Genomic DNA, 57,671 nt, shown 5'->3' with positions numbered 1-57,671 from the left:
AGAGATCGATCAGGATCAGCTTGAACAGACCTTCCGCACGAATATCTTCTCCTGCTTTTATATGACGAAAGCCGTGCTTCCTCATTTGAAAAACGGCAGTACGATCATCAACACAACATCCGTTACTGCTTATAAAGGGAACGACCATCTGATCGACTATTCCTGCACCAAAGGGGCTATGGTCGCGTTCACCCGCTCGTTATCCGAAAGTCTCGTTTCGAAGGGAATCCGTGTCAATGGGGTCGCACCTGGTCCGATCTGGACACCGCTCATCCCTTCAACGTTCGATGCTCAACATGTCGGAGAGTTCGGGAAAAACACACCGATGGGACGACCAGGTCAACCGGACGAAGTTGCCCCTAGCTATGTCTTCCTTGCTTCCGATGACTCAACCTATATTTCCGGACAGATGATCCATGTCAATGGCGGAATCATCGTCAGTGGATGACGATGACGGTAAAGCGGCTCTGGTGGAGCCGCTTTTTTTGTGTGAAGAAGTGCGGGTTTGGTTCATAATTTCTGATTTTGGATTATAAATTCTCAATTCCGCTTATCATTTCGGAATTTGGATGATTATTAGAGACTAGACCGTTGTCGTACTCTGCTTTTCCGCCATTAGTAGAATCTGGTAATTATGGAATCGTCCTTCTCCGCTCACATTAAAGGTAAAAGGATGAAGGGAATGTCTCGGTATGCATACAATGTGGAAAGGCTCCATCAGCTTCGGTTTAGTGACGATTCCAATCAAGCTTTTTGCAGCCACTGAAAATAAAGACATTAAAATGAGACAACTCCATAAAGAAGACCATAGTCCGATCAAGTATGAAAAAACCTGTACAGGCTGTGAAAAGTCATTGGAGCAGAGCGAAATCGTTAAAGCGTATGAATATGAGCCGAACAAGTTCGTTGAACTGGAAAAAGACGAAATGGATGCCCTCGCCAAAGAGCAGACGAAGTCGATTGAAATCATGGATTTCGTAGACTTGTCTGAGGTCGATCCGATTTATTTCGATCGCTCGTACTTCATCGGACCGGGTGAAAACGGCTCGAAACCTTACACGCTATTGAAAACAGCCATGGAAGAGTCCGGCAAGATCGGTATCGCTAAAGTAATGATCCGCTCCAAACAACACCTCTCTGTCGTCCGTGTTTATGAAAAAGGACTCTTGCTGGAAACGATCCATTTTCCAGATGAAGTTCGTAACATCGATCTTGTTCCAGACATTCCTGAGGAAATGGAATTGAACGATAAAGAATTGAAGATGGCCATACAACTGATTGAACAGTTGACCACTGAATTCGACCCGGAAAAATATCAGGATGATTATCGTGAAGCCTTGATGGAAGCCATCCAAAGCAAAGTCAAAGGCGAGCAAATCAAGGTGGCGAAACAACGACCGAAAGCGGATGTCGTCGACCTTATGGATGCGTTGCAAGCAAGTATTGACGATACGAAGCCGAAAAAGAAGAAAACGACACGCAGCCGTAAGAAAAAAGCGAGCAGTGAATGATGCGCTACAAACCGATGCTTCCCACCCTCACTTCTGAGCTGCCAGCCGGAAGTGATTGGTGTTTTGAAATCAAGTACGACGGTTTCAGGTGCCTCCTCTATATCGATGAATCCGAAATCGATCTGTACAGTCGAAACTTACGGTCGTTGAAGGCAGAATTTCCTGAGATCGTACACGAAGCGGAACAAATCCAACAGCATTCAGAGGATCTCCCGATTTTATTGGATGGTGAACTATGTATATTGGATACTCCATTAAAAGCATCCTTTTCTAAGATCCAGAAGCGTGGCCGCATGAAAAAAGAAGCCAAAATCCAAGAACAAGTAACCGCAACACCAGCGACCTATCTGGTCTTCGATCTATTGATGCGATCCGGTAACCTATTGAAGAATGAACCTTTTCATAAGCGGAAACGATTCCTAGAGGAATGGGTGGACGGAAGAGAGTACCCGACTGTAAACAAGGAACATCACAGTCCGATTCAATGGATTCCATTTTCAGATGATGGAGACGCACTTTTTGCACAGGTTAAAGAGTCTAAAGGTGAAGGTGTGGTAGCCAAAAGGCGAAACAGCGTATGGGTACCTGGGAAACGGACGAATGATTGGTTGAAGGTGAAACGACTGTATCGCGGCTTCTTCATCGTCATTGGACTTGATGAAGGAAACGGATATTTTCACGTTGCCGTCGTGAACGATGAACAACTACAGCCGATCGGACTGTTTTCTCATGGTCTGGAAGGTCAGGAAAGAGAAGCGCTGATCCAGATTGTGAAAAAAAACCAAGTGAGGAAACGCAACAATCAGATCGAGGTCACACCTCGCATCTGTGTGGAGTTGGAATTCCTTGAAATCTATCAAATGCAGTTAAGACATCCGAGATTCATCCAATTCAGATTGGACATCCATTGGGAGGATTGCACATGGGAAGCACTTCAAATGCAAATGGAGAACTGAACATTGAGGGTCAAACAATCCAAGTGACGAGTCTCGATAAAGTCTTGTATCCGGAAAAGGACATCACAAAACAAAGTTATCTACAATACTTGATTGAAGTCCACAAACGCATGCTTCCCTTTTTGCAGAACAGACATTTGACGGTAAAAAGATACCCTCATGGTATGTATGATGACTTTTTTTATCAAAAGAATTGTCCAGATTATGCACCAGAGTTCATCCAAACAGATCTCCATGAAAAGATCAATTATATCGTTTGTAATGACCTGGCAAGCCTGATTTGGTTAGGGAATCAACTTGCGCTTGAGTTCCATATTCCGTTCAATACGATCGATTCGATCTCCCCGACTGAGATCGTATTCGATCTCGATCCTCCTTCAAGAGATCATTTTTCACTTGCGATTAAAGCTGCACTGCAAATCAAGCAGATTCTTGACCGCTTGGAATTAGTTGGTTTTGTAAAAACGTCCGGCAACAAAGGCCTGCAGATCTACATCCCTCTACAAATCGGGGCGTTTTCCTATGAGGACACCCGAATGTTCACGAAGTTCATAGCTGAATACTTAGTCAACCAGTTTCCGGATGATTTTACAATTGAAAGGATGAAAGAAAATCGCGGCTCCAAATGTTATATCGACTTCTTACAACATGCAGAGGGAAAGACGATCATTGCCCCGTACTCGATGAGAGGTGTTGAGGAAGCGCTTGTGGCGACTCCTCTTTTTTGGAATGAAGTGAATGATCAATTGAGACCTGAGCTATTTTCGATGAATGATGTACTTGATCGAATCAAGAAAAAGGACTGTCCTCTGACAGAGATGGAATCTGTCCGAAAACAGCAACCGTTCAGAAGGGTTTTGGAAGGACTTTTAAAACAGTAGTTTACACTTTGATTGTAATCTGCCCTTCACCACGCGATACGCATGAAAGCATCTTCTCTTTTCTTTCTTCTTCAGTCAAAAACGTCTCATTATGAAGGACGGAACCGTTACACACTTCGACTTCACACGTCCCACATACACCCATGCGACAGGCATAAGGTACCATGATCCCTTCTTCAATCAACGCTTCCAACAAGCTTTGATCTGAATCTACATACAGCGTCTTGGCTGATCGTTCCTCCGTCACCCGGAAAGCTTTCGGATTTTGGATGCGACCTGCAGGGCGGAACCGCTCGGAGTGGATATTTTCATCTGGATATCCGAGCGCTTTACAGTACGTCATATAATGATCCATGAATGCAGAGGGTCCGCAAATATAGATATGGGTACCGACGGATTGGTTACGAAGTGCTCTTTGGAGCTCTTTTTCTTTCTGCTCCCTCTCCATAAAGTAAAAATGAGCGTGATCCGAATAACGTTTTTTGATCATAGGGTAAAAGGCACATTCACTAGCGCTCGAGCCAGCATAATGGAGATCGAAGTGTTGACCCGTCTGCGTAAGGAAAGCCATCATGGATAGAAATGGCGTAATTCCGATTCCAGCTGCCAAGAATAAATGGTGACGAGCCTCCGATCGGATCGGAAAATAGTTTTCAGGCGGAGCTGCTTCGATGGAATCACCCGGTTTTACATGATGGTGGATAAATGAGGACCCTCCACCTTCCTTCCCGACATTTTTCACGGCAATCGTATATTCAGATTCGTCCTGGAGCGGATCATTGATAAGCGAATATTGCCTCGTGCCCATCGGTAGTTTTAGTGAAATATGAGAGCCAGCTCCAAAGTGAGGAAGCTTTTCACTTTCCGAAGTAAAGGTGATCTTCTTGATTGTAGGAGTGATATATTCAGTTTTCCGGACCTTCAGTTGATAAAACTTTTGCATGACTGTGTTCATCCTTTTGATCCATCATCTCTTTTGTGTAAAAACAGGATAGGCCAAATACGCTTGATGATACGCTGAAAAGTGATCAGAAGCTTCAATGGTTTGATGGCAATTCTCACAAGCAAACTCTTTTTTTGTGAGGGATTGGATGTGATGGCACTGAGAGCAGAAAGCACTCATCGGACCTTCCTCTCTTGGAATCACGTTTATATCCCTCTGTTTAAATCCTACTCTTAAAGCGAGCTGTCGGAGGTTTTGGATGAAAGCCGTTTCCGCAAAAATCACAATCTGAGCTCCCAAAGGCTGGAGCGACAGCTTTTTTTCAAGGTCGTTCTCCTCTTCTAAACAAAGGATCACACAATTGCCGCCACCCTTTTGAATTTCGGTTCCCCGATCATGTGCTCGTTCCATATTGTTTTGATCTGTTAAAATGATTGTTTGTTTACTCATCCGTTCATCGTCTCTTTTTCAGCCATCGTTTTTTCAACATATCGCAGTATTTCTTTTTTATATTGAGAGATGCCTTTATAATCAGCGATATCTTCGTCCAATGTCTTGATGTTCAGGTAGAAAAGCGTCAGCCATTCCTCATTCATCACGATATCTTCTAAAGATAAAAGATACGTATGAATGGAAAACAGGATATCATGGTTGACCGGCAAGCGGAATAACCGTTGCACTTCCACTCTCAGGTGGACCATTTTCCCCGCATTCTCTTCAGTAACAGATTGCCTCAGCCTTCCCCAGTCCGCATACGTTTCGAGAGGTGTATCCAGTTTTTCAGAAATCGTGATGGACCAGTTTTTCCTCTCCCATGCTGTATTGGGACGGATCCGTGAAATGAATCGTTCCACCTTATCAATAAAACCATTGTCGGTGATGTCGGGGACTGGATGATGGATTGACTTGAACTCCATCCCGAGCACAAACGTCAACGACCAATTGGAAGGAAAGCATAACTGACCCGCCTCAAGAAACAGACCATCGCTTCTGTCACCCATTAAGATCAAGTCTTCCTGCACATGCCTTCCTGCCAGATCCAACGGTTCGAGATTGATGGAAGTGTTGTCCCTGAAGATGAACCTCTCTTCCTCATTAAGAAGATGATTCTGAAACCGGCATTCTTTCCCTTTTTGCGTAAAAGAAAAATGGGAAGGATACGCTTCAGCGAGTTGAGTGAAAACAAGCCGCATCACTTCCCATTGTGATTCAAGTGAAATGGGAAGCGATCGGAAACAACGCGAATGGTTTTGCTGAAGCAACTCTCGCTTCAGTTCGATTTCTTTTTTGTAATCCTCTGTAACCGTCACCGTCCAAGCAGGATCGAGTATAGAAGAATTATTTGAATAAGCATACTGATCCTTCGTGAACGGGAACGGAAAGGCTTGATTTGACATGGTTTGCACCTCATAAGTTCTGTTACTTTACCATTTCCATAACATTCAGAGAAATCCTTTAGGAAATTGCTTGGCTACAGATGGTTGTTTTAGAAAAAGAGGTTGTTCTTTTAGAAATTTGAGAGGTGTTTTTTGAAAAAACACCTTTCCTTTTAGAAAAATCGCACTCTATTTAAGAAAAAACGCTACCCATCTTAGAAATTGGTACCTTCGTCCTATCTATGACTCCATATAAAAAAAGAGCGAACAGGTTATCCCTGTCGCTCTTTTAACAATTCAAGTCCCCGCTCGATTGCCTCTCTATGATGTGATGCTTCACTTTAATCATCTGCGGTGGTGAATCAGGTTGTTCAATGGAGCGAAGTAATGTGTTCGCGGCCTGATAACCTAGTTCATAAATGTTGATATCCACCGATGTAAGAGATGGAGTTGCTAATTCAGCAATCATGGCGTTGTTGAAACTGGAAACGGATACATTTTCAGGTACCCTCATATTCATATCATCGAGCATCCTCAATACTCCAAGAGCCATCAAGTCATCTGTAACAACGAGGGCAGTTGGTGGTTCATCGAGCGTCATAAGTTCGGAAACCGCTCTCCGTCCCTCTTCAACTGCAAAGTCCGCATGGATGACATAATCACTCTTATAAGGAATCTTTGCATTTTGTAACGCTTTTTCATATCCGAGCAATCGATCGGTGGTCACGACGAGGCTCAAGCTCCCCCCGACGAACCCGATCCGTTCATGTCCATTTTGGATATGGCATTCAGTCAGTTCTTTCGCCGCTCGATAGTTATCGTTATCAACGTGATTGATTTCGTCATCATGTTTATATGGCTTTCCGATTACCGTGAACGGAAACTTCTGTTCATATAAATAATTCATGATACGATCATCAACCCTTGAGTAAAGAAGGACGATTCCATCGACTCTTCTTCCTTGCACCATTCCTACGACGGCTCTGTAGATCTCCTCTTCAGTCGTACCAGTCGACATCAACAAAGTATATTCTTGTTCATGTGCTTTGGTACTGATTCCACGTAATACTTCAGGGAAGAACGGGTTTTGGAATGCCTTTTCAGCCGAGCTCGGCATGACGATTCCGATTGCCCTCGAACTTCTGTTAGCGAGGCTCCGAGCCGTGAAATTCGGATGATACCCTAGGTAATCCATCGCTTCACGGACTCTTCGCTTCGTTTCTTCACTGATTCGCGGATTATTCGCTACAACACGAGATACTGTAGAGGGAGCTACATTTGCTAGTTTGGCAACATCTTTAATTGTAACACCCATGTATGCTTCCTCCTGTCCGACACTACTAGCTCCATTTTACCATAATTACGTGTGCCCTATACGACAACCAAGGGTCGATTATCCTTTTGTACCCCCTGCTGTCAGTCCAGAGATCAAGTAACGTTGTAGAGAAAGGAACAATAGCGAGATTGGGATCGCAATCAATACGGCACCTGCCGCGAACTTGGTGAATTCGGCACCGAATTGTTTTGCCACCAGATTGTATAGCCCGACCGCTAGGGTGTATTTCTCCTCACTACGCAAAATGACTTTTGCCAAGATAAAATCAGCAAACGGTGTAATGAAACTGAACAACGCGATGACCGCAAGGATCGGCTTCGCAAGTGGCAAGATGATCTGCCAGAAGATACGGAAGTGCCCTGCACCATCAATACGTGCGGATTCATCCAGCTCCTTCGGAATCGTATCGAAATATCCTTTTGCAAGCCAGGTGTTCATCGGTAACAGTCCACCGGTATAGAGCAAAATCAACGCAAGGTGCGTATCGATCAATCCCGTTTGTACTGCAAGAACGTAAATCGCAATCAATGCTGCGAAGTTTGGAATCATTTGAAGGATAAGGAAAGTCATCAGACCATTCTTACGTCCGACAAAACGGTAACGTGAAAACGTGTAACCCATCAATGCGATCATCGTGACTGATAGAACCATTGTGATTGTACAGATTTTCAGCGTATTCCAATACCACTTCAAGTAGTTGCTTTGGTCGAGATCGAACAGTTCTTTATAGTGTGCGAGCGTTGCATTCTTCGGAATGATCGTCGAACCCGATAAACTGTTCCCTGGGTTGAAGGAAGACCCGACTATCCATAACACCGGATAAATGACGATTCCGAGTGCGATGAAAATAGCGATATACGACAGTGTGAGGCGGATGATTTTCTGTTTTTTCATGTTCATGTTAGATCATATCCTCCTCTTTAAACGATTTCGTTCTACGGAATTGCCATAGCGCTACGGAAATGACGATTATCGAAAGGACCATCGTAACCGCTGCAGCTTTCGCATATTGTTGTGATTCCAACGTCAAACTATAGATCCATGAAATCAAGATGTCTGTAGACCCTGCTGTCTGTCCAGGCATTGGTGGACCTCCTCCGTTAAAGAGGAAGATGACGTTAAAGTTATTGAAGTTGAACGTGTATTGCGTAATCAAAATCGGTGCAATTGCATACAAGATCATCGGCAACGTAATCGTACGGAACTTCTGAATCATTGTTGCACCATCTACTGTCGCCGCTTCGTATTGCTCATCAGGTATGGATTGCAACACACCGGTTACCATTGCAAAAATGAACGGGAATCCAAGCCACGATTGAATCAGGATGAGCGCTACTTTTGCCCAAAACGGATTCGTCAGCCAAGGAATCGGATCGATTCCGAAAGTGGCTAATAGATCATTGTTGATAGCACCGAACGTCTCATTGAACATACCAGCGAAAACAAGGATCGATACGAACGCTGGAATCGCCCAAGGTAAGATGAGAATCGTACGGAATACCTTCTTGAACTTGAGATCCTTCTGGTTCAAAAGTACTGCCAAGAAAATCCCGATTGCGATTTGGATCGTTGTAGCGACAAACGTCCAGATGATCGTCCAGCTTAGAACACTGATGAATGTTTTTCTCCAAATATCTAGGCGGAAAATATCAATGAAGTTCTGAAACCCGACCCAATCCACCAGTTTTGCAGGTGGTGAGTGATATAAATCATAGTTTGTGAACGCAAGTAAGATAACGAATAAAATCGGAAAAATAACAACGAAAATCAGCAAGAATACACCAGGTGATAGCATCAAATATGGGAAACCAGTATCCACAACATTTCGATACTGTTCTCGGATCGAGTGAAGTCTCAGTCCCAGGTCTCGCTTTTTACCGTTCACATGCGCATCATACAGGTTCAAGGCATAGACGGTTAAACCGATGAGCAGTACAAGGATGGCGATGATTCCTTCTACCATCAGGAAGATGGAGTGGTCTCGTGGTAGTTTCTCCCCTAGTGTGACAATCCCCCATAAACCCATATTAAGTAGGTCTTTAAAAGCGATGATGAAGGAGACCGTCAAGATGAAGAACGCGATGGCTTTCATGTATTGTCGGTTATATAGCTGTCCTAGACCTGGAATGAGGGACAAGAACAGTGCTCTTTTCCGATGTGTGGACGAAGTTGTAGTCATGTCATTCATTTAAGCCCCTTGTCCTTTCTATTAATAGTGGTTGATGATTTCTCTGAAACCCACTCTCTACCGGTGAATTTCCTTTGAAATCATCAATGTGGATGGACGAATAATCGTGCCCTTATAAAGATGAAGCAGTACCTCGGCTTCGAGGTACCGCTCTCCTAATTTCATTCTTTTTAAACTGTATTAGTTGTTCGCGCCAGTTGCTTCAATCTGTTGCTTGATTGTTTTTGTTGCATCTTCTAGCGCTGGTTTCGGCTCTTGCTTTCCAGTTACGATCAATTGAAGTGCGTTTGCCATTGGCTCCCAAACTTGACCCATTTGTGGGATGTTCGGCATTGGCGTACCACGTTGAGATTGAACAGCAACCGCTTTTGCACCCTCATTATCCGCGATAACAGGATCTTCAATCAATGACTTCACTGGAGGGATTTCAGAAGTCTTTTCATAACGAATCTTCGCGTTTTCAGCATTCGTTACCCATTCTACTAGTTTCGTAGCCCACTCTTGGTTTTCAGAGTATGCAGATACGTGCCATCCTTTAACACCGATGAATGTTTCAGGATATTCACCATTCGGCAACTTCGGAAGTGGAGCTACTCCGATTTCAATTCCAGCGTCTCTCATTCCTTGGAATGCCCATGGACCGTTCATGACAGAAGCGACTTTACCTTCGTTGAACAATCCGTCCATAGCGGAACCACCGTTCTCACCGATGATACCTTTCGGGAACAATCCTTCTGTATACCATTGCTGGATGTATTCAGCACCTTTTACCGCACCTTCGTTGTTCAAACCGATGTTGTCCGCATCAAGACCTTCGTCTGTACGATCAAATACATATCCGCCGTTTGCAGCCATGATCGCGTTAGCGAAGTAGAAGTTATCCCAAAGTGCTAGGAAACCGTAATTTCCATCTTTCGTGAAATCTTTTGAGAAGCTGTAAAGCTCATCGAAAGATTCCGGCGCTTTGTCCATATGTGCTTTATTATAAATGAATACTGGTGTTTCAGTCGCTTTTGGTAGACCGTAAAGTTTTCCGTCAAAAGTTTGTGCTTCAATAGAAGACTCTGTGAATGTATCAAGTACATCTTGCTCTACCTCGATCGGTGCAAGCAATCCTTGTGTTGCCATCGCTCCGATTTGGTCATGTGGTAGAGTCAGTATGTCCGGACCTGTACCGGCTGGCGCATCCAATGGAAGTTGCTCACGGATTTCGTCCGCCATTCCTAGTTCTTTGAATTCTACTTTAATGCCGTATTTCTCTTCGAAACTCTTAAGTGCTGGCTCGATCGCTACACCTTTTTCTTTATCTTCCCAAACGACCAGCTTTTCTGGTTTATCGCTGTTGCCTTTCTTTTCTTCTGATCCTTCAGAAGAATCGTCTTGCGGTCCGCAGGCAGCTAGCATGGAAACCGCTAGACCGGCAGTCAATGAAACATTCAAAAACTTCTTTAACATGAAATGACCTCCCCTAATTTAGCTCATTCGTTTTACAGTTGTGAAAACGTTTGCACTGATTAATTTGTATTATACATAGTGAAAACGATTTCTGCAACCGTTTGCATAACTTTTTCTATTAAATTATGATGGGAGTATCTTAACACTCTTAAAATGAGGTGGAACCCTTGATCAAATCAGCAATCTATCACCGTCCGAAGAACAATTATGCGTATGCACTCAATGAAAAAAAGTTGCACATCCGATTACGAACGGAGAAAAACGATCTCACTTCCGTAGACCTCATCTATGGGGATCCGTATGTATGGAAAAATGAGCAATGGCAAAACGACAAGAAATCTATGAAACTTGAAGGCTCTGATGACCTGTTCGATTACTGGATCGCCTCAGTGGATCCAGAGTTTCGTAGATTGCGATACGGATTCGAAGTTCATGATGGAAATGAAACACTAATATATGGAGAAAAAGGGTTCGTAGAAGAAGATCCGAAAGATACAAATTTCTATTTCTGCTTCCCCTTCCTCAATCAAATTGACGTATTCACACCGCCGGGTTGGGTGAAGGATACAGTATGGTATCAAATCTTCCCAGAGCGTTTTGCAAATGGAGATCCTTCTATCGATCCAGAAGGCACATTGCCATGGAACAGCGAAGATCCGAAAGTCGACAGCTTTTTCGGTGGGGATTTCCAAGGTGTGATCGATCACTTGGATCACCTCGATGAGCTTGGCGTAAACGGGATTTATTTTACACCGATATTCAAGGCACATTCGAACCACAAATATGACACGATCGATTATATGGAAATCGATCCTCAATTCGGGGACAAGGAAACATTCCGAACACTCGTAACGGAATGTCATAAACGCGGAATCCGAGTGATGCTAGATGCAGTCTTCAACCATAGCGGTTATTTTTTCGAACCATTCCAGGATGTGCTGAAAAATCAGGAGAACTCTGCGTACAAGCACTGGTTCCATATCCATGAGTTCCCGGTAAAAGAAGAACCGGTACCAAACTATGATGCATTTGCCTTCGTCCCTTCTATGCCGAAGTTGAACACCGAAAACCCGGAAGTCCGCGATTATCTGTTGAACGTAGGAAAGTATTGGGTTGAAGAATTCCACATCGACGGCTGGCGTTTGGATGTGGCGAATGAAGTGGACCACTCCTTCTGGCGAGACTTCCGTAAAGCTGTCAAAAGTGTCAAACCTGAAGTCTATATTCTAGGTGAGATTTGGCACGACTCGATGCCATGGCTCGAAGGAGATCAATTTGACGCGGTCATGAATTATCCTTTTACGAATGCCGTTCTGGATTATTTTGCGAAGGACAGCATCAGCGGTGTAGACTTTGTTGAACAGATCACGAAATGGAGCGTCGCCTATCCGAAAAATGTGAACGACGTGGCCTTCAACTTACTTGGCAGCCATGACACGCCTCGTGTTTTGACAATCAGCGGTGATGAAATTGAACGGGTGAAGTTGATGTTCCTGTTCCAGCTCACTTTCTCTGGAACACCATGTATCTATTATGGAGATGAAATCGGTATGAATGGTGCTGGAGATCCGGATTGCCGGAAGTGTATGGAATGGGATTCAGAGAAACAGGATCGTGAGCTGTTCGAGTTCGTATCTCGATTGAACAGGTTGCGTAAGGAAGAACGTGCCCTGCAAGGTGATGGCACTTTCCACTTTGTACGCGGTGAAGATCCTGAGGTTATCATGTATGAACGTGGTTATGAGAATGAAGCCATTCTCGTAATGGTCAATAAAAACACGGAAGAAAAACTGGTGGATTTAGGTGGCGGTTTTGGAGAAGGAATGCAAATTCACGACCTATGGAATGATGAGCAGTTTGAATCAAGTGGAAAGCTCGGTGTGCCAGCTGGAGAGTTCCGGATTTTGAAGAGGTTAAGCGTGTAGGTTACTCGTTGATGAAGTCCTTTTGAGCGAATTTTTGGATGTTTTCTACTGGGAATATGTGTTTTCTCCCTACTGTTTGGATGTCCATTTTCTTCAGCAGCTTGTAGACAGTTGAAGCGGATGTTAGTCCTAGAAATTCTCTCAGCTCTTTATTAGAAAAATGACGAGTATATAATAGGACAAAATCAGTAATAGCTGATTCATATGAATGATGAGGTACTATTCCACATGCCGGACAATTCCAGATTGTCCGGTTTTCCTTTTTCGGAATTGGAAGAGTCTTGCATTGAAGACATTGGACACCTCCTTGCATATCTCTCTTAGTAAAGTTGTATTTGCTTAAGACGTCCAAAAACAAAGGTTCGTTTTTCTTCTTAATTTTCCTTGCGATCTTGGTTACATCATTTTTCGAGATAGATTCATTCGTTTGTCCGATGAGAAGGTTTTCTATTCTTTGAAGTAAAGAATGTTTATGGATGATTAATTTGGAGATACCTTGATGATTTGGTGAGGTTTTTAGAATTGTTTTGGGGTTACTCATCACACTGAGGTAATAAATCGGAGCAATCGGAAGGTTATATTTCTTCAACCAATTGGTGAATTGTCTTTTCTGTAGTTGTGCCTGGGAAATTGGATTTCCGAGTCCCATCCTCGTACCGTCTATTTTCGTCCAGACCAGCTGCTGGAACACTGGATCATAATCTAGTTCACCTATGATATTCTTCACTTCTAAAATGAGATGAAAATGTGGGGAAAGTAGAAGGAAATCAATCTGGAAATGGAGATTTTGATAGGAAAGTCTGATGTTGTGGAGTATTTTGAATTTTCCTTTCGGGAGATATCGGAGTTGGTATGCCACTTGTTCTTCTCCGTAAAACCCAGCTTCAAGGTTGTTCAATCGGGTTAGAATTTGATTGTGTTGTTGGTGGGCAGGGTCTTTAGCAGGACTTCTATAGAGAAGAGAAATGAGCTGTAGATTAGGAATTGGCTTCATTAATTGCATTACATCGCTCCTTTTATTGAAATTCTATCTATTCTTCTGCAAAAAGAGGGTGTTCTCCTTTTTATAGAAGAAAAATTACTTCGAAAAGTCGATGGCAGTACGAAATTCGATTATAAGCCAGATTCAGAGATTATAATCCAAATTCGAATTTTATAATCCAATTTTCGAATTTATAATCCATATTCCGAATTTATAATCCATATTTGAGATTTATAATCCAAATCCCCGATTTATAATCCCAAAACCCATATTCGCACTCACCACCCTAACCAAACTTCATCAATAAGAAAGCGACTGCCGAAGCAGTCGCTCTCCATTTTCCATTTATTCCTCTGTATTGATGTAAAGCTTTCCTGCCGCGATCTCTTCTGTTTCGTTTCCATAGTCATCTCTTGCGACGACTTCAACGACCGCTCCATCAGCGACCACGTTGGAAGTGGCTGTGTAATAACCAACGTAGTAACCCGGTGACATTTCCATCATCGGAAGTTCCGTCGCATTCTGTACCATACCCATGCCCATATTCGTCAATGGCATATGCACTCGGAAACGCGCTTCCAGTCCAGGCTCACTGTTGAAGGATATCATCACAGATTGTCCTGACTCGAGGTTTTTGTCCGTATCTGGCATCACATTCGAAACCTCGATCGGTCCAAACTTCGCGTGAACCGTGACCGTGCGTTTGATACGGTTACCTGCGTGGTCTTTTGCAACTACCTTGATTAGATTCTCGCCTTCATCGAGCAGGATTCGGTGAGCGTAAGTGCCATCTTCACTCACTTCTGCACGCTCTCCGTTCACTTTTACCCATTGAAGGTGTTCATCATTTACTGTACCTGTCACGCGTACAGCCATACGATTCGTTTTCATGTCATCTTCTGGGCTTTCAATTGTCAATTCCGGTTTTGCTTGATCGAGGATCACCGTAACCGGTGCGGAAGGATCCGTCATTCCGCGATCATTTGCCGCTGTAGCCGTAAGGACATTCTCCCCATCCATCAGCGTAATGTCAGCTGAGAATGTGCCATCTTCATTCGTAGGGACAACCGCGACTTCATCGCCATTGTTTTCGATATGAATGTCGACACCAGGAGCAGATTGACCTTGGACGGTTACACTTTCATTGTTCGTATGCGTTCCGTCTGCAGGTGAGGTGATGACCGGAGCTGTCACTTCATAATCGACAACGGCTCTGATCATATAGTTCCCTTCAGACTCAGGAGATTGAGACCATGCCCCACCGACATATTGCCAGCTTCTTTCTGCATAATCTCCGTCTTCATCTGTCGCAAGACCTGGTGCATATGGGTTCGGTTGAGTTTGCAAATAAACCATATAAAAGTCTCCTGTTACGGTAACACCTTGATCTGACAAGTCTACTTGCGTCCATTCACCCGTTCGTAGTGCTGTCGCATCGATCGGTCCGGCAAGTTTTTCACCAGGAGACCCATCTTCTGCGGCATCCCAGATTTCAACTTGGAACTCAGTTCCGCCTGGGTTCGGCCAGTCCGTTGTCCAGAATCGGAACATTCCACCTGTGACAAGTGCTTGTTCTTTTCCTTCTGGAAGAGACATTCTGACACCCCAACCGTTTCCTGCATCGTAAAATGCGCGTGCATTTTCAGCAGTTCCATCATCATATCCGATTTCTCCAGGATATCCGATGAATGGCTTCAGTTGAGCATCCTGATCGGTTACTTCATCACCTTCGACTGTAACCGAAAATTCTTCACCGTAGTAACCAGATGCCATGATCTTCAACGTATACTCGCCTTCATAGGCAGTCAACGTGTAGTTTCCATCTGCATCTGTTTCAACTGGGGCAACTGCAGCATCCTCGACCAACAAGACAGTCGCGCCTTCAATCGGCTCTCCAGTCTGCTCATTCGTTACAGTACCAGATACAGTACCTTGAGCCATCTCTTCTAATGTAAAATCAGCTTCTGCTTCGCCGTCATCCGGAATAGATACGGATTGCTGCTCTGGATGGAATCCATACGCCTCTGCAACGACTGTGTAATCCCCAGCAGCATGTGTGATCGAATAGCTTCCATCTACAGGACTAGAAGATGTGGATCGGCCACTTTCCAAAATGCTCACTTCTGCTGCAAGTGGAAGTGCAGAAGGTGCAGTATCGCCTTTATCTTTCTTTTTCACGATATCGATCCGTTTGGTCGGCATCAATTCAGCGGGTTCTACCTTTTCTTTCTTCGCTACCTTATCATCCTTCTTCTTAGTTGCATCATCTTTCGTCGGATGGATGTTCTTGCCTTGCTTTGAATTGAAGAGTGTAGCTTTCGATGACGGATTAAGCTGTGTATCACTCAATCGGACATCGTCAATGTACCAACCTTCTCTTAGGACACTACCATCTGAATCGACATTGAAACCAATGTAGATTCGTTGGTTCACATACTCGGATAAGTCGATTTCTTCTTCAACCCAACCATCGCTGACATTATTAAACTCAACGAGTTGCTCCCAGTTCTCCTGGTCTGTAGAAATGACTAGATGTCCGTAATCATAGTTTCTTTCTAAGTTGTACCAGTTGTTGAACTGTAAGTAGGCTGGTCCTTCACCAAGATCGATTGGTGGCATCATAAGTGTCATATTGGCATTGTTGTCATAATCGCCATCCAGGTTCGTTGCATATACGTTTTCACCTGAAGCCGCTTCACCTGGTCCAGATGTAGGAGCTCCCCATTCCCAAGTGTTATTGTCTCCCCACGACATCCAACCGGTTGGCTGGGATTCGAAGTCCGTGGAATATCCAGTAGTGATTCCTGGTAATACAGCCACTTCATACTCATCAGATGTGACCGAATTATTACCAAAATCGTTCACGACCCAACGATAGCTTAATTGAGGTTCCGCAATTGCTTCTCCAGGAATGACTGCCTCGTACGTTCCTGATAAGTAATCGCCCTCTGTACGAACTGCCTCTGCAGATTGCCAGTTCCCATCTGCATCTTCGTATTCGAGCATGACACTCGTCACACTTACGTTGTCCGTCGCTGTCAAGGATAGTGGAAGATCAAGTCCAGCATATGTTTCAGAAGGAGCACTATGCTCGAACGTCGGTGCTTCCGCATCTTCTCCTTCTTTCGTCACTTGACCTTTCACCACTCCAAGACCATTCATGACAGAAGAAACGGCATCAAAAGCATTGACTAAGCCATATCCGTAGCCATTATTCGGTGACTCTGGATACTCTCCATTCGTCATCGGCTCAGCCGTGCTCAGTAAAATCTCTTCCATCTCATCGACGGTCAGAGAGGAATCCACTTGACGTAGTAACGCGACTACCGCGGATACGTGTGGACCCGCCATCGATGTACCGTTCCATCCGCCTTCATAAGCACTTCCTGGTACAGTCGAACGGATGTTGACACCAGGTGCACTCACATCCGGCTTGATTTCATCATATGGAGATGGTCCTTCCAATGAAAAGCTTGCCAGGTTATCATTGATATCCGTTGCACCTGTTGCAAACGATTCAGGGTAGTTAGCTGGTGTGGCAATCGATCCAGGTCCACCCGGGTTGAAAATCGTCGTATTACCCGCAGAGAACTCTGGGAAAATATCGGCTGCACGCCAGTTTTGTACCATCGGACGGTACCATTCATCTAATCCTGATCCGCCGCCCCAAGAGTTGTTGACAACGTCAGGAGCCATCTCAGGATGAGGATTCCCTTCAGCATCCGTAGGTGCGATGATCCACTCACCCGCTTCAAGTAGATCGACATCGGTTCCACCTGCTGCAGTGAATGCTTTGACTGCGATCCACTTCGCACCTGGTGCGACACCGACTTGATTGGATCCATCCGGCTCAGCACCGACCATCGTACCCATCGTATGAGTTCCATGTCCTTGATCGTCATAAGGTGTATCTTCATTAGCCGTAGCGTCGAACCAGTTCATCGCATGGCTTGGAGATCCAGGATTTGCCGGGTCATATCCGCGATACTGCTCCATCAATCCAGGATGATCCCACTGGACACCTGTATCGATGTTCGCTACGACTGTACCGGTACCATCGATTCCCATGTTCCAGACGGCTGGTGCGCCAATGCGCTCCACGTTCCATTCAACTGCGTTCGTCTCGTTTTGGACTTTACCTTGTGTGGATGCTTTCTTCGTTTCAGGCATCGGTTGAAGCTGACGAACTTCATTAGGTAAAACTTTCGCTACCTCTGGAAATGCAGCGAGTTGTTCCATCACTTCTTTATTGGCAGTAACGGCCATCGCATTTACGATGAAGAAAGATTGATAATCTTTCACCGCTTTGTTCGTTTTTTGTTTGTCGAGGAACTGTTTCACGTTTCCTTGTGTTCCGATTGCTGTTGAACGAAGTGCAGATACAACAGCTGAACGTTGTGCCAACTCTTTTTTATATGGAGTCAACTTCTGCTTTTCAGCCTTATCAACTGCGTTTTTCGCAACTTTTTTCGTATCGACTTGTTCGTTGAATTTGATGAAGAAGGTGACTTGTTCTTGATCTTTGAATTGAGTCTCCAGCTTTTCGCTTACTTTTTGGGATAGGGCTTCTTGTTTGAAGGAAGTGTTCACAGATTGACTCGGCACATGATCCGTTGCTGTTCTGGCATTAGCAGTTGGAGCTAGAAATGTTGAAATGAGTAAAATCATCGCTGTTACGATTGCGAATACACGCTGATTCGTCCAAAATCTCCGATACTGTTCCATATTTCCCCTCCTAAAAGTTTTGTTTCACGATGAAAACGTAAAAACTTTCCTCCTTCCGTGTCGAATTTGATATGTACGACTCCCTTGATGTTGAAACCATCATAATGGAATTTCTACAAGAATTTAATACTAATAACAGAATTTTCTAAAAATAAAGAAATGGTAATGTTTGGTCGATAAATTTTGCTTGGGACTTTCCTCATGAAGAAAGTGATGTAATACGAAAGAATAATCCGTAGTACCAAAGGATTGTACTATTTACTACTTTTGTATTAGTTGGTGAATAGTAGAATCCTGTCAACGTTCGCTGTATCATTAGTCCGACGAATTCTAAATTATTGTCGTAATTTCAGATAATCTGCTGTCAAAATACGTTAATTTCACCCATAGTCCCAATGAAAAAAACTTAAACCACCAACTAACACCTCCCTTCGTCTCACATGTAAATAAATGGGACTAGTTTTGTACAAAAAAAAAAGAAGTCGACCTTTCCAACAGGTCGACTTCTTTAACTTAATCTACGATATTCACATTGTAATCTTCGAGCCAGGTGTTGATTTGAGCGAGGTGTGCGATGAGCTGTGGGCCAGTCATCAACTGGCCGAACCATGGAGTTTTGAATGCCTCTCCATCCGTACGAATGATCTCTTCCACCTTACTACGGTCGACCAGCTCAAGAAGTGGTGCCGAATCGCGCTCTAGAATCGATGATAACCACTCTTTCACCAACCGGGTGTATTCAGGGTGATGCGTCTTCGGATAAGGACTCTTTTTCCGATATAAAATTTCATCTGGTAGCACACCTTCCAATGCTTTCCGTAAAATTCCCTTCTCGCGACCTTCTAGGAACTTCATCTCCCATGGGATGTTCCACGCATAATCGACGATCCGGTGGTCAGCGAACGGGACACGAACTTCAAGACTGGCCCCCATACTCATCCGGTCCTTCCGATCCAACAACGTCGCCATGAACCAATGCATATTCAGGTAAAACATCTCTCGACGACGCGCTTCTGCCGGTTTCTCACCATCCAAACGGGGCGTCTCATCAACGGTCGCTTGATAACGACTTGCGACATATTCCTTCAAGCGAAGCTTCGCACCCAATTCCGGTCGTAAAATCGACTGCCGTTCGTCGACGGAGTGCATCCAAGGGAACGCTTCTCGCTCCAACAATTCCGGACGGTAAAACCATGGATACCCTCCGAAGATTTCGTCTGCACATTCCCCGGACAATCCGACCGTGAATTGCTGCTTGATCTCTTCACAAAACCAGAGGAGCGATGAATCTACGTCTGCCATCCCTGGCAAATCGCGCATATGAACAGCTGCTTTCAAGTAATGCAACAGTTTTTCATTGTCGATGACAGACGTATGGTGGACCGTTTTCAAGTAGTCGCGCATGATCTTGATCCAAGGGCCATCCGAGTTCGGCTGGAATGTGCTCTTCTTGAAATATTTATCATTTTCCTCATAATCGATCGAGTACGTATGGAGTGCTCCGCGGCCTTCTTGATGGAAATAGCGGGAAGCGAACGCACTGATTGCCGAAGAATCTACCCCACCAGAAAGAAACGTACAGACCGGTACATCAGCAACCAATTGCCTCTCTACTGCATCCTTCAACAACCACCGCACATGTTCGACCGTGTCATTGAGCGACTCATTATGTTCTTTACTTTCCACGTCCCAATAGCGCCAGACTTTCACGCCGTTCACATCAAAACGCATGGCGTGAGCTGCGCGTAATTCGTTCATACCACGATAGACGCCGTGTCCAGGGGTACGGGAAGGACCCAAACCGAAGATTTCCTGCAATCCTTCACGATCCACTTCCGCTTTTACAGAAGGATGGGCGAGGATCGACTTCAGCTCCGAACCGAACAGCAATGCCCCACTCTCCAATTTATAAAAGAGCGGCTTCACACCAAGACGATCCCGCGCCATGAACAGCTTGTTCTCCCGGTCATCCCAAATTGCGAAAGCATAGATGCCGTTCAGATGGTCGACACATGCTTCGCCCCACTCGATGTAACTCGTCAGTAACACCTCGGTGTCACTATGTGACTCGAACGTGTGACCTTTCGAAAGCAGAACCTTACGGATATCTTCTGTATTGTACAATTCCCCATTGTAAACCATCGAATAACGAACATCATTGAAGGTCTTGTGCATCGGCTGTCCTCCGCCTGCCGGATCGACGACGATCAGTCGCGCGTGTCCGAAGGCGGCATGGGGAGCAGTCCAATGCGTCGTGGCGTCAGGTCCTCTTTTTCCAAGCGTAGAAGCCATCTTCTTGATCGTTGCGGTTTCATTGGTCAGGTCGTTTTTAAAATCAATCCAGCCCGTAATTCCACACATGGTTCCCTCACCCTCCATCTCTATTGTCACTTTATGCGTAGAAGATGGAAATGTGCCCACCATATGCGTCTTTTAAGAAAGGTCGATTTGCGCTACCATCCGTTCTGCCCCTTCAATTAAACGCTCTTTGTCACATAACAATCCGACTCTTACATAACCCTCTCCATTTTCACCGAAACCGTTTCCTGGTGCGACGATGACATGTGCTTCTTCCAACAACATTTCTGTGAACGATTCCGACGTATAGCCATCTGGTACGGGGATCCATGCGAAAAAGGACCCTTTTGGGGATTCGACCTCCCAGCCGTGTTCGTTCAACTTCGAAATGAAGGCGTCCCGCCGATCCTCATACAAGGCTACGAGATCCGTTACACATTGCTGCGGTCCGTTCAACGCGGCTGCCGCAGCTTCCTGAATCCCTCCATAAATACTGCAATAATAGTGATCCTGCAAAAGATTGATCGCCTCAATCACCTCGGCGTTCCCGAGTGCGAAACCGATGCGCCAACCCGCCATGTTGAACGTTTTCGAAAGCGTGTATACTTCGATACCGACTTCTTTCGCTCCTTTCGTTTGAAGGAAGCTGTGCGGCTTTTTCCCATCAAAACCTATCGTTCCGTAGGCAAAATCATGGACCACACAGACGTTATGTTCATTCGCGAAATCGATTGTCTCGGTAAAAAATTCTGGTGTCGCGATTCCGGCCGTCGGGTTATTCGGATAGTTGAGGAACATGAGCTTAGCTTTTCGGAGAACATCTTCTGGTATGTCGCTATAAACCGGTCGATACGCGTTCTCTCTATTCAATGGCATTTTATAAGACTCCGCCCCGGCAAGTGCAATGCCAGATTCATAGTCTGGGTACCCCGGGTCTGGAACGAGCGCAAAATCACCAGGATTCAAGAGGCATTGGCTGACCTCTACAAGGCCTGTCTTCGCCCCGAATAACACGGCTACTTCTTTTTCCGGGTCGAGATCGACGTCATACTCTCGTTTGTAATAATCCACGATCGCTTGTTTCAAAAAAGGATAACCTCGGAAAGGTGCATATTTATGATAGAGGGGATTCTCGCTTGCCTTTTGTAGTGCCTCTACGACATGGTCCGGTGCGGGTTGATCTGGATTCCCCTGCCCCAAGTTGATCATGTCATATCCTGCTTCGTAATAAGGTTGAATCTTATCAACAAGTTTTGCAAAGAACTGTTCGGGTAAACGTAATAATGTATCGGAATATTGAAACCGCTTCAATCCTTACACCTCCAAATGAAATTTCACGAAAATTCGAATCATTTATGTTAAAGTGTAATGAGTAAAAAGTAGAACATCAAGTAATATCATAGGACTTTTAAGGGGGCTTACTCATGAAAGCAGCTGTCATTCAAATGAACATTGAATTTGGAAATCCTCAAATCAATTTCGAGCATGTAACGGATCAAATCCGAGAAGCATGCAACAACGAAGCCGATGTCATCGTCCTGCCGGAATTATGGACCACAGGATATGACTTGGAGATGCTGGATCAGATTGGTGACCCGGACGGTGAAAGGACCATTGAATTCATCTCTTCACTTGCTTCCACATATCACGTGAATATTATTGCGGGTTCAGTCGCAGTCCGAAAAGGCGACAAAGTGTACAACACGATGCTCGTCTTCGATCGTGAAGGAGAGGTTGTAAAGGAATACAGCAAAGTCCATCTGTTCCGTCTTATGAATGAAGAGAAATATTTAACATCCGGGAATGAAGATGGACATTTTACTATTGACGATATTCCGGTTGCAGGCTTCATCTGTTATGACATCCGGTTTCCAGAATGGATCCGGAAACATGCCCTGGAAGGAGCGAAAGTCCTGTTCGTTCCGGCAGAGTGGCCGAAACCCCGCACTGAGCATTGGCGCAATCTGTTGATCACCCGTGCAATCGAGAACCAGTGTTATGTCGTTGCGTGTAATCGAATCGGCAAGGATCCGAACAATGAATTCGGCGGGCACTCGATCATCATCGATCCGTGGGGCGAGATCGTTGCCGAAGCGGAAGAAGAAGAAATGACGTTATTTGCGGATATCGCCATCGATCACCTGGATGAAATCCGCACCCGCATCCCAGTTTACGAAGACCGAAGAACAGATCTATATTGAAAAAAAGGGTGACGGAACATTCCGTCACCCTTCTCCTTATACAATGCTGTATTTTCGGTTCAGACTCTTGATCGCTTCAGCTTCAACAGGCCTACTGATATAGTACCCTTGAATCTGGTTGCAGCCGAACTTTTTCAACGTCGTCAATTGTTCCTTCGTTTCAACACCCTCAGCCAACACCGTCACATTCAAGCCTTCACACATCGTAATGATGGCCCGGACAATCGCGGCATCGGAGTTGTATTCTTCGAGGTTACGGATGAAAGACTGATCGATTTTCAAAATATCGATCGGAAAGTCCCGTAAATAACTTAAAGAAGAATACCCTGTCCCAAAATCGTCCACGGAAATCTTGACTCCTAATGCCCTTAGTTGGTTGATGATCCACAAGCTATGATCAACGTCCTCGAGCATGATGCTCTCCGTCAACTCGATATGAAGGTTGGACGGTTGAAGACCTGTATTCTGGAGACACGTCTTCACTTCATCAATGAAATCGACGCGTTGGAACTGCTTGCCGGACACATTAACACAAATCGATATGTCTTCCATTCCACTGTCATGCCACTTACGCGTTTGAGAGCAAGCTTCCTCCAAAACCCAGTACCCGATCTCGTTAATCAACCCTGTTTCCTCGGCTATCGGAATGAAGATGTTCGGCGGAATCATCCCGCGTTTCGTATGCTTCCAACGGATGAGCGCTTCGAATGCAAACACCTCGCCGGTTTTCATACAAATCTGCGGTTGGTAATACACTTCAAGTTCATCCAACTGGGCTGCTTTACGTAAATGATTCTCCAATTCCAGCCGCTCATTGATCTGGTCGTTCATATCGTCGGTGAACAATTGGACACTGTTCCTGCCGATCAACTTCGCCCGGTGCATGGCCAGATTGGCATGCTTCAACAATTTCTCGTCGTCAACTGCATCATTCGGATAGAGACTGATTCCGATACTCCCTGAAAGTACATATTCCTTCCCTTTTAAAAACACAGGCTTTTTGATGACGGACAGTAAGTTGTGGGCGAGCGCCGTAATGCTCTCCAAATCGTCTGCATGCGGGACGAGCACTAGAAATTCATCAGCTGCAAACCGCGCCAGGAACTGATCGTCTGAGATCATGCCATTCATATTTTTAGCAACATGTTTCAGTATGCGGTCCCCCGCTTGATGCCCTAAGCTGTCGTTGATCAACTTGAATTCATCCAAATCGACGACCATGACCGCCACGAGTCCCTTCGTATGCGTCGCCACGTCGATTGCATGCTTCAATCGCTCATGGAAAAACAACCGGTTCGGTAGTCCAGTCAAGCTGTCATGGTATGCAAGCTGCGTAATTTTCTCTTCCGCAAGAATTTGGTCCGTCCGGTTCTTCGCAACCCCATAAATACCTACGACGTCATCGTTTACGATAATCGGCATGTTGGCGACTTCAAACAGGACATTCTGCCCGTTTTTATGCTGGATCACAGCCGTAAAATGTTGCGGTTGATTGTTCATGGCAAGACGGAAATATTCGTGTACACGATTCAGATCCTCTTCATGCAGGAATTCCACGGCGCTCTTTCCGATCACTTCATCAGTCGTGAATCCGAGGATCTTTTCAGTTGTGGAATTGACACTTGTGATGGTTCCTTTTCGATCTACTGAATAAACGATATCCGGATTATGCTCAAACAAGGATTTATACCGTTGCTCCGATTCTTTCAAACTATGATGTAGTTCTTCCAAATCTTCTGTCGATGCTTTAATCAGTTGGGAAAGGGCAAGGATCTCTTTGATTTCAGAGCTCGCATTCGTCGCCCTTTTGAAATCATCCTCATCAATGTAAGCTTCACTTTCCGCTAAAGCAAGGAACGTCAATGCATACGATAAGACTTCATTCTTTCCTTCTTCTTGATAATACTCTCCCGCGGTAAAAGCACCTGTTGTCGGAATCAGATTTTTGATCGTGTTCATTTCATGCTCGATCCCTTTTTTGAAAAACCGTAAACGGGACAAACAGGAATACATGAACAATCCTTCTACAGGCACACCTTTCAACCGATCCGATATGAAGTTGAATGTATTCAGGAAGATACTCGCATCACCACAACCGATGTAAACCGTCGTCCCTTTTTCAATCGGATCAATCACCGTAATAGAGCCATCCTCGTGGAAGTCTTTGATCATGACGGGCTTCGTCACGTGTCCTTGCTTGACCATCAAAGGAAATGAGGATTCGGCACTTTCGATGTTATCGAGCATCTTTTTCCCTAGATATTTTTCATAGATTTCCGTCACTGGCTTATGATCCAGTGTGAGAATGCGTCGATCATCCACCTGGGTCACAATGAATGGACGTCCCGCCGTGCTCCATTCCGTACATGCATGCAACGATGCCGACAACTCTTCACCCGATAGACTGACCGCAACCATGCCAACGTCTATTAATCCTTCGTCTGAAAGGAGAAACTCTTGTTGTTCTGGTCCGAGTGGGACAGCGTTCCCTCCAGCGATCAATACGTCTGGGCATTGAATTTCCAAAGCGTCCAAGACACTCCGGCTGTCAAACGTATGACTGCTTCCGAACAGAATGATGGCTTTCGTATCCTTCTCAACAAGCCTTCTACCGATCTCCAAACCGCAATCATACGCATTTTTATGGTTCGGTAAGCGGACAGCTGTGCCCTCAATACGTGTCCGTTCGAATACGGTAAAAGAAAGAACCGTTCCGCTCTGTTTGATTTCTCTATTAAATGAGGCTTCAATTGTAGCCCCTATGATAACCGCTCTTGGTAGAATCATGGACAATAGGGAATGAAGCCGAGACATCCGAACTTTCCCTTCTTTCGTAAACACTTGGATGAGAAGGTGATTTTGAGTTGAAAGTTCGTTTTTCTCTATGAATTCTATTATTTGTTTTTTATTGCGATACATCGTGGTGTATGTTTTCATTAATCGCATCATTCCTAACGTCTTAATCGGATACCTTACCTCTTAAAATTATTTCTCTACTCTTTTTATCGGCAATTCGACCTTGATTCTACATGTATATACAGGGTGTATAAACTCCTATTTTATCTCTATATTTTACATATATATGTACTTTAGTAGTTCTTTTTAACTAATAATCTTTATTTTAGCAGCATGTTAACGTGGTACTGTCCTATGAATTCATTTTACTAGCGTAAATCCCTCCTTCGGTAAAAATGTTATACTGATATACGGGACACCTCACTTCATGGCAAAGGCTGGAGAGAAGATGAAGAACTTATTATTCGGCATTCTTACCTTAGGATTATTGCTTGGTATATCAGCCCTTGCTGTCAGCCCGGAGCTGACCGATTTTTTCGTCGATGAAGAGAAAGTGGCGGCAATCAATGAGTCCACAGGAACAAACGCGAAAGAGATGAATCCCGATACGATCCTGAACCAGACCGGTTCAGAATGGGAGGCTCTCTCCTATAAAGAGCGTATGGCTTTCGTCCTCACCCTCGTCAAGGGTCTTGAATCCCGTGACATGGGCATCTCAGACCCGAATGAAATGCTGTCCCAGATCGATACATACTATGAAAGCCATCCAAAGGAAGATACGATTGAAAAGGCCGTCATGACCATCTTGACTGAAAAATGGACCTCGGACTGATGTGTCAAGCGCAAAAAAAAGCTCTCCATCGCGGAGAGCTTTTTTTGTTTAACCTAAAACACCATATCCTAAGTATAGGACAAGGACCAACGAGATGAGGAACATGATCCACATCCCTTTCGCTGATGCGCCTTTTTTCGTTTTTGCCAATACCATTTCCATTCCGCCGATGACCCAGATACCTACGAGGACTTTGATGAAGACTGCAACTGCGGTATAACCAGCTGACATGTACGAAACGAAAATCATACCACCAGTGATGATGATCAAGACATAGAACAATCTTAAAATCATACTCGTAATCTTATGTCCTTTCGCTTTTCCTGCACGAAGTAGAAAGTAACTTACGAAAAATAGAATCAGTGCTACTGCCCATGAAGACACATGTGCATGAATCATTTGAATTCCTCCTCTATGAACATTCTTTTTTATCATATCAAAGGGCATAATGAAAGGGAAATAGTTTAAATAGGGCTTTGGGGTGTTTTGCATTCCGGATATCCTTTATAATGAAAGGCGAGACTATAATGACAAGAATGGAGTGAGCACATGAATCAAAATCAAGTAAGAGACCAACAAGGAACTGAACAGATCATTTCAAAGACAGAACAGTATGGTGCAAAGAACTATCATCCACTGCCGATTGTCATTTCTGAGGCAGAAGGTGTTTGGGTAAAAGACCCTGAAGGTAACCGTTACATGGATATGCTGAGTGCATATTCTGCAGTCAACCAGGGGCACCGTCATCCGAAGATTATTGAAGCATTGAAGCAACAAGCGGATCGTGTGACATTGACTTCACGCGCTTTCCATAATGACCAACTGGCTCCATTTTACGAAAAAGTATCCAAACTTACGAAAAAAGACATGGTATTACCGATGAATACAGGAGCTGAAGCAGTTGAAACAGCGATCAAATCCGCTCGTCGCTGGGCATATGATGTGAAAGGCGTAGCTGACAACCAAGCTGAAATCATCGCTTGTGAAGGCAACTTCCATGGACGTACAATGTCAGCGGTTTCACTCTCTTCTGAAGCTGAGTACAAGCGTGGATTCGGTCCGATGCTGCCTGGAATCAAGTTGGTTCCATATGGCGATATCCAAGCGTTGCGTGAGGCGATCACAGAAAACACAGCTGCTTTCTTGTTTGAACCGATCCAAGGTGAAGCTGGAATCAACATTCCACCAGAAGGCTTTTTGAAGGAAGTGCGCGAGTTGTGTTCTTCTGAAAACGTATTGATGATTGCGGATGAAATTCAGGCTGGTCTTGGCCGTTCTGGTAAAACGTTCGCTTGTGACTGGGAAGATGTCGAGCCGGACATGTATATTCTCGGTAAAGCACTTGGAGGCGGAGTATTCCCGATTTCTTGTGTAGCTGCTGATAAGGATGTTCTTGGAGTGTTCAACCCTGGTTCCCACGGATCAACGTTCGGTGGTAACCCATTAGGTTGTGCCGTATCCATCGCATCACTAGAAGTAATGGAAGAAGAGAAGCTCGTTGAGCGTTCACTTGAGCTCGGAGACTACTTCCAGAAGGAATTGAAGTCGATCGATAATCCGAAGATCAAGGAAGTTCGCGGACGCGGGTTGTTCATCGGAGTCGAAATGACAGAAGCTGCTCGTCCTTACTGTGAGCGATTGAAAGAAAAAGGATTGCTCTGTAAAGAGACACATGACACTGTGATTCGTTTCGCACCACCGTTGATTATCGATAAGAAGGATCTCGACTGGGCGATTGAAAGAATTAAAGAAGTGTTGAGCGCAACATAAGTTTGAATATGTAGGAATGTAGAAGCAGGCTGAGTAAAATCAGCCTGCTTTTTTAGTGTGGTTTGAGCTATCATTTCTGATTTTTATGGAAAAACGCGAATTCTCGTCTATAAATTTCATTTTTTATTGGAAATAACCCGATTTTTATGGGAAATAACCGAAAACAGAGCTATAATTGGAAAACTCGTGTTTGATATGAAGTTCTGACACCCTTTTTCTGTTCTTTTTGTGGACAATGGTGAATATTTCTAAGGTAGACTACACATCAATGGGGGTTAGATGTCCGCATGAAGAATATTCGCTTCTGGTTACACGTAGGTCTGCTCATCAGTTTCGCACTTCCATGGGTTAAAATCCCACTCCTTTTGACCACCGTTTCAGTCACTGGTTATCTGCTGCCTTATCAATCGACCCATATCGCTCAAGAGCTGAACAACCTGGGCGTTATCTCTGTTCAGAATGACCAGATGTTGCCGATGTATGTGATGTTGCTCGCTCCAACACTCTCTTTCGTGATCTTACTAGGTATGTTCACCAACCGGCCATTGAACGAATACTTCGATTCAGTCGTCGGATTTATCGCTGTCATGAGCAGCTTATACGTGTTAATGAATACCGGAAATGTCATCACCATCGGACTGTACGTCACTCTTGCACTATCCCTACTACTCGTCGCCTCCCCGCTCCTGAATAAAGAGACGGTACCAGAAACGGTACCAGGTACTGATTTGAAAGTCAGTCCCAGCAAGGGTTCCTGATCGGTGCCTGGCACGGATCACAAACCCAACAATACCAAGGGCTCCCGATCGGTACCTGGCACTGCCAATCATAAATGAAAAAGGATTGACCGGAAGCCGTCGTGTGAGACGGCCCTGGTCAATCCTTTCTTAATGATAGAAATGATTTATTCTTTCATCCCGATGGAGATGTACTTCGTTTCGAGATACGCTTCCATTCCTTCGATGCCGCCTTCACGGCCTAGTCCACTTTGCTTCATTCCGCCAAATGGGGCTTGCGCAGCAGACGGTAATCCATCGTTCCAGCCGACGATACCGTAATCGAGCGCTTCTACTACCTTCATTCCTCGGCTGTAATTTTCACTGAATACATATGCAGCTAACCCGAAAGGCGTCATGTTCGCATATTTGACGGCTTCTTCATCCGTCTTCACCTTTTGGATCGGTGCAACGGGTCCAAAGGTTTCTTCATTCATGATCAGCATGCTCGGCTCCACATCAATCAACACAGTCGGCTCATAGAAATACGTGCCGTTCTCCGCTTCTTGCCCTTTTCCGCCGTGCACGCACTTCGCGCCTTGCTTCACTGCATTGTCAACGTGCTTCCCGACTTTTTCATAAGCATCCTTATTGATCATCGGACCGATGTCGGTCCCTTCTTCAAAGCCGTTGCCGACCTTCAATTTCTCCGTCTCTTTCACGACGTGATGGATGAACTCATCGTATATTTTTTCCTGAACGTATACACGGTTTCCGCAAATACAGGTTTGTCCGCCGTTACGGAACTTGGATGCAACCGTCTGCTTGGCAGCGTGCTCCACATCTGCGTCATCCAGCACCACGATTGGCGCATGGCCGCCAAGCTCCAATGACAAGTTCTTCACTTGCTCGGAAGCTTGTTTCATCAGTAGTTTTCCGACTTCCGTCGATCCTGTGAATGTAATTTTCCGTACTTTTGGGTTGGATAAAAGCTCTTCGCCGATCTCGGATGATTTTCCTGATACCAGGTTGACGACACCCTTCGGAAAACCTGCTTCTTCACACAGCTCGACAAGTCTCACTGCCGTCAGTGGCGTCTCATTCGGTGGTTTGACGATGAATGTACAACCAGCTGCCAATGCCGGTGCCATTTTCCGGGTAATCATCGCGGCCGGGAAGTTCCAAGGCGTAATCGCGCCGACGACTCCTACTGGCTGCTTGATCACTTGCATCCGTTTTCCATCTTTAGAAGGTGGGATTGTACGACCATACACCCGCTTCCCTTCTTCTGCATACCATTTGACGAAAGAAGCGGCATACTGGACTTCACCTTTTGATTCCTTCAGCGGTTTCCCCATTTCTGAAGTCATCAGCTCAGCCAGTTCATCTTCATGCTTCATCATGAGTTCATACAATTTTTCAAGATAAGCGGCACGGTCGTAAGCATTCAGCCCAGACCAGCCAGGAAAAGCATCGTGAGCCGCATCGATTGCCGAACGTGTCTCCTTCTTTCCGCCACGTGGCACCGTCCCAACGACCTCTCCTGTCGCCGGGTTGATGACCTCCGTCTTTTCCAACCCGTGATCAGACCATTCGTTGTTTATGAAGATCCCTTTTTCCATCAAAACGCCTCCAATTTTATATTGATTGCTGTTGCGTAAAATTAGTAAGTATCGCTACTTTTACAATTCCATTGATGGCATGTCCTTAAACATCATTCAGGACAGGATTACTCAGTTTACCGATCTGTTCAATTTCGATGGTTACGGTATCGCCTGCTTTCAGATATTTCGGTGGGTCGAATCCTTTCCCTACTCCTGCAGGGGTTCCGGTGGCGATGATATCACCCGGTTCGAGCGTCATCGCTTTCGATAGTTCTTCAATCAACTTCGGTATGGAAAAAATCATCTTGGATGTAGAAGATTGCTGTCGCACTTCATCGTTCACAAATGTAGTGATGACCAGGTCATGCGGGTCTGGAATGGAAGTTTTATGGATGACAACAGGTCCGATCGGACAGCTCGTGTCCATGCTTTTTCCGATTAAAAATTGCTTGTGTTTACTTTGAAGATCTCTTGCTGTTACATCGTTCAACAGCGTGTATCCGAAAACATGGTCATAAGCGTCCTCGGCTTTGATCCGTTTCCCGCCGACTCCGATGACGACAGCCAGTTCACCCTCATAGTCGATATCCGATGTAACATCCGTTGGAATCCGAATAGGGTCCTTTGTTCCAATGACAGATGTCGGCGTTTTTGAGAAGAACATCGGAACATCTGGAACGTCACTGGCACTCCCAAGCTCGATTGCGTGATCGAGATAATTTTTCCCGACACAAAAAACGTTCTTGGTCGGACGGGGAATCGGTGCCTGAACCTTGATCTCTTCACGCTTCAAAGTGTATGCCGCTTCCTTCTCCTCATCATGCAATCGTGCTAAGATTTGCTGTACCGTTTCTATAAAGTGCTCTGATTGGAGACACTCCAAGAATAAGGTCGGCATCTTCATGTCATAGTAGGTGGCTGCTGCGTTCAAATCGATGACTTCACCAGGATGTCCTTCCTTCGCAATGCCAATGAATGTTTCGTTATCTGCTTTCAATCCCGTTAAAAATTTCATGATATGTAGCTCCTATCCGTGAACCCGATCAAAGTCGGCAGCCAGCTTGAAGTCGAGGTCTGTCAGTCCCTTAGCTTGCCAGGAACTTAATTTGACCGTAACAAGCTTATAGTCGATTGAAATGAGCGGGTGATGTTGAATGTCTTCAGAAATCTTTGCAATTTGACTGACAAAATCAATGCCATCCAGATATTCCTTGAACCGGTATTTCTTAACGATCCACTTTTCATCTTGAAGAAACCAGCCTTCCAGCTTTTCAATCTCCTTCAACACTTGTTCTTCTGTTAAACGTTCCATGATTGTTCCTCCTTATCAGCTTTCATTTTTACAATAAATGATGAAAGAACTTTTCCCATTTGTAAAACAATCCGCACCCTCAACCCTTTATATACTTCCATTCCTATGTAAAATCTCCTCTTTTCATCGAAGTACCTCATGTTTGGGAATGAAATGTGTTAAAATAAGTTGTTAATAACACGCATGGAGTGACGTAAATGAATGTTGTAGTAAGTACATTAAACGCGAAGTACATACATACGTGTCTCGCGCTCAGATATCTGAAAAGCTATTGTGCACCTGAGTATGATGTGCAAATGGCTGAATACACGATCAAAGATCCTGTCATGAACATCGTAAGTGATCTTTATTCACGAAACCCGGATGTAATTGGTTTCAGTTGTTATATCTGGAACATCGAAGAAACGATACCGATTATTGAAATGCTGAAAAAGATCAACCCGGACATTAAAATCGTCCTCGGCGGACCAGAAGTATCCTACGATGTGCCTCAATGGTTGGAAAGACTCGAACACGTCGACTATATCGTGGTCGGAGAAGGTGAAGCTACGTTCAAGGATTTGCTTCAAGCATTGGAAAAAGGAGAAGATCCGGAATCCGTTGCAGGATTAGCGTATATGAAGGACGGGAAGCCTCACCGATCGGCTCCAAGACCGAAGCTCGATCTGAAAACCGTTCCTACACCATTCCGATTTGAAGAAGATCTTAGCCAGCTATCGAAAAGAGTCACCTACGTGGAAACGAGTCGAGGATGTCCCTATTCATGTGCCTTCTGTCTCTCATCCATTGAAGTCGGCGTCCGTTATTTCGACATTGAAATGATGAAAGAGGAAATTCGATTCCTGATGGCAAACGGTGCACGCACCATAAAATTCGTCGATCGTACCTTCAACATCAGAAGGGAATACGCCTTGGAGATGTTTGAGTTTCTCATTCAAGAGCACCTACCGGGGACCGTGTTCCAGTTTGAAATCACTGCCGACATCATGCGTCCAGAAGTCATCGATTATTTGAATGAGAACGCCCCTGTTGGATTGTTCAGATTTGAAATCGGTGTCCAATCAACGAATGATGCGACGAATGAACTTGTGGAACGACGTCAAAACTTCGAAAAGCTCACGAGGACCGTCACTACAGTACGAGACGGAGGGAAAATCGTCCAGCATCTGGATCTCATTGCAGGACTACCTGAAGAGAATTATGATTCCTTCAGAAGAACGTTTAATGACGTATTTGCGTTCCGGATTGAAGAAGTGCAGCTCGGTTTCTTGAAGATGCTACGAGGAACCGGCTTACGATTACGAGCAGAGCAGCATGATTACATCTATATGGATCAAGCTCCCTACGAGATCCTTGGCAACAACGTTTTATCTTTCGGTGAAATCATCAAGATCAAACGGGTTGAAGATGTACTGGAGAAGTTTTGGAATGACCACCGTATGGATACAACGGTCAGTTATCTGATCGATGAAGTCTTCCCATCGGCGTTTGATTTCTTCCAACAGTTCGGAGACTTCTGGGAAACCCGTGGATGGTCACGGATCGGTCATCAGCTTGAGGACCTTTTCAAACGTCTACACGATTTCCTTGTTCATGAACAAGTGGAAGGACTTCCAATGATTGAAGGCTTGATGAAGTACGATTATTTCATCCGTCAAAAGCATAAACCACGTAAGCCCTGGTGGGACTTTACAATGGATAAGCAGACCCAGACCACTTATTTCCGTTACCTCGTGAGTTCACCAGAGAAAGTATCCAGTGAATTCGTTGAGCTCGGTCTGAATGAAAAAGATTTGCACAAGCATGTGATGATTGAGAAGCTTCCATTCGATCTTGAAGCATTTTTAGAAAATGGTACCATCAAGAAGAATGACACCCTATTGATTATGTATTTCGATCCAAAATCGCAAGAAGCTACTGCATTCACACTCCCTGATCAAAAGATCGCTACGAACGAAATGGTCTGAGTGGAATAATAATAGGAGGACAATTATGGCAAATACCCATACCTATACGAGAAAAGAAGAAATCGTCAATGCCATCACACATGGAATCGGTGCGGTATTCAGTGTCGTTGCGCTCGTCTTACTTGTCGTCATGTCCGCCATGGATGGCTCTGTCTGGCATGTCGTCAGCTTCTCCATTTACGGCGCATCCATGCTTTTGTTGTATACCGCATCTACATTGGTCCATAGTTTTCCAGAAGGAAAGCTCAAGGATCTGTTCGAAATATTCGACCATGCCGCCATCTACATTTTCATTGCTGGTACGTATACACCGTTTCTGTTCATCGTCGTCAAAGGTGCACTGGGATGGACTTTGTTCGGAATTGTATGGGGAATTGCCTTAGTAGGCGTTTTCTTCAAAGCATTCTTTGTGAAAAAGTTCCTCTACCTATCAACGGTCATTTACATCGTAATGGGCTGGCTTGCTGTATTTGCATGGAAACCGTTGATGACGGCATTGCCTACGGATGGCAGCTTGTTATTCATCATCGGAGGAATCCTTTATACAGTCGGAACGATCTTCTATGTGTGGCGTGCTTTTCCGTATCATCATGCGGTATGGCATGTCTTTGTCCTCGCCGGAACAGCTGCTCATTTCTTTGCGATTCTCCTCTATGTACTGCCGATCAGAGTCATGTAAAAATAGTTCAAAAAAAAACGTCTGCTTCTCAGCAGACGTTTTTTGTTTAGCCGTTGTTCTCGGAATCTTCATCCGTTGCAGGATCCTGCTCTTCCTCAGTCTGATCCTGCTCTTCTTTGGCCTTCTTCTCTTTTTCAATGTCGACGACTTCAATCTCCATGTCATCTACAAGTAGTCGGTTTGGAACTTTGACGATGACTTCTTCAGCTTTTAAACCTTTCGTTACTTCCAGATAGGTTTTGTTTTCAAAACCGAACGAAACCTGTCTTTTATCGATGTATCCGTTTTTCACAACCAAAACATATTGTTTCCCGTCTTCTTGGAGAATGGATTCGTGGCGAACAGCTACGGCATCTTTTACTGCGATCGGTCGGACTGTCATTTCAACAGTACTTCCAACCTGAAGAGTGGATTCACCTTCTTGTTCGACCTCAACATCGACCTGAAACTCTGAACCTTCTTGTTTCTCTTCAGCAGGTTGAATAGAAGCGATGATCCCTTTCCACTCTTTGTCCTTGGCAGATTTCAACTGTACGTCGTCACCTTCTTGTAACAAAAGAACTTCTTTCTCGGAAAGGAATGTCCGAACCATAACGTTATCTTCATTGGCGAGAACCACTAAAGGTTCTTTTGCAGAACCTCTTTCATAGGAAACCTTCTGGACGGTTCCAGAGATGGAACTTTTTACTGTCATCTCACCAGAACGAGATTCAAGCTGTTTGATTTCATCCTCTTTATTGGAAATCATACTGTCAATACGATCAGCCTGGTATTCCGCATCGGCTTCTTCCTGTTCGAGTAGTAATAAAGCCGAATCATCTCTCTCCTCTTCATCCTTAGCAGATTCCCTCAAAATTTGGTTCCCGATCAATCTCTCTCGATCTTCGTGATAATCCTTTTCAGTTTCCAATACATCAATTTCATTTTCGAGAGCAACGACTTGTTGATCATAATTTGAAGCGCTATATTGAAGGATATCCGTTCCGCTGGATATATCATCGCCTTCTTGGACAAGGATTTCCTCGAGCGTGCCTCTACTTTCGTCAAAGTAGAATTCTTCTTTTTCCTTAGGGACGACAACGCCTGTCGCTTGGATCGTCTCCTTCAAATCACGTTGTTCGATTCTCGTCACTTCATATGGCTTTTCGCTCGCAAAAATCGACTCATTCAGGATAAATAGATATGTGTTTATGATGACGAACAGGATGATCGGCAGTGCGATCAACGCTTTCTTTATGTAACCGTTCAAACTGAGAACCCCCGTTTCTAACCGTTCAAATGCAAGTGGTACATCATGTTGATTACAGATAAAATCAAGATGAATAACCCATGCAATCCAATTGTGACTGTAAGAATATATCGTTTCGACTTCAAGGACGACTCAATGAGCAGCTTAACAGTTGCATAGAGATGCCATACAAAGAAAACCGTAATCCAACCCGAGAGTGTCGTCAAAAACACATGATCTGTAATGGCTTTAACCCATGGTCCAATGCCGAACGGCGAAAGCATTTCGGTTGAACCGAATGCAAACATATATGGTAGATTAGCTGCTATTCCGATGAGAATGATCACGAACAAATAGGTTTGCAGGACATACAACCGCTTGAAACCGATATCCCGGAAAAACCCCCAAAATGCGAGAGTAGAAGAACCGATCAACAAAAACGGAAGAACAAGCCCCCCGATCGCTCCACCAATTCCAATCAAAACAGATGCTGCAAATTTCTGATCCGCTGATAAATCCATTTTCACAGCTTCAGGCATCAATAACCATTCCCCGGCACATATGTAGAACAGCAATCCGAATACGATCGAACTGCATAATAAAAGAATTAATATTCTAAGTCGGTACCCGTGTATGGTTTTCGATTCTCTTAATGTATGTAAAGTTTCATTCGGTTTGAATAAACCTCTCCAAACTTGAACATGATGCTCCAAGTTTCTTCCCCCATTTCTATCTCTCTAGCATACTGGCATATTATCTATCCTACCAGAAAAACTGGGTCGTATCATTTTTTTCCAATAATTATATTGAACTATTTTTTGGCGATGACTGCCCAATGATAGGGTCCGGTCTGCTTCCATTGAATGGACTTGAACCCGGCCTCTCTCAAATGCTTGTCCATGTTCATTACAAGAGGATAGTCCTCTGAATCATCCCAATACTGTGCAATGGTTTCTTTCGCCTGATTCCGTGCTGATTCAGATGGGAACATGATATCAACCAGCAAGAAATATCCGTCTTTTTGTAAGATCCTGAACGTTTCTTGACAAGCAGAGAGCCGATCTTCCGGGATCACCTCATGAAACGTGAAACTGGATACGACCAATTCGAAAGCTTCAAAAGCCTGATTGGTTTCATTGAACGTCCCTTGAGACAAGGTATAATCCGGATGGTTTTGCTTACATTCTTCCAACATCTTTTCAGATAGATCGATGCCGTGATATTCATCAGCGTGGAAACGCTTGATAAAGCCTCCCGTGCCGATTCCAATGTCAAGAATCGTCTTGAACCGCTTCTCTTTCAACCAATAAGAAGCTTCTTCTAGGCTAGTTTCATAACCTAGTAAAGGTCCATTGGGATTTTGGATATATTGATCGTACGATTCTGCCCATAGATCAAATAATTGTATCGTATCTGCTTTTTTGCGCATGCTATTTCCTCCAGCTCCATAATACAGTCCTGCTAAACTTCGATATTTTTTGTCAAAATCCTTGTTCAAGAGACTACAAAAATTTGGAAGAAAAATAGAATAAAAAAGGAGGGACCTACTCTTAGGTCATCCTCCTCGATGATTATAGCGTTTTGATCGAAACACTGCTCCCTTTCCCGGCAGGTGTAGCAGGTTCTACAATCAGTTTTCTCGGCAGTCTTGCTCGCAATTCCGGTACATGGGATATGACCCCGACGGATACTTGTTGCATCTGCAAACGTTCAAGTGCTGATATGACGGTATCCAACAAGGATTGATCCAGCGTACCGAATCCTTCATCCAAGAAGAAGAATTCGAGTGGATATTGTCCTTGCAATTGGATTTGTGCAGAAAGTGATAGAGCGAGCGCAAGTGAAGTGAGGAAAGTCTCCCCTCCCGAGAGTGAGGTAACGGGTCTTCTGACTCCACCATTGGCGTCATCTCGGATGACGAAACCTCCAGCTGAGTCCACTTCCAGGGCGTATCGTTGTCTCGTCAGCTCTCCTAAGCGCTGAGAAGCATCACGTGCCACTTGATGCAGTTGTTCTTCCGCGATGTATTCTACGAAACTATTCCCTCTGAACACCGCCTGTAGTTTCCCGAGTCGCTCGGAGAGCTCCTCATTCTCTAAGCGCTTTTTCTCCAACTCACCATACTTTTCGGCCCGCTTTTTCGTATCGCTCCATTCCCCTTCGAGTCTCGCCTTTTCAGATAAGGCATCCTCTTTGGCTTGCTTGGCATTCTTCAATTCAATCTGGACTGCTTCCCATTCAGATTCACTGACTTCTTTATGATTCAACAACGAGCGCAGACGGGTTTGCTCATGTGCATATTTCTGTTTTTCATTATTGAATTGTTCAATTTCCTGTTCCCATTCCTTTTGGCGTCCGGAGAGGATGAGTGCTTCTTTTACTTGTTCTTTCGTTTCAAAAGAGGTTCCATCCACCTTTTCTGTCCATCTCTCTTCCGCTTTTCTCAAGCGAGATTCTGTTTGATGGACAGTGGACTTGGCTACTTCAAGCTCTTTATCTGAATCTTGCAGATGAACGGTCGCTTCTTTGTTTCTTTTTAGAGCCGCTTCCTCTTGTTGCTTCCATTCCGCCATTTCGTTTTGCACGGCATGGATAAGATCGTCAGCTTTCTTTTCTCCACAAAGTTCGTCAATCCTATGTTGAAGCTCATTCAAGCGTTTGTTCATGGTTTGCACCTCTGATTCAGCGCTTGAAAACTCTAGCCTTTTGGTTTGGACATCTTCTGAAGTCTTCGTGATTTTTTCATCCTGCTCATAAAGGAAAGACACACTTTTATCATATCTGCTGTTCAACCCAGCGACCAATTGTTCCTGTTCATCCATCTCTTTTTGAAGCTGCTCCACCTGTTCATAAGGGATAGTCTGGTAGTTAGCCTGCCACTGCTCACTCAAATTGTGGAGCTGTGTCTCGATGTCCTTTTTCTTCTGCTCAATTTTCTCTAATTCCCTTTGTTCATTGGCAAGTGATGATTTATTTTCAAGCAACAGCTTATCATGCTCACCATAAATGGATGTGTAGTTGTTCCGCTTTTCTCTTAGTTCCAATAAATCCTGTTTGAAACCTTTCGTTTCTGTTTGGAGGAGTTTCAAGTATCGCTTAAGCTCTTCTGTCGACTGAAGTTTATTCTGGATCGGATCAAAAGAAGCAGCTGCAATCTCATCCCCTTGGATTTCATCTTTTTGCACATATTCCTGTAATGCTTCAAATAGATACTCAAGGTCCTTCTTATTGTGACTGATGGTCACCTCTTCATTTTTGACATCCGTATACAGCTGTTCCAGTTCTTCAATCAACACGGTATGATCGTGTTGATCGTTAGTGTTGGAAACAGGTTCTGGATGGTCGATCGAACCACATACTGGACATTTTTCTCCATTTTGGAGCTGTTCTGCAATCTGAGCTGATAAAGTATGAAGTTCATATTTTTGTTGTTGATCTTTGCTTTCTTTTAAAAATTGCTCAATGCCACTTTTCGCTCGTTCAATGACACGTTCATGCTCGCACACCCGGTTATAAATGATTTCTGTATGTTGAAGCAAGTACCCGAGTTTCTCTTTTGCCTTTTTCAATTGACGGTGTTGTTTCTCCGTTTCAGAGTGCAAACGGTTTATAGCGGAAACCGTCTTCTGATGTTCGCTCAGAAGTTCTTCACGAGTCTGCTTCAAGGTAATGGTGTCACGTTTGAGTGTCATCGCTTCTCTCAAGCGATTACGTTGTTCATAGGTGATGGTTTTTGCTTCAATCTCTTGTTTGATTTCAGCCTGCTTACGGATTGCTTTTTTCTTCTGTTCTTGAAGCTTATCAAGCTCTTCCGTACCGGTTTTCAACTCTTCTTGCTTTTGTTGCAGCATCTTCTGTTCGGTTTGGATTTTTTCCAACAAAGGATTTCTTTCCTGTTCGAGTTCCTTGGCTTGTTTCAATTCTTGTAGCCGTTCATACAGTTTCGGCTCATGTTCAGAACGATCTTTTTGAATGGTTTGGACTTCCCGATGAGATGATTCAACTTGAGCCTTCAACTGTTCGGTTTCTTGCTCCAATTTCGTCTTCTTCTTATTCCATTCTTTCTGTTCTCCAAGCAACTCTTCAAGCTCCTGTACATATGGATGTAGGAGATCAGCTTCTTGCGCTGTTTTCAATCTCTTTTTCAACCGTTCGATTTCAGGCTCTTGCTCGTGCAACTCGTTCAACTTCGCTTTAACGTCATTCAACTCTTCTTGCCATTTCCATATTTGACGATAATGTTCGAATTGGACTTCTTTCTTTTCAAGCTCTTTGTTCCGTATTTCTACTGCTTGCAAGGCTTGATTGAGTCGTTGTTCCAGATCCTTCAGTGTTTCGGTTGATGCTTCACCAAGTCCTTGCTGTTCGGCCACGATTTCTTTGAGAATCATATTCGTTTCTTCCACTTTGCTTTTTAAGCGCTGATTGAGAAGGTCCCCATATTGCTCTAACCGGAAAAGTCTCTGAAGCATCTGGCGTCTTTCCGCACCTTTTAGTGATAGAAATTCCGCAAACTTACCTTGAGGGAGGACAACAGCCCTGGTGAAATCCGTCAACGTTAGGCCAAGGATCTGCTCCACTTCCGCAGTCACATCACGTTCTTTATCCGCAAGAACCACATGTTCCTCATGTATGACCTCGATTAATCTGCACGTGCTCGTACGGATCGTATCGTTTTTGTGGCGTTTGAACGTTCGCTCCACTTTGTAGCATTTTGAGAAAGCAGGGTCACCTAACTCAAATGAAAAACTGACATTGAGTTGATCTTCTGCATGATTCATAATCCCTTGTATCGTGTTGGATGCTCTCTCCACTTTTCCATAGAGGGCCAGGGTAACTGCATCAAGCAGTGAGGACTTTCCGCTTCCCGTCGGACCGAAAATTCCGAATACGCCACCTTTGCACAAAGTCTGAAAATCAACATCCTGTTTTTCACGAAAACTATGTAAGCCTGCTACAGAGAGGTGTATCGGTCTCATCCTCACGCACCTCCTTCGTTCGGATCAACCAGTTCCATGAACAGCTTCACCGTTTCTTCATCAGGAGTACCACCATTCGTCTGTCGCTCATAAAACCTGGTGAACAACTCATCAATCGGTAAGTCGGACATCCTTCGTTCGGATTGCTGGACTTCTACATCTTCAAAAACGGGCCGAATGTGGATGAACCCTTCATGGGCATTTCTTAATTTATGGATCTGTTCCATACTTAACGTATCTTTCAGATGCACTTCCAGGTCGATCCAGGCATGTTCGTCCTTCTTCTCTTCAAGCCAACGATACACTTGTTCCAACCCCTGTTCCGCTTTCCACCTGACCAATGGTTTACCGCTAGAAAGATACACTTCTTTCGTAGAAGCTGCCTCTCCCGGTTTTGCATCGATCAGTGTAACGGATTTGGTCTGTCCAGCTTCTGAAAAGCTGTAGGAAAGAGGTGAACCAGAATATTTGGCAATTCCTTCTGCCCGCTTGATCGACTGGGGACGATGCAGATGTCCAAGTGCTGTATATTGGACGTTCGATGGCAGAGCATCAGCTGTCACCGTATATGCCCCGCCGACTTGTATCGGTCGTTCAGAATCTGTTTCCCTTCCACCCGCCACATAGATGTGGCTCATGGCTACATTGACTGTAGAAGAATCGAATCCTTTACATAACTCATCAAACAGTTTTTCTATCCGGATATCATAGGCGTCTCTCAACGTTTCTTCGCTGAATGATTCTGTCAGCAGCTCTTTCAACCTTGATTCAGAAGGATAAGGGAGACCTGCTACCTTCAACCGCTCGCCTGACTTAGGAACATCCAATTCTACCGGTTGGATGGTCGGATATCCGATGATGGTGATACCATGCAAGGATGCTAGAGGACCTGAGGCACTAAGACGATCCGGGTTATCATGATTACCGGCAATGATGACGATTTGACATCCCCTGTCTTTCGTCATCTTCGCCATATACTCATAAAATAATTGTTCGGCTGCTGCTGGAGGGTTCACTGTATCGAATACATCACCCGCCATGAGTACAACATCTACTTGCTCTTCCCGCACAATTTCACACAATTCCCTTAAAAATTGTTCTTGCTCTTCTAATCGGCTCCTGCCCTCCAACGTGCGGCCAAGGTGCCAATCAGCCGTATGCAGTAATCTCATACGTTTCCCCTTTCATTATGGCAATCGTAACAAATGTCCACCATCAAAAAAGTATAGATACTTCTCTTTACATGGCTTCTTCCATATTTCTTCAATTGCTTTCGCATAGAGACTCAACTGGATTTCGTATCTTTTTTCAAGTATCGGTTTTGCTTTTTCATAACTTTCAAACCGATTAGTGATTGCGTCTGTCTTATAATCCAGAAGGATGAATCCATCATCTTCTTCTATAACACAGTCCATGACACCCTGAATCAGGACGTGCTCCTCTCCCTGGCTTGTCCAATCTGAATAAGCTTGTTCAGCTGGCAATCCCAGACTGAAGGGAACTTCTCGATGGACACGGGTTGATGCCTGCATCTTTTCGCCTAGATCCGTTAGGAAGAATCGCTCAATGGATTGAATATCAATGACTTCTGCCTGGGTTGTTGTCATCAATTCCCGATTCACAAGTTTTGCGATGCTTTCTTTAATCAACTCAAAGTCAACAGGTCGATTCGCCGGAATATGTTGCATGACCATGTGCATGGCGGTACCTTTCTCAGCTGCACTTAAGGACTTGTCCTGCATGAAACTGGGTCTTTCACCGATCGTACTCCGAAGCTGCCGCACGAATGACTGATCCCCGTATTCATCCCTTGCTTCCACATTCCTTTTCAGTTCAGTCACGGATTGTTTAGACATATGCTTCTTGGAATGTTGGTACGGGTACTCCCATGAAAGTCTTCTTTCAACTTCAACCACCTCGGCTACAGGAACCTGCTCCCAATTCCTTATCTGTTCCAGGCGATTTTGCTTCTCTTCAACCTTTTCCTCATTTGTCATGACGATTTCACTTGATTGTAGAATGGACAGTCCCCATTGATTCTCATCACTTCCCACAGTCTCATAAGTCGGTGGAACAGACCCTAAGCGTTCTCTTAAGTGTCCCATACTAGGGTGACGGATGACTGCTGGTCCAATCCAATCCAAATAGGATTTAGCTGCAGCCCTTTCAAAATCAGGAAGCAACCATCCTTTACGCGAAATCATGTGCTGCCATTGTTGCAGCTGTTTATGCAAATCACGGAGCGCGCCGACTAGTACCAATTTCTCTTTCGCACGCGTCAACGCAACGTATAGAATTCTCATCTCTTCAGAAATCATTTCCATCCTGAGTCGTTTCTGGATAGCAAGCTGTGGAAGAGACGGGTAGCTGACCCGGTGTTTTGGATTCATGAATTTCGCTCCAAAACCGATTTCCTTGTGAAGTAAAAACCCTCCGCGCATGTCCATTTCGTTAAATCGTTTATTTAAATTCGCAAGAAAGACAACCGGAAACTCAAGCCCTTTACTCTTGTGAATCGTCATGATACGGACCACATCTTCCTGCTCCCCGAGGGCACGGGCAGCTCCCAGATCTTTTCCTTGATCCTTCATTCTCTCTATGAATCTTAGGAATCGGAACAAGCCTCTGAATGATGTGTTTTCATATTGACGTGCTCGATCGTACAATGCACGCAAATTCGCTTGACGTTGCTGACCACCAGGCATACCTCCAACGTAGTCATAATATCCGGTTTCTCGGTAGATCTGCCAAATCAGATCAGAAAGGTCTCCCTGTCTTGCTTTCGTTCTCCATCGTTGTAGATTTTTATAAAAGAACGCTAGCTTTTCACGAGTTGATGTTTGATCTGCAATTTCCAAATAGGAAACGACTGCTTCGTAGTAAGAGCCTTTTTTATTGGCGACTCTAACTTCAGCCATCTCTTCCCCACTTAAAGCGATGATCGGGGAACGGAGCACTGAGGCTAAGGGAATATCCTGATACGGATTATCGATCACCTGAAGCAAGGACATCATGATGGACACCTCGACGGCTTCAAAGTAACCTGTAGATAGATCCGCATACGCCGGTATGCCCTGTTTCTTAAACTCTTCTTGAATGGTCGGGGCTGCTGTAGCCGTCGAGCGTAACAGGATGACGATATCTCTGTACGTGATCGGACGGTGCTGTTTCAGTTTGGCATCGAATACCTGATACGGCGTCTGATTCTCGTTGTGACCGATCAGTTTCTTGATACGGTTTGCCATCCACCTGGCTTCCAATTGGATGGATTCCAAGTTTTCGATGTCCTCGTCATCGTCACCCCCTTCGTCACTGCGGTCAATCAAGACTAATTCTGTTCTTGCCTCTTCCGTTTCAGGAAAATCTGCTCCCAGGTGTAGTTCCGCAGCATCATCATACTCGATTTCTCCAACCGACTCATTCATGATTTGTTTGAAGATGAAATTTGTGCTGTCGATGACATCCCTGCGGCTTCGGAAATTTCTTGAAAGATCGATGCGGACCCCTTCACCGGGATCTGAACCATGAAATCTCTTGTACTTATCCAAAAAGAGGGAAGGCTCAGCCAAACGGAAACGATAGATGCTTTGTTTCACATCCCCGACCATGAACAAGTTGGAGCCATCCTCTTGTTCCTTGGTGACAAGCTGGACGATCGACTCTTGGACGAGGTTCGTATCTTGATATTCATCTACGAGAACTTCAATGAACTTATGACGATATTCTTTGGCAGCTTGTGATGGCAAAAGGACCTCTTCCGAACTGTCACTACCGGACAAGACTTCCAAGCAATAATGCTCAAGATCTGAAAAGTCGACGAGTCCCTTCTCTTTCTTAGCAGCCTGGAAACGATCAGAGAAGCGTTTGACAAGGCTTACCAACGTATTCATGACTGGGGCCAATTCACGGATATGATGGATATAGGATTCTGGACTTCTGCTGAAAAGATCTTCCTTAAGACCATCTACCTGTTTCTTCACACGATCACGTAAAGACTTGACCTGTTCTTTCAGCACTTCATCATAATCGTCCCCTTTACAAGCCTTAAGTCTAGTAAAGGAGCCTTCTTGAAATGCATCGTAAAGCTCTGACCAAGAACGCATTCCAGCCGACAAAAGATTCCGTATAAATTGTTCATCACTTTGAAGTGTTTCATAATACGGCCCTGGTCCCCCTGGAGAGAGTGCCCACTCCTTAGCCTGTTCAACCAATTCCAACATTCCTCTGAGTTGGAGCTGGACATCCTGAATCAATTCATTCGTCCAACTGAGATCTTCAAGAGTATCGACCTTTTCGCTCATCTCATATTTTTCTACCATACGATCGAGCCACACTTTAGGCCAAGGATAACTACGCGCGAAATCATAAAGACGGATGATCATTTTCTGGATTTCATCATCTGCCCGGTCATTACTGAATCGGTCGACCAGATCGAAGAAGGTTTCATTGTCTTCCTTTCCGTATTCTTCTTCCAACAACTCTTCCAAGACTTCTTGGCGGATCAATTCACCTTCCGTTTCATCAGCGATTCTGAAGTTTGGATCCAGGTCTAACTGGTAGTAATACTTTCTTAAAACTTCTATACAGAATGAATGCAGAGTCGATATCGAAGCTCGGTTCAATAGAGTGAGTTGCCTTCTCAAGTGAAGGGAACCGGGTCTCTCCTTCAGTGCTTTCTCCAATGCGACGCCAATTCTCTTACGCATTTCGGCTGCAGCTGCATTCGTGAACGTTACAATCAACAGGCGGTCAACATCGACTCCTTCTTGATCCGTCAACCGACGGATGATTCGTTCAACAAGTACCGCCGTCTTACCGGATCCTGCGGCTGCCGCAACAAGAATGTCTTCCCCTCTTGCCGTAATTGCATGCCATTGTTCATCTGTCCATTGTGCATGTTCAGGTTTAGGTATCACTTCACGCATCGAGGTCGTTCCCTCCTTTCTCTCGCATTCTCTCGAATAATTCTTCATCTTTCATGTTCTTCAATGAACGATAATTGTTTTCTTCCAATGATTGATCAAACTGACATACTGAGCGGAAAGAACAGTATGTGCAAGGTGTACGTTTTTGCATTTCATATGGAGCAATATCGATGTTTCCTTCCATGATGTCTGACCCGATGTTTCCAATCATTGATTTTACATAGGATCGGACTTCGTCAAATTGATCTTTATTCAATAAGGAAGAACCTTTTCTGAAGTTGCCATCCTTTTTCATAGCAACTGGAATGATTTCAGAATGTCCCTCAATCGTTTTATCCATAAGCTGGACAACGTCTTCATCCTCCAGTACATATCCTTTCATCTTGAACTTTTTGAACAGTTCTTTCTCGATTTCGTCGAGGGTCAACAGTTTTTTAGATGAATGAACAGGATCGTGTACATGGAAGTACAATACACCGGCTGGATCAGCATTCTTACCAAGCCAATCTTTGGAGTAGGTCAATACGACATCGAGATAGGTTAACATCTGCAAGGCAATTCCGTAGTAGACCTCTGATAGATTCAATCCTTTCTGGCTGGACTTATAATCGATGACCCTCAACAGAAGCCCGTCATCATTCATAGCGGTATCCACCCGATCGATACGACCAATGACTTCCATTGTCGTCCCGTCCTGCAATTGATATTTCAGGGGTGGTATCTTTTCATTACCTCCGAATCCGACCTCAAGTCCTACAGGTGAAAACCCACTCGCTTTTGCCTGCTCGCTCAACGCAAAGGAAGCGCGTCCTACAACATTTTTCAACTTACGCTTGATGTATTGATAACGGTTGGAGCTTAATAGGATCTGACTTTGCAGACGAGGTGCCAGCTTTTCGACCACTTCACTAGCCAATCGATCACAATCTTTAGCAGATAATTCCCTCCAGTCGATTTTTCTCTGGTGGAGGATATCTGCCACCTCTTTCAACGCAGCATGGAATAGTTGTCCGATGTCCGGTGCTTCCAACCGGTACATCTGCCTTTCCTCGAGGTTCAGACCATAACTTGCAAAATGGGAGAATGGACAAGATTGATGCTTTTCCATCCTTGATACACTTGCTTTCAAACTTTCACCATATAAATCCTTACTCGTTTCCTTTTTCAAGCGATCGGTTCTGTTTTCATAGAAGAGACTGTGAATGGTCCTTCTGGCAGGGGATGACCAATTTCCGTCGATTACGAACCAGTTATACACATTCCACCATTCATTTGCTAGCGGATAGCCCCTTTGCCATTGGCGCAGCTGAGCAGTCAAAAAGGACAAAGTTCTTCCTGGTCTTCCGATAAACCGGACCGTTTCTTCTTCACTTTCATTCGGTTCCTGCATGATGAACCGTTCCTGTTGTTCAGGATACATCTCTTTAATCTGATTGATCAGAATGGAAGGGACAAGCGACTTCCCTTCTTCATCTGCTAATGGATAAGAAACGAATAGATGATCGGATGCACTCGATAATGCCATGTATATCAAAAAGTTTTCATCCAATAGATTTTCACGTGCAGTCGGTGCCATCTCGATTCCAAGAGATTGCAAGGCTTCTCGATCATCCTCTGATAGAATGCCATCTTCACTTGGCTTCGCAGGCAAAACCCCATCATTCACGCCCAGTATGAAACTGCATTTCACTTGATAAAATCTGGATCGATCCAAGCTACCGATCAACACTTGATCAATAGATGGAGGCACGAGTGCAAACCTCATCGACTCAAGACCGGTATCAAGCATTTTATTGAATAGTTCCAGACTTAACGGCTCGTCGCCGACGATTTCTACCATCTGTTCCATCAAGTCGATGACTGCCTGCCAGACTTGATCATGTTCACGTGCAAGGCTTAATTCGCCTGCCTCTTCAGCTTTATAACGCCAGTTTTCTAGCTTTGCTGGAACCTGTAAATGTTCTAAATATAGATAGAGCGCCTCACATAACTCACGCCCATTTCGAGCTGCTTTCAGATCTCGCTGCAATCTTGCTAATGGTCCTGATATCATGTGTCTGGCAGCATTGATCTTTGTCTGCTTTTCTCTTTCTTCATCCGTCTGGTTGCCGAAGCTAGCATCCAATGATCTGAATTTCCGATAAGTCCAATCTTCCTGACTGCACCATCTCTTTTTCCCATGGACTCCATGGGCAAGCACATAGTTTTCCAGTAAATCAACTTGTTCTCTCAGCTGTTGGGTTGTCCACAGATCATGATCGAACAGCAAATCCGTCTTCACACACCTGAATACTGCGTCATATCGCCAGTTTTGTAGTATGACGTCAAGGCTCGAGCGTATACATTCGATGACAGGATGATGGAGCATGGATCGCTTTTGATCCAAGAAATAAGGAATCTCGTAATCTTCCAATAACGTGTTCAATAAATCGGAGTATGTAGATGGATCTCTTACAAGTATTGCAATATCCCTGTATCGATAGCCTTGATTGAAAACAAGGTCCTGGATGTCCCGCGCAATGCCTTCCACTTCTGCCCTTCGGTTCACTGCACCACTGATCTGAATGTTGCTCTCCCCATAGTAAGGAACAACAGGTCTTTCATGAAAATAATTCTCCAGGTGGCGAATGGATGGAGAAGACTCGAAGCGTGGACTCTGCCCCAGATAATGAATGGGTTCCATCTCAATACCTTCTTCTTGAGCAATGGCACTCACCTTTTGGTAGGTCGTACTGGTCATTCTAAATAAGTCCAAATCAGACGCTACATGATCACTCGGTTCATCCATCGTCAATGTTACCGTCGTTCTACTTGCCTTTTTCATCAAAGCACGTAAAGCGCCCAACTCTTGGGGTGTATAACTATGGAATCCATCAATCCAGACTTCACAGTCATCAAAAAATGATGAGTCTGGCATTCTTTCTTCTAGCAAACGCAGATAATCTTCCGAGTCTACGTATTTGTCTGCCAACATTTCTTCCAGTTCGTGATAGATGATATGTAAGTCGTGAAGTTTATCCTTCAGCAGGTTGCGATCTTCTGTTTCTTCGAGAAGCTTTTCTTCCAACTTTTCCAGATCATCTGAACCAAGACAATATCTTTTGAACTCCTTCACCATCTCTTCCAGCAGTTCATAGAATCCACTTTGCTCAGATGATTTCTGGAATAGGATCAAATCATTTCTATGTTTTTCAACCACTTTCCTGAGGAGCATGTTCATTCCTGTCGAGGTGAGATGGTATCGTGTCAATCCACCTGCCTCTTGGAGGACTTTAAGGGCTAAGCGTGAAAAACTAAACACCTGTGCTCGTATCATTCCGCCTAATCCAGGTGTTTTCACTAATTCATATTCCATTTGAAATGTCATTTGATCTGGTACAAGCATGACAATCGGTTTTCCGCTCGGTACATTATGTAATTCGTCTCTTATTTCATTCAAACAGTTGGTCGTCTTTCCACTACCCGACCTGCCTAACATGAATCGGAGCGTCATGAATATTCCCCTTTCCGTATCAACGAGAATCGTATCATTTATTATCTCATTTTTTCAGGTGAATTTGTAGGAAATACCTTCTGGCAAGTATTGAAAAAAACTATAAAGCGTTCGATGGACGCCTTCTCCATGGAAGTCCCAGAAATAAACGTTGGAGAGTTAACTCAGCTTGGTTTCGAAGGTGGAAGTTGGAGTACTTGATGACTTCGTCGTATCCTCTTACGATGACATGGTATTCAGAGGTATCTTCATAAACACGGTGAAAGGATACTTTAATATTCTTTGCACGCATCTCTTTCCTGATTTGATGGAGCTCTTGAGTGATTTCCCTCATTTTTTCCTCAATCCAAAGAATGTACGGTTGGGTGAATTTGAAAGGAGCCCGCTGGAAGATTTGTAAATCGCGATTGAGGATCGTCAACAACATGGGGTACAGGATGAACCGATCGATGAGGAGACTCTCTTCTTTCGTTGCGTACATGGTTCGCTCACTCCTTAACCGGCATGATTATTCGATTGATTACGTCGATATGGAAGGATTCTACATGAAAGTACACGATCGATTTGAAAAGTTCGTGTTTGTTTCCGTAACGAACAGAATGCGGTCATCGTCGTATCAGTCATGGATGAAATCCAGATGACACGTTGAGTAATTGATTCATCGTTTGCCAGATACACGATTTCGATCGGCTTGTTCTGCTCGTAAGCACGGACCAACATACGTTTCATGTGAGCACTCCTCCTTTTTTATCATTATATACGAACAAACGTTCTATATGCAACGGAATTTGATTGGTAAATTTTACATTTCTATTGATTTCATCGAAATCACTCCCTTTCCGCACTTGCACAGGAGGTGCTGGCTTCGATGTTCACCACAGGACGTGGTGGTTTTTAGTCGAAGATCCTTATTGAAGGCCTGGCTCGCTGTTCCCGCAGGAGTGTCGTGAATTTCGTTAGAAATCAATTTGAAAGCATAAAGAAAAAGCTGACGTTCATCCGCCAGCTTTTCCAATCGTCTAGTTCTGTAGTTGTTCTCTTTTCGTCTTTGCATCACTGTAGTTCCCGATATAGCTCCTGATGTTCCCATCCTCGATCCAAAACGTCCGTTCAATCAATTTATTCAAGAAGTAACGGTCGTGGGAAACAACGAGTAAAGTTCCTTTAAAACCTTCCAGCGCTTCTTCCAATGCTTCTCTTGAATCAATATCCAAATGGTTCGTCGGCTCATCGAGCAAGAGCAAGTTGTAGTTCTCCGTCATCATCTGGGCTAGACGTAACCGCGTCCGTTCCCCTCCACTTAAGCTCTCAACCTTTTGGAAGACTTCCTTCCCGAAGAATAGAAAGCGACTCAGTTGATAACGCGCTTCCCCTTCGTCTACTCGTGCGACATCACGATATGCATCGAGCACTGTCCAGCCCTCGTATCCAATCAATCCTTTTTGTGATAGATAGCCTATTTTCACAGATGCACCGATTTTCACTTCGCCTTCTTCGGGGGTTATTTCACCAAGAATCAATCTCATTATGGTCGATTTCCCGACTCCGTTTTTTCCGATGATGGCGGCACGTTCTTGATACTGAAGCAAGAGGTCGATGTTTGAAAACAATATCCGTTCGCCCATCTTCTTTTCAACCTGAAGGAATTGGACGACATCTTTCCCACTCCTTTTGGCAGATGTAAAGCCAAGATCTGCTGTGCGCCTTTCAAGCTTGGGACGATCGATCTTATTCATCCTTTCCAAGGCGCGTTCCATATTTCGGGCACGTTTATGCATTTTAGGGTTATCGGCACGAGTCGCCCAGTCTCGCATCCGCTTGATCGCTTCCTTCATTTTCTTGATTTTCTTTTGCTGATCTTGATAGGCTTGGAATTCTAGCATCAAACGCTTTTCTTTTTCTTTTACGAACGCAGAATAATTCCCTTTGTATTCTTCGAGTACCCCAGAATCGATTTCCACCGTTTTAGTTGCGACGGCATCAAGGAAATAACGATCATGGGAGATGATGACGACAGCCCCCTGATAATTCCGGATATACTCTTCCAACCAGTCCAAAGCTTCCATGTCCAGATGGTTGGTCGGTTCATCCAATAACAGCAAGTCCGGCTCCTCAAGCAGTATCGCAGCAAGACCGACTTTCGTCTGCTCTCCTCCACTGAGCGAGGAGAATTCATGGTCACTCAAGTGCTCGAGACCAAGACCTTGCATGACGCCTTTGATCTTGGAGTCGATCGCGTATCCATTTAGTTCCTCCAACTTGTCTTGAAGTTTTCCGAATTGCTTGAAGTGCTTCTCCAGCTTATGTTGTTCATCTGGGTCAGCCATCTTTTCGGTCACTTGCTTCAATTGTTTTTCGATTTCATAGACTTCTTCAAAAGATTGTTTCAACATTCCTTCAACGGTGATGCCGGGCTCCGCAATCGGAATCTGATCCAACATTCCAGTCGTTATGTCCTTTTTATAAGAAAGATTACCAGCTTCAATCGTTTCCAACCCTGCAATGCATTTCAGGAAAGTCGATTTTCCCGCTCCATTCGGACCGATTAGTGCAAGGCGGTCTTTATCATGAATTTGAAGTGAAAGGTCCTGGAAAATCCAAGTACCTGCATACATTTTGCTGATTTCGTTGATAGATGCTACGATCATGAGATTAATCTCCTTTGTTTAGTAAAGTGGATGTACTTCTGAAAAAAACACAAAAAAACCATGAGCAAGCTATACCTGCCCATGGTTTCCGTTCTACATATATAAGGAATCCGGATAAGGTTATGCTTACGTCTTATTACGTTTCTCATATGAAAAATTGGACAGACTTCTCCCGTCGAACGCAAATTCATGCGTTTGAGAGCGTACTTCGACTGTCAGCCAATCCATCACTGGAAACGTAACTGTAAGCATTACCTTACACCTCCTAATTTCAAATCGTCTCTACTTGAATATTACCTGAAAAATCCAACAACTTCAAGAGCGTTATACCGCTTTATGCCACATCGTCCATTTGCCGATATCCATGAAGCCTATTCTTTTGTAGATAGAACCCGCTGCCGGGTTATCATAGAATAAGCAAAGCGTTTTGCCTTCCTTTAACACATCTTCGCATAAAGCACTCAGGCATTTGGATGCGAGACCTTGCTTACGATATTCAGTATCTGTACAAACCCCGACGATCATCGCAGATACAGAATTTTCTGCTGTCGTGGAAACACTTGCAATTGCCTTGTCTTTTTCTTTCATGAAATACGTGCGTCCACTTTTCGTTTCAATGGTATGAACCATGCTTTCCCTTGTAGCGCTGGATTCCCTGAATTCTTCTATACTCCCTCTTAAGGTGAAGACTGCATCCACGTCCTCTACAGTTGCCACACGAATGTCGAGTCGCTCTTTCGTTTCCTCCAATAAATTTGAATCGAGCAGTTCGGCAAAATGCATGCTCCGCTTCTTACCCGCCGGGATGTACGCATCAAACTGTTGAATGATTTCTTCCTTACCGGATAGGATTTGAAAGTGATCATCGTTCAAAATGATCTCCGCAAATCCTTTTACATCAAATGAGCCTTTTGCATAAGGAAGAAAGTTCTCTTTGTAGCGTAGAAGAACAGCAATGAGTTCTTCGTCTTTCCATTCTCCCCAAATCTGTTGGAAGTCTGTATCATAACCGAAGTTTTCCAAATCCCCTATGATGAATAGGTTCATTGCCCGTTCTTCGGTCAACAGTTCCATCACTTTTGTGTGATCCTTCTCTGTCAGTTTTCGGATCATCTCTCCCAGTCCCCTCCAAAATGTATTAAGACCATTTTACAGATCAGGAAAAATCATGCAACCCTTTTATGGAAATTTATTTTGGAGCAGCGGAAGTTGCTTTTTCTAAATTCCTTCTCGCTTTCTTTACTGCTCTTTGAATCAATTTGCTTTCGTCATCCTCCAGTTTCTTCAATAGTTCTTCTCCTTCTTCATAGAACGTTCGTGAAGACGCCGATGTGAAGACGTTTGCAACATTCCAGCGTACATTTTCATCCTCAGCATCTACAATTCGGAACAGCCACGGAACGACTGCTTGAGGATATCGCTTCAACAAGGCATCACCAATCGCGAATGCTCCCAGATTTTTCTTCACATATGTAGAGCCATCGGACATGAGAGGTTCCAACAAGTGTAACAACTTATGTGCGTAAGATTCATCCAACGTCTTACTCGCATACATGACAGCAAGGACGACAGCTCTTCGTATATTTTCGGAGTCATCGACCTTCCATTCGGATAAGACGGGATAAAAATCTTCAAAGTGAAGAGCTAAAATCTCTCCACATCCTCCGGCTGCCCATTCTCTTACTTCCCAATTCTCATCATCCGCAATATCGTACATCAAGCGGATACAGAGACTCTCATCCTGATCATACAGATGAGGGATCAAATGGGCTGCTACTTCTTTGGCAGATGGGCTTTTGTGCTCCGCAAAAAAAGTTGTCACTTCGCAAAGTAAATCTAGTTCCTCTTTCAACAATTTCTCAATTGCCTTGATCGCCTTTCTCTTCACTTGAGCAGGTGCTGTACCTGCGTGACTTGTTTTTTCCTTCTCCAATTGAGCAACAGCTTCGTTCCACTGTTTTTCTATCATCATTCGCTCAAAATCTTCTCTCCAGCTTGTCAACAACCTTCATCCCTTTCTCTTTTCGATTAACAAGCAATCCTCTTTAATCCCTTCATGCAGTTCATGCTCCACCAGGATCTTAACAGGAATGAATCCACATTTTTCATAACAATGTATGGCTCTTTTATTCCGTAGTTGTGGATCCATCGCGATGATCTCAGCTTCTTTTTCTTCAAAGAGGTATTGTACGACCGCAAGGATCATTTTAGTGCCAATGCCTTTATCCTGTTCGCTTGTTTCCCCTATAAATTGGTCCATTCCGAAAATCTTCTCTGTTTTTTTATAACCGTAAACCCTTTTCTCTTCATCAGATAAAGGGTAATATTGAACATAACCAATTTCATTTCCATCCAGGAGTATGATATTTCGTTTCACACGCTCATTCGACTTCGAGAAGAAGTGTTCTTTCACTTTCCCAATCTCGTGTGGTTGATCTCTGCCTTCATACCACTTCAATATTTCTGGATCATTTAACCATTTCACCAAGTATGGCGAGTCTTCTTCTACTAAAGTTCGAATCAATAGATTGCCAGATACGATCATCCATTTGCCTCCCGGAAAACTCCCCAATCAGATCATTTATAACGAACATTGTATGGATTGAATGATAAATGGAGGTTCTACATATGCAAAACCAGTCAACGTTGAGGTATTTTCTTTATTTGTTGTTATACGGAGCCATTCTCCTGAGCGGGTTCAATATAGAATCCAGATTGCACGTACAAGCTGAACAAAATTTCTTGCTGACGCCCGTTTTCTATTACTCAATCCTATTTCCGACCTTATTCGGTGCGTTGATGGCGATACCATTCAGTAAGTTATCGTTCCGAAACAGAAGTACATGGTCCTACAATTGGCGTAAATGCCTTGTGTTCGGGATTCCTTCTCTATTCGTGCTGCTATTTCCTGCTTATTACTTCACCCTGCTTTCCTGGGGAGACTTCATGGGATTTGCCAATATCCTTTTCGGGAACGAGAGATTGCACTTTTTCTCAGGAATCGTGTTGGGCTTTAGTATCATTTATAGTGTAGAAGAAAAGGAGGAAAATCAATGAAACTTGAAACCTATATCCAAACGTTGTTCACTTCACAAGATGCGGATTATGAAAGAATCAATCAAATCATGATTGACACGGGGATGCCAACGATCTCAGTGTCTCCCGAAACGGGAAAACTACTAACGTTGCTCGTGAAAATATCAGGTGCTAAAAACTTGCTTGAAGTTGGAGCTCTTGGTGGGTACAGCGGAATCTGTCTTCTTAGAGGAAATGAAGATGCCAAGTTAGTTTCTTTAGAATTGGAACAAGTATACGCCAATGTTGCAAAGAGAAATGTAGAGGAGGCTGGTTTTGAAAATAAGGTATCTTACAAAGTCGGTCCTGCCATCGATTCCTTAAACGAATTAAAAGATCAGGCTGATACGTATGATTTCTTCTTTATCGATGCAGATAAAGCAAATTATTCCCATTACTTGGACCTATGTATCCAACTCGCACGTTCAGGTGCGATCATCGCTGCCGACAACACGTTATGGGACGGCAAAGTATTGGAAGAGCATACGACGGACGAAGACACACTTGCCTTACAAAAATACAACGATCAGGTCGCTCGTCATCCTCGGTTAGAAAGCATTCTCATACCGATTGGGGACGGACTGACCGTAGCAAGGGTCAAATAGAATGGATCAGTGCAATGCAGACATGTCTGCATTGCTTTTTTTGTAATCGAGCTTACAGAATGACAGCTTTCGCCCAAATTATTTTTAAATCTACAATATTTTTGGAGGAAAACCCGACCCTTTATTGAAATTTAAAAACAATAGACTTTTTTCAAAGGGGGGACATTTGTGGGTACACCACTCGGGGACATCGTTACAAAAGAATATCTCCAAAACATCATTAAAAATATGAACGCAATCGTGTTCATTTTCCATAAAAATGAGGAAGGTCAATTCGTCCATACTTTTTGTGAAGGGCGGATCCTTGAGAAGATGAATTTACCAACAAAAGAGGTTATCGGTCATCGTCTAGAGGATTTCATGTCAGAAGAATCCGCTGCTGAAAAACACGAGATGTATGAACGTGCTTGGAATGGTGAAACCCTCTCCTATGAGGGTGTTGCTCGAACTGTACATTACATCGTCAACTTAAGCCCTGTCTACAAAGATGAAAAAGTCGTAGAAGTGATCGGTACGCTTGTCGATATCAAAGATCGAATCGAAAAAGAACATAAGTTGATGACGAATGAACAGCACTTCAAATCCTTCTTCACCTACAACCCTGACCCTATTTTCTCTCTGGACATTAATGGTTACTTCACCAGCGTCAATTCAGCAGGGGAAAAATTGACCGGGCATTCTGAAGAGCAGATGATGCAACGTACATTCATCCCCTACATAACGGAAGATCACCAGATGAATGTATTAGAGTACTTTCAACGTGTCATAAGGGGAGAATCCCTTACCTTTCGTTGCGCAATCCTTAACACGAAGAATGAACGACGAGAACTTAGGGTCACAGCTGTCCCTACTGTTGTAAACGGTGAAATAACTGGCGTATACGGAACCGCAAGGGACATCACCGAACAACTGAGGGACCGCGCGGCACTGGAGTTAAGTGAACAACGTCACAGGATTTTAGTCGAACACTCTCCAATTGCAATTGCGGTACATGTCGACGGGGTTTTGAAATACGTGAATCCAGCCTTTGTTTCGTTATTTAATGCGGATCACAAGTATGACTTAATTGGATTATCCAAATGGGAACTGATACCAACAGATTACCATGACTATATCTCGACTTTGGAAGAGACATTAGAATTCATGGAGTTCGGTTATCGTCGACGAGAGAGTAAGATTCGTCGATTGGATGGGATGATTCTAGATGTTGAAGTGACTGCTATGCCCATATCGTTCGAAGGCGAAAAAAGCGTATTGGTCATGTTATCGAATATCAGCGAACGGAAAAAAGTCGAACAGGAAATTGAAAAAATCCATCGGCAAAATGAATTGATCTTGAATACAGCCGGAGACGGAATATTAAGCATCTCAGCTGAAATGTCGATCGACTTCGCGAATGATGCTGCACTCGGTCTTCTAGGTTGGACACGATCTGAACTCATCGGCCAGAACGTGTCGGTGTTATTCTCATCTTCAGAGCTAATGGGCAAATTCAACGTAACCGAGCAGAGTCAATCCATTTATAAAGAACGGAATATCCAAATCATGCTGAAAAATGGGGGTTATATTGTAGCAGATATCACCATTACACCGATCCTTGAAGATGCTGAACGTATCGGAACGGTCCTAGTAATTAAGGACGTCACTCAACAGCAGAAGCTGGATGAACTGATGATTCGTTCAGACAAGTTATCGGTCCTTGGCGAATTGGCGGCAGGAATCGCACACGAAATCAGGAATCCTTTGACCTCACTGAAAGGTTTCATTCAATTGATCCAGTCCGTCACGGAAAACAAGTATGAGGATTACTGCAACATCATGTTAGATGAACTTGAACGAGTTAACGCGATCGTAGGAGAATTTTTGATGTTGGCAAAACCTCAACATGCTGCTCTATCATTACAAAGTCCCATTCAACTGATGAAGGATGTCGTTTCCTTTTTGAAATCAGAAGCGCTTTTGAACAAAGTCGACCTACATGAAGATTACATCGAGGAAGATGTCTACCTGATCGGTGAAGGCAGTCAGCTGAAGCAAGTGTTCATCAACTTGCTGAAAAATGCGATTGAATCCATGGAATCTGGGGGGAACATCCACATTAGAGCAATGAAACAGAATGATAGCCGCTTGCAAATCACCATCCAAGACGAGGGATGCGGGATTGAGGCAAACCGGCTCCCTACTCTCGGTCAACCTTTCTACACAACGAAGGAACGAGGGACAGGTTTGGGGCTCATGATTTGCTACAAAATCATTGAAAATCAT

At 44.2% G+C, this 57,671-nt stretch carries 44 protein-coding genes (2 of these 44 only partly in view); 14 read left to right on the top strand and 30 right to left on the bottom strand.

Going from position 1 to position 57,671, the window contains the following annotated elements; genetic code table 11:
- From ACSVDE_RS03960 to ligD (ACSVDE_RS03945), 4 genes are all read left to right on the top strand, one after another.
- Positions 1 to 448 carry the 3' portion of an SDR family oxidoreductase gene (locus tag ACSVDE_RS03960; protein ID WP_439299672.1) on the top strand. The gene continues 440 nt to the left of window position 1, outside the view, so only the last 448 of its 888 coding nucleotides appear in the window; its start codon lies off the left edge, out of view; it ends in the stop codon at positions 446 to 448.
- Between the two features lie 244 nt (positions 449 to 692).
- Positions 693 to 1,511: a Ku protein gene (locus ACSVDE_RS03955; protein WP_439299671.1), complete on the top strand. Its 819-nt coding sequence runs from the start codon at positions 693 to 695 to the stop codon at positions 1,509 to 1,511.
- The gene (gene ligD / locus ACSVDE_RS03950) at positions 1,508 to 2,467 is read left to right on the top strand and encodes a non-homologous end-joining DNA ligase (protein WP_439299670.1); all 960 of its coding nucleotides are present in this window, start codon (positions 1,508 to 1,510) and stop codon (positions 2,465 to 2,467) included. The genes ACSVDE_RS03955 and ligD (ACSVDE_RS03950) overlap by 4 nt, the downstream gene beginning before the upstream one ends.
- The gene (gene ligD / locus ACSVDE_RS03945; RefSeq protein WP_439299669.1) at positions 2,434 to 3,348 is read left to right on the top strand and encodes a non-homologous end-joining DNA ligase; all 915 of its coding nucleotides are present in this window, start codon (positions 2,434 to 2,436) and stop codon (positions 3,346 to 3,348) included. The genes ligD (ACSVDE_RS03950) and ligD (ACSVDE_RS03945) overlap by 34 nt, the downstream gene beginning before the upstream one ends.
- A 1-nt stretch (position 3,349) precedes the next feature.
- Here the strand turns inward: ligD (ACSVDE_RS03945) and ACSVDE_RS03940 are convergent, their stop codons facing one another.
- The 7 genes from ACSVDE_RS03940 to ACSVDE_RS03910 form a co-directional block, all read right to left on the bottom strand.
- Entirely contained in the window at positions 3,350 to 4,291 is a 942-nt protein-coding gene (locus ACSVDE_RS03940) for a PDR/VanB family oxidoreductase (RefSeq protein WP_439299668.1), read from the bottom strand.
- A 24-nt stretch (positions 4,292 to 4,315) separates the two neighbouring features.
- Complete coding sequence (locus tag ACSVDE_RS03935) at positions 4,316 to 4,741, bottom strand: hypothetical protein (protein WP_439299667.1); 426 nt, start codon at positions 4,739 to 4,741, stop codon at positions 4,316 to 4,318.
- The gene (locus ACSVDE_RS03930; RefSeq protein WP_439299666.1) at positions 4,738 to 5,688 is read right to left on the bottom strand and encodes a heme-dependent oxidative N-demethylase family protein; all 951 of its coding nucleotides are present in this window, start codon (positions 5,686 to 5,688) and stop codon (positions 4,738 to 4,740) included. Before ACSVDE_RS03930 ends, ACSVDE_RS03935 begins: the two co-directional genes overlap by 4 nt.
- 268 nt (positions 5,689 to 5,956) lie before the next feature.
- Positions 5,957 to 6,982 carry a LacI family DNA-binding transcriptional regulator gene (locus tag ACSVDE_RS03925; RefSeq protein WP_439299665.1) on the bottom strand — a complete coding sequence of 342 codons (1,026 nt, stop codon included), beginning with the start codon at positions 6,980 to 6,982 and terminating at the stop codon, positions 5,957 to 5,959.
- A gap of 78 nt (positions 6,983 to 7,060) precedes the next feature.
- Positions 7,061 to 7,903 (bottom strand): sugar ABC transporter permease, encoded by an 843-nt coding sequence (locus ACSVDE_RS03920; RefSeq protein WP_439299664.1) that lies wholly within the window; start codon positions 7,901 to 7,903, stop codon positions 7,061 to 7,063.
- A gap of 1 nt (position 7,904) precedes the next feature.
- A complete protein-coding gene (locus tag ACSVDE_RS03915; RefSeq protein ID WP_439299663.1) occupies positions 7,905 to 9,191 on the bottom strand; it encodes an ABC transporter permease subunit in 1,287 nt (428 codons plus the stop codon).
- 180 nt (positions 9,192 to 9,371) lie between these two features.
- Complete coding sequence (locus ACSVDE_RS03910; RefSeq protein ID WP_439299662.1) at positions 9,372 to 10,646, bottom strand: extracellular solute-binding protein; 1,275 nt, start codon at positions 10,644 to 10,646, stop codon at positions 9,372 to 9,374.
- Between the two features lie 167 nt (positions 10,647 to 10,813).
- On the opposite strand from ACSVDE_RS03910, the gene ACSVDE_RS03905 reads away from it, so the two are divergent.
- Entirely contained in the window at positions 10,814 to 12,571 is a 1,758-nt protein-coding gene (locus tag ACSVDE_RS03905; protein ID WP_439299661.1) for an alpha-glycosidase, read from the top strand.
- 1 nt (position 12,572) lies between these two features.
- Here the strand turns inward: ACSVDE_RS03905 and ACSVDE_RS03900 are convergent, their stop codons facing one another.
- The 4 genes from ACSVDE_RS03900 to ACSVDE_RS03885 form a co-directional block, all read right to left on the bottom strand.
- Entirely contained in the window at positions 12,573 to 13,574 is a 1,002-nt protein-coding gene (locus ACSVDE_RS03900) for a nuclease-related domain-containing protein (protein WP_439299660.1), read from the bottom strand.
- Positions 13,575 to 13,898: 324 nt separating this feature from the next.
- Positions 13,899 to 18,278 (bottom strand): S8 family serine peptidase, encoded by a 4,380-nt coding sequence (locus tag ACSVDE_RS03895; protein WP_439299659.1) that lies wholly within the window; start codon positions 18,276 to 18,278, stop codon positions 13,899 to 13,901.
- A gap of 513 nt (positions 18,279 to 18,791) precedes the next feature.
- Complete coding sequence (gene asnB / locus ACSVDE_RS03890) at positions 18,792 to 20,639, bottom strand: asparagine synthase (glutamine-hydrolyzing) (protein WP_439299658.1); 1,848 nt, start codon at positions 20,637 to 20,639, stop codon at positions 18,792 to 18,794.
- Between the two features lie 72 nt (positions 20,640 to 20,711).
- A complete protein-coding gene (locus ACSVDE_RS03885) occupies positions 20,712 to 21,887 on the bottom strand; it encodes a pyridoxal phosphate-dependent aminotransferase (protein ID WP_439299657.1) in 1,176 nt (391 codons plus the stop codon).
- Between the two features lie 113 nt (positions 21,888 to 22,000).
- On the opposite strand from ACSVDE_RS03885, the gene ACSVDE_RS03880 reads away from it, so the two are divergent.
- Positions 22,001 to 22,777 carry a carbon-nitrogen family hydrolase gene (locus ACSVDE_RS03880; protein WP_439299655.1) on the top strand — a complete coding sequence of 259 codons (777 nt, stop codon included), beginning with the start codon at positions 22,001 to 22,003 and terminating at the stop codon, positions 22,775 to 22,777.
- Positions 22,778 to 22,813: 36 nt separating this feature from the next.
- Here ACSVDE_RS03880 and ACSVDE_RS03875 read toward each other — a convergent pair whose 3' ends face one another.
- On the bottom strand, positions 22,814 to 25,714 hold the full coding sequence (locus tag ACSVDE_RS03875; protein WP_439299653.1) for an EAL domain-containing protein: 2,901 nt from the start codon (positions 25,712 to 25,714) through the stop codon (positions 22,814 to 22,816).
- Between the two features lie 286 nt (positions 25,715 to 26,000).
- Between ACSVDE_RS03875 and ACSVDE_RS03870 the strand changes: the two genes are divergently transcribed.
- Positions 26,001 to 26,405 (top strand): hypothetical protein, encoded by a 405-nt coding sequence (locus ACSVDE_RS03870; RefSeq protein ID WP_439299652.1) that lies wholly within the window; start codon positions 26,001 to 26,003, stop codon positions 26,403 to 26,405.
- Between the two features lie 48 nt (positions 26,406 to 26,453).
- Here ACSVDE_RS03870 and ACSVDE_RS03865 read toward each other — a convergent pair whose 3' ends face one another.
- Positions 26,454 to 26,804, bottom strand: coding sequence for a YisL family protein (locus tag ACSVDE_RS03865; RefSeq protein WP_439299651.1), 351 nt, complete (start codon positions 26,802 to 26,804; stop codon positions 26,454 to 26,456).
- Between the two features lie 150 nt (positions 26,805 to 26,954).
- Between ACSVDE_RS03865 and ACSVDE_RS03860 the strand changes: the two genes are divergently transcribed.
- Together ACSVDE_RS03860 and ACSVDE_RS03855 are read left to right on the top strand one after the other, a co-directional pair.
- On the top strand, positions 26,955 to 28,175 hold the full coding sequence (locus tag ACSVDE_RS03860) for an ornithine--oxo-acid transaminase (protein WP_439299650.1): 1,221 nt from the start codon (positions 26,955 to 26,957) through the stop codon (positions 28,173 to 28,175).
- A gap of 287 nt (positions 28,176 to 28,462) precedes the next feature.
- Positions 28,463 to 28,933, top strand: coding sequence for a hypothetical protein (locus tag ACSVDE_RS03855; RefSeq protein ID WP_439299649.1), 471 nt, complete (start codon positions 28,463 to 28,465; stop codon positions 28,931 to 28,933).
- A gap of 146 nt (positions 28,934 to 29,079) precedes the next feature.
- Here the strand turns inward: ACSVDE_RS03855 and ACSVDE_RS03850 are convergent, their stop codons facing one another.
- The 3 genes from ACSVDE_RS03850 to ACSVDE_RS03840 form a co-directional block, all read right to left on the bottom strand.
- The gene (locus ACSVDE_RS03850) at positions 29,080 to 30,513 is read right to left on the bottom strand and encodes an NAD-dependent succinate-semialdehyde dehydrogenase (RefSeq protein ID WP_439299648.1); all 1,434 of its coding nucleotides are present in this window, start codon (positions 30,511 to 30,513) and stop codon (positions 29,080 to 29,082) included.
- Between the two features lie 85 nt (positions 30,514 to 30,598).
- Positions 30,599 to 31,510 (bottom strand): fumarylacetoacetate hydrolase family protein, encoded by a 912-nt coding sequence (locus tag ACSVDE_RS03845; protein WP_439299647.1) that lies wholly within the window; start codon positions 31,508 to 31,510, stop codon positions 30,599 to 30,601.
- Between the two features lie 12 nt (positions 31,511 to 31,522).
- Positions 31,523 to 31,807, bottom strand: a complete 285-nt coding sequence (locus tag ACSVDE_RS03840; protein ID WP_439299645.1) for a 4a-hydroxytetrahydrobiopterin dehydratase — start codon at positions 31,805 to 31,807, stop codon at positions 31,523 to 31,525.
- 197 nt (positions 31,808 to 32,004) lie between these two features.
- Here ACSVDE_RS03840 and ACSVDE_RS03835 point away from each other — a divergent pair, with 197 nt between their 5' ends.
- Entirely contained in the window at positions 32,005 to 33,774 is a 1,770-nt protein-coding gene (locus tag ACSVDE_RS03835) for a B12-binding domain-containing radical SAM protein (RefSeq protein WP_439299644.1), read from the top strand.
- 25 nt (positions 33,775 to 33,799) lie between these two features.
- Entirely contained in the window at positions 33,800 to 34,453 is a 654-nt protein-coding gene (gene trhA, locus ACSVDE_RS03830; RefSeq protein WP_439299643.1) for a PAQR family membrane homeostasis protein TrhA, read from the top strand.
- Between the two features lie 46 nt (positions 34,454 to 34,499).
- Here the strand turns inward: trhA and ACSVDE_RS03825 are convergent, their stop codons facing one another.
- From ACSVDE_RS03825 to ACSVDE_RS03760, 14 genes are all read right to left on the bottom strand, one after another.
- Positions 34,500 to 35,702 carry an efflux RND transporter periplasmic adaptor subunit gene (locus tag ACSVDE_RS03825; protein ID WP_439299642.1) on the bottom strand — a complete coding sequence of 401 codons (1,203 nt, stop codon included), beginning with the start codon at positions 35,700 to 35,702 and terminating at the stop codon, positions 34,500 to 34,502.
- 17 nt (positions 35,703 to 35,719) lie between these two features.
- Positions 35,720 to 36,394 (bottom strand): hypothetical protein, encoded by a 675-nt coding sequence (locus tag ACSVDE_RS03820; protein WP_439299641.1) that lies wholly within the window; start codon positions 36,392 to 36,394, stop codon positions 35,720 to 35,722.
- A 98-nt stretch (positions 36,395 to 36,492) separates the two neighbouring features.
- The gene (locus ACSVDE_RS03815) at positions 36,493 to 37,110 is read right to left on the bottom strand and encodes a class I SAM-dependent DNA methyltransferase (RefSeq protein ID WP_439299639.1); all 618 of its coding nucleotides are present in this window, start codon (positions 37,108 to 37,110) and stop codon (positions 36,493 to 36,495) included.
- 142 nt (positions 37,111 to 37,252) lie between these two features.
- Positions 37,253 to 40,660: an AAA family ATPase gene (locus ACSVDE_RS03810; protein WP_439299638.1), complete on the bottom strand. Its 3,408-nt coding sequence runs from the start codon at positions 40,658 to 40,660 to the stop codon at positions 37,253 to 37,255.
- Positions 40,661 to 40,662: 2 nt separating this feature from the next.
- Complete coding sequence (locus ACSVDE_RS03805; RefSeq protein WP_439299637.1) at positions 40,663 to 41,832, bottom strand: exonuclease SbcCD subunit D; 1,170 nt, start codon at positions 41,830 to 41,832, stop codon at positions 40,663 to 40,665.
- Positions 41,833 to 41,847: 15 nt separating this feature from the next.
- Positions 41,848 to 45,585 carry a helicase-exonuclease AddAB subunit AddA gene (gene addA, locus ACSVDE_RS03800; protein ID WP_439299635.1) on the bottom strand — a complete coding sequence of 1,246 codons (3,738 nt, stop codon included), beginning with the start codon at positions 45,583 to 45,585 and terminating at the stop codon, positions 41,848 to 41,850.
- Positions 45,578 to 49,078 carry a helicase-exonuclease AddAB subunit AddB gene (gene addB, locus ACSVDE_RS03795; protein ID WP_439299634.1) on the bottom strand — a complete coding sequence of 1,167 codons (3,501 nt, stop codon included), beginning with the start codon at positions 49,076 to 49,078 and terminating at the stop codon, positions 45,578 to 45,580. Before addB ends, addA begins: the two co-directional genes overlap by 8 nt.
- Positions 49,079 to 49,178: 100 nt before the next feature.
- Positions 49,179 to 49,559: a hypothetical protein gene (locus ACSVDE_RS03790; protein WP_439299633.1), complete on the bottom strand. Its 381-nt coding sequence runs from the start codon at positions 49,557 to 49,559 to the stop codon at positions 49,179 to 49,181.
- A gap of 14 nt (positions 49,560 to 49,573) precedes the next feature.
- A complete protein-coding gene (locus tag ACSVDE_RS03785) occupies positions 49,574 to 49,807 on the bottom strand; it encodes a WYL domain-containing protein (RefSeq protein WP_439299632.1) in 234 nt (77 codons plus the stop codon).
- 290 nt (positions 49,808 to 50,097) lie between these two features.
- Positions 50,098 to 51,726: a ribosomal protection-like ABC-F family protein gene (gene abc-f / locus ACSVDE_RS03780; RefSeq protein ID WP_439299631.1), complete on the bottom strand. Its 1,629-nt coding sequence runs from the start codon at positions 51,724 to 51,726 to the stop codon at positions 50,098 to 50,100.
- 126 nt (positions 51,727 to 51,852) lie between these two features.
- The gene (locus ACSVDE_RS03775) at positions 51,853 to 51,978 is read right to left on the bottom strand and encodes a hypothetical protein (RefSeq protein WP_439299630.1); all 126 of its coding nucleotides are present in this window, start codon (positions 51,976 to 51,978) and stop codon (positions 51,853 to 51,855) included.
- A 72-nt stretch (positions 51,979 to 52,050) separates the two neighbouring features.
- Positions 52,051 to 52,839, bottom strand: a complete 789-nt coding sequence (locus ACSVDE_RS03770) for a GNAT family N-acetyltransferase (RefSeq protein WP_439299629.1) — start codon at positions 52,837 to 52,839, stop codon at positions 52,051 to 52,053.
- Between the two features lie 76 nt (positions 52,840 to 52,915).
- Entirely contained in the window at positions 52,916 to 53,728 is an 813-nt protein-coding gene (locus tag ACSVDE_RS03765; RefSeq protein WP_439299628.1) for a DNA alkylation repair protein, read from the bottom strand.
- Positions 53,729 to 53,734: 6 nt separating this feature from the next.
- On the bottom strand, positions 53,735 to 54,271 hold the full coding sequence (locus ACSVDE_RS03760) for a GNAT family N-acetyltransferase (protein WP_439299627.1): 537 nt from the start codon (positions 54,269 to 54,271) through the stop codon (positions 53,735 to 53,737).
- Positions 54,272 to 54,354: 83 nt separating this feature from the next.
- Here ACSVDE_RS03760 and ACSVDE_RS03755 point away from each other — a divergent pair, with 83 nt between their 5' ends.
- The 3 genes from ACSVDE_RS03755 to ACSVDE_RS03745 form a co-directional block, all read left to right on the top strand.
- Positions 54,355 to 54,783, top strand: a complete 429-nt coding sequence (locus tag ACSVDE_RS03755) for a hypothetical protein (RefSeq protein ID WP_439299626.1) — start codon at positions 54,355 to 54,357, stop codon at positions 54,781 to 54,783.
- Positions 54,780 to 55,406 (top strand): O-methyltransferase, encoded by a 627-nt coding sequence (locus ACSVDE_RS03750; RefSeq protein ID WP_439299625.1) that lies wholly within the window; start codon positions 54,780 to 54,782, stop codon positions 55,404 to 55,406. The genes ACSVDE_RS03755 and ACSVDE_RS03750 overlap by 4 nt, the downstream gene beginning before the upstream one ends.
- Positions 55,407 to 55,574: 168 nt before the next feature.
- Positions 55,575 to 57,671, top strand: partial view of a PAS domain S-box protein gene (locus tag ACSVDE_RS03745; protein WP_439299623.1) — the 5' portion only. Its footprint extends 84 nt past the window's final position; 2,097 of the gene's 2,181 nt are visible here — the first part of the coding sequence; it begins with the start codon at positions 55,575 to 55,577; its stop codon lies beyond the right edge, outside the window.

Source organism: Pseudalkalibacillus sp. Hm43 (assembly GCF_051842935.1).
Classification (GTDB): domain Bacteria; phylum Bacillota; class Bacilli; order Bacillales; family Fictibacillaceae; genus Pseudalkalibacillus.
This window is presented reverse-complemented; position numbering and strand designations above follow the sequence as displayed.

Excerpts from the sequence above, each read along its gene's own strand:
- ACSVDE_RS03865 (WP_439299651.1), bottom strand. The coding sequence starts at position 26,804 with ATGATTCATGCACATGTGTCTTCATGGGCAGTAGCACTGATTCTATTT.
- ACSVDE_RS03955 (WP_439299671.1), top strand. The coding sequence starts at position 693 with ATGCATACAATGTGGAAAGGCTCCATCAGCTTCGGTTTAGTGACGATT.
- ACSVDE_RS03855 (WP_439299649.1), top strand. The coding sequence starts at position 28,463 with ATGAAGAATATTCGCTTCTGGTTACACGTAGGTCTGCTCATCAGTTTC.
- trhA (WP_439299643.1), top strand. The coding sequence starts at position 33,800 with ATGGCAAATACCCATACCTATACGAGAAAAGAAGAAATCGTCAATGCC.
- ACSVDE_RS03810 (WP_439299638.1), bottom strand. The coding sequence starts at position 40,660 with ATGAGACCGATACACCTCTCTGTAGCAGGCTTACATAGTTTTCGTGAA.
- asnB (WP_439299658.1), bottom strand. The coding sequence starts at position 20,639 with ATGTGTGGAATTACGGGCTGGATTGATTTTAAAAACGACCTGACCAAT.
- ACSVDE_RS03860 (WP_439299650.1), top strand. The coding sequence starts at position 26,955 with ATGAATCAAAATCAAGTAAGAGACCAACAAGGAACTGAACAGATCATT.
- ACSVDE_RS03880 (WP_439299655.1), top strand. The coding sequence starts at position 22,001 with ATGAAAGCAGCTGTCATTCAAATGAACATTGAATTTGGAAATCCTCAA.
- addB (WP_439299634.1), bottom strand. The coding sequence starts at position 49,078 with ATGACGCTCCGATTCATGTTAGGCAGGTCGGGTAGTGGAAAGACGACC.
- ACSVDE_RS03935 (WP_439299667.1), bottom strand. The coding sequence starts at position 4,741 with ATGAGTAAACAAACAATCATTTTAACAGATCAAAACAATATGGAACGA.
- ACSVDE_RS03835 (WP_439299644.1), top strand. The coding sequence starts at position 32,005 with ATGAATGTTGTAGTAAGTACATTAAACGCGAAGTACATACATACGTGT.
- ACSVDE_RS03940 (WP_439299668.1), bottom strand. The coding sequence starts at position 4,291 with ATGCAAAAGTTTTATCAACTGAAGGTCCGGAAAACTGAATATATCACT.
- ACSVDE_RS03875 (WP_439299653.1), bottom strand. The coding sequence starts at position 25,714 with ATGAAAACATACACCACGATGTATCGCAATAAAAAACAAATAATAGAA.
- ACSVDE_RS03750 (WP_439299625.1), top strand. The coding sequence starts at position 54,780 with ATGAAACTTGAAACCTATATCCAAACGTTGTTCACTTCACAAGATGCG.
- ACSVDE_RS03925 (WP_439299665.1), bottom strand. The coding sequence starts at position 6,982 with ATGGGTGTTACAATTAAAGATGTTGCCAAACTAGCAAATGTAGCTCCC.
- abc-f (WP_439299631.1), bottom strand. The coding sequence starts at position 51,726 with ATGATCGTAGCATCTATCAACGAAATCAGCAAAATGTATGCAGGTACT.
- ACSVDE_RS03845 (WP_439299647.1), bottom strand. The coding sequence starts at position 31,510 with ATGAAATTTTTAACGGGATTGAAAGCAGATAACGAAACATTCATTGGC.
- ACSVDE_RS03790 (WP_439299633.1), bottom strand. The coding sequence starts at position 49,559 with ATGTACGCAACGAAAGAAGAGAGTCTCCTCATCGATCGGTTCATCCTG.
- ACSVDE_RS03770 (WP_439299629.1), bottom strand. The coding sequence starts at position 52,839 with ATGATCCGAAAACTGACAGAGAAGGATCACACAAAAGTGATGGAACTG.
- ACSVDE_RS03785 (WP_439299632.1), bottom strand. The coding sequence starts at position 49,807 with ATGAAACGTATGTTGGTCCGTGCTTACGAGCAGAACAAGCCGATCGAA.
- ACSVDE_RS03915 (WP_439299663.1), bottom strand. The coding sequence starts at position 9,191 with ATGAATGACATGACTACAACTTCGTCCACACATCGGAAAAGAGCACTG.
- ACSVDE_RS03930 (WP_439299666.1), bottom strand. The coding sequence starts at position 5,688 with ATGTCAAATCAAGCCTTTCCGTTCCCGTTCACGAAGGATCAGTATGCT.
- ligD (WP_439299670.1), top strand. The coding sequence starts at position 1,508 with ATGATGCGCTACAAACCGATGCTTCCCACCCTCACTTCTGAGCTGCCA.
- ACSVDE_RS03760 (WP_439299627.1), bottom strand. The coding sequence starts at position 54,271 with ATGATCGTATCTGGCAATCTATTGATTCGAACTTTAGTAGAAGAAGAC.
- ligD (WP_439299669.1), top strand. The coding sequence starts at position 2,434 with ATGGGAAGCACTTCAAATGCAAATGGAGAACTGAACATTGAGGGTCAA.
- addA (WP_439299635.1), bottom strand. The coding sequence starts at position 45,585 with ATGCGTGAAGTGATACCTAAACCTGAACATGCACAATGGACAGATGAA.
- ACSVDE_RS03815 (WP_439299639.1), bottom strand. The coding sequence starts at position 37,110 with ATGCGCAAAAAAGCAGATACGATACAATTATTTGATCTATGGGCAGAA.
- ACSVDE_RS03775 (WP_439299630.1), bottom strand. The coding sequence starts at position 51,978 with ATGCTTACAGTTACGTTTCCAGTGATGGATTGGCTGACAGTCGAAGTA.
- ACSVDE_RS03920 (WP_439299664.1), bottom strand. The coding sequence starts at position 7,903 with ATGAACATGAAAAAACAGAAAATCATCCGCCTCACACTGTCGTATATC.
- ACSVDE_RS03755 (WP_439299626.1), top strand. The coding sequence starts at position 54,355 with ATGCAAAACCAGTCAACGTTGAGGTATTTTCTTTATTTGTTGTTATAC.
- ACSVDE_RS03895 (WP_439299659.1), bottom strand. The coding sequence starts at position 18,278 with ATGGAACAGTATCGGAGATTTTGGACGAATCAGCGTGTATTCGCAATC.
- ACSVDE_RS03900 (WP_439299660.1), bottom strand. The coding sequence starts at position 13,574 with ATGCAATTAATGAAGCCAATTCCTAATCTACAGCTCATTTCTCTTCTC.
- ACSVDE_RS03910 (WP_439299662.1), bottom strand. The coding sequence starts at position 10,646 with ATGTTAAAGAAGTTTTTGAATGTTTCATTGACTGCCGGTCTAGCGGTT.
- ACSVDE_RS03870 (WP_439299652.1), top strand. The coding sequence starts at position 26,001 with ATGGCAAAGGCTGGAGAGAAGATGAAGAACTTATTATTCGGCATTCTT.
- ACSVDE_RS03840 (WP_439299645.1), bottom strand. The coding sequence starts at position 31,807 with ATGGAACGTTTAACAGAAGAACAAGTGTTGAAGGAGATTGAAAAGCTG.
- ACSVDE_RS03805 (WP_439299637.1), bottom strand. The coding sequence starts at position 41,832 with ATGAGATTACTGCATACGGCTGATTGGCACCTTGGCCGCACGTTGGAG.
- ACSVDE_RS03850 (WP_439299648.1), bottom strand. The coding sequence starts at position 30,513 with ATGGAAAAAGGGATCTTCATAAACAACGAATGGTCTGATCACGGGTTG.